Source organism: Streptomyces virginiae (genome assembly GCF_040638905.1).
Taxonomy (GTDB): domain Bacteria; phylum Actinomycetota; class Actinomycetes; order Streptomycetales; family Streptomycetaceae; genus Streptomyces; species Streptomyces virginiae_B.
Genome location: NZ_JBEZYV010000020.1, coordinates 25336 through 83006, shown reverse-complemented (window position 1 = coordinate 83006; position 57671 = coordinate 25336). Strand labels below are relative to the sequence as shown.

The following is a 57671-nucleotide window of genomic DNA, read 5'->3' as shown; positions in this document are numbered from 1 at the left end:
GTCTCCTCCGCCTCCATGGCCGCGGGCACCGTCATGACCAAGCGCTGGGGCCGCCCGGCAGGCGTCGGGCCGCTGGCCATGACCGGCTGGCAGCTCACCGCCGGCGGACTGGTCATCATCCCGGTCGCCGCACTCGTCGAGGGTGCCCCGCCCGCGCTCGACGGCGAGGCCCTCCTCGGGTACGGCTACATGATGCTGATCAACACCGGCATCGCGTACTGGCTCTGGTTCCGCGGGATCGGGCAGCTCAGCGCCACCTCGGTCACCCTGCTCGGACCGCTCTCCCCGCTCACCGCGGCCGTCATCGGCTGGGCGGCCCTCGGCCAGGCGCTCACGCCCGTGCAGCTCGTCGGCATGGCGATCGCCTTCGGGGCCACCGTCGCCGGACAGCTGGCGCTGGCCCGCACCCCGCAACCGTTCAGTTCTTCTGAAGAGAACGATCGGAACATTTCGATGGACCTGACCGATGGGCGGGTGCGACGGTAGGTCCCTCGACACCGGACCGACCCCGAGGGGGAGACACACAGTGGCCGTCACGGACCGCGCCCGCGCCGTTTCGCACGCCGATCCCGGCAGCACCCGCAAGAAGGGGGCCGCCGGGATCGGCGTGCTCCTCGCCCTCCTCGCGACGGTCGTCTGGTCCGGCAGCTTCGTCGCCACCCGGGGCATGGCCGAGACGGTCCCGCCCGTCCAGGCGGTCTTCTGGCGCTGGATCATCGCCCTGCTCGCCGTCGCCCCCTTCGCCGCCCGGCAAGCCTGGCAGCAACGGGCCCTGATCCGGCGCCACCTGGGCTTCATCGCCCTCGCCTCGCTGTTCGGCGTCGCCCTCTACAACACGCTCGTGCACCAGGCCGGCCTGACCACCTCGGCCTCCAACATGGGCATGATCATGGCCGCCTCGCCCGTCATCATGGCGCTCTACGCCCGCCTCGGCGGCGAACGCCTCGGCGCCCGCCGCACCTTCGGCATGCTGCTCGCCGCCTTCGGAGTGCTGCTGCTCGTCGGGGACGGCTCGATCGGCTTCGACTTCGGCACCGGCGACCTGTGGATGTTCGCCGCCGCACTCTCCTTCGCCACGTACAGCGCCCTGCTCAAGCGCAAGCCCGCCGAACTCGGCGGACTGGCCTTCCTGATCACCACCTTCGTGCTCGGCGCGCTGATGCTGGCCCCGGCCTACGCCGTCTCCCTCCACGTCCAAGGCGGCTTCGAGGTGACGGCCGGCACCGTCGGGCCGCTGCTGTACGTCGGGGTGTTCTCCTCGGCCGTCGCCTTCTTCGCCTGGAACAAGGCCGTCTCGACGATCGGCGCGGCCCGCGCGGGAGTCGTCTACTACCTCCAGCCGGTGTGCGTCGCGGGCCTGGGGCTCCTGCTGCTGGGCGAGCCGACCGGACCGGCGCAGCTGCTCTGCATGGCGCTGATCCTCGGCGGGGTCGGGCTGGGCAGTGCCCGCCGGTAGGTTCGGGCCCATGACCGAGTGGGACATCAAGAAGCTGCGGATCCTGCGGACCCTCGCCGAACAGGGGACCGTGACCCGGGCGGCCGAGGCACTGCACATGACGCCCTCGGCCGTCTCGCAGCAGCTGACGAACCTCGCCCGGCAGCTGGGGGTGGTGCTGCTGGAGGCGCAGGGCCGCCGCGTCCGCCTCACCGACGCCGCCCACCTCGTCCTGCGGCACGCGGAGGCGGTCTTCGCACAGCTGGAGCGGGCCGACGCGGAACTGGCGGGATACCTCGCCGGGGACGCGGGGGAGGTACGCGTCGGCGCGTTCTCCACCGCCGTCCCCGCGCTGGTGGTCCCGGCGGTGGCGGAACTGCGCAGGGCCCACCCCGGGGTGGAGGTCCGGGTCCGGGAGACCGAGGCCGCGGAATCGTACGAGCTGCTGTCGGCCGGGGGCGTGGACCTGGCGCTGTCGCTGGCCGCCCACGCGCCGACCGTGCGGGACCGGCGGTTCACGCGCGTCACGCTGATGGAGGACCCGCTGGACGTGGCGCTCCCTCCGGGGCACCCCCTGCGGGACGCGGCGGAACTGAGGCTGGCGGACCTGTCCGGGGACCCGTGGATCTACGGGGGCAGCGGCCCGTGGTCGGAGATCGCCCGGGGCGCGTGCGAGGCGGCGGGCTTCGTCCCCGAACAGGCCCACTCGGCATCGGGCTGGACGGCCATCCTGGCCATGGTCGAGGCGGGCATGGGCGTGGCCCTGGTCCCGCGGATGGTGTCGAGCCGGGCCTCGGGCGTGGCCGTACGGGTGCTCTCGCGGGACCGGCCCACGCGGCACGTGATCGCTGCGGTCCGTCGCGGCGCCGAGTCCGCTCCCGCGGTGGCGCACGTCCTCACCGCCCTGCGGACCGTCGCCGCCAGGCCCTGACGCAGGCTGCGGGACGCCGCTGCGCGGAGCCGGCTCCCCTCCCCGCCCCTTCTCCGTTTCCCGGGCTCTGCCCGGACCCGGTCCTCAAACGCCGGACGGCTGGAAAATCCAGCCCCGCCGGCGTTTGAGGCGCGGGGTCCGGGACGCGAGCCCCGGGAGCTCGGCGGTCCTCAGACCTGAGCGGCAGCGGAAGCGGCGGCGTCGGCCGCCTGCGCCTTCAGCGCGCGCTCCACGCCCGCGCGGGACTCCGACACCAGCCGCCGCAGCGCGGCGTTCGGTTCGGCCGAGGCCAGCCAGGCGTCCGTGGCGTCCAGGGTCTCCCGCGAGACCTGGAGGGCCGGGTACAGGCCCACCGCGATCTGCTGGGCGATCTCGTGGCTGCGCGTCTCCCAGACCTCCTTGACCGCCGCGAAGTACTTCTCGGTGTAGGGGGCCAGCAGCTCGCGCTGGTCGGTCTGGACGAAGCCGCCGATCACCGCCTCCTGCACCGCGTTCGGCAGGTCGCCTGACTCCACCACCGAGGCCCACGCCCCGGCCTTGGCGTCCGCCGTCGGGCGGGCCGCCCGCGCCGTCGCCGCGTGGCGCTCGCCGGCCGCCGTCGCGTCCCGCTCCAGCTCCGCCGCGATGGCCGGCTCGTCGGCGACGCCCGTCGCGGCGAGCCGCTCCAGGAACGCCCACCGCAGCTCGGTGTCGACGGCCAGGCCCTCGATGACGGCCGAGCCGTCCAGCAGCGCCGACAGGTACGCCAGCTGCTCCTCGGTACGGGCGGTCGCCGCGAAGGCCCGCGCCCACGCCAGCTGGTGGTCGCCGGCCGGCTCCGCCGCGCGCAGGTGCTCCAGGGTGGCCGCGGTCCAGGCCGCCAGTCCCTCCTCCCGCCAGGCCGGGTCGGCGTACAGGTCGATGGCCAGCTTCACCTGCCGGTGCAGCGACTGCACGACGCCGATGTCGGACTCCTTGCCGATGCCCGAGAGCACCAGCGAGAGGTAGTCGCGGGTGGCGAGCTCCCCGTCACGGGTCATGTCCCAGGCCGAGGCCCAGCACAGGGCGCGCGGGAGGGACTCCGTGAAGTCGCCGATGTGCGCGGTGACCGCGGCGAGGGACTCCTCGTCGAGGCGGACCTTCGCGTACGACAGGTCGTCGTCGTTCAGCAGGACGACCGCCGGGCGGGCGCGGCCCACGAGCTCCGGCACCGACGTCAGCGCGCCGTCGATGTCGAGCTCGATCCGGTCGGTGCGCACGAGCGCGCCGTCCTGGAGCTCGTACAGGCCCACCGCGATGCGGTGCGGGCGCAGGGTGGACTCGCCCTGGGCCCCGGCGGGCAGCGGCGGCGCCTCCTGGCGAATGCCGAAGGTGGTGATCACACCGTCGGCGTCGGTGGTGATCTCGGGGCGCAGGACGTTGATGCCGGCCGTCTCCAGCCACGCCTTCGACCAGGCGGTCAGGTCGCGGCCGGAGGTCTCCTCCAGGGCGCCCAGCAGGTCCGAAAGGCGCGTGTTGCCGAAGGCGTGTGCCTTGAAGTACGCCTGCACGCCCTTGAAGAAGGCGTCCATGCCGACGTAGGCGACGAGCTGCTTGAGCACCGAGGCGCCCTTGGCGTACGTGATGCCGTCGAAGTTGACCATGACGTCGTCGAGGTCACGGATGTCCGCCATGATCGGGTGCGTGGACGGCAGCTGGTCCTGCCGGTACGCCCAGGTCTTCATGGAGTTGGCGAAGGTGGTCCACGCGTGCGGCCACTTCGAGCCCTCCGCGTACGCCTGGCACGCGATGGACGTGTAGGTGGCGAACGACTCGTTCAGCCACAGGTCGTTCCACCACTCCATGGTGACGAGGTCGCCGAACCACATGTGGGCGAGCTCGTGGAGGATGGTCTCCGCGCGCACCTCGTACGCCGCGTCCGTCACCTTCGAGCGGAAGACGTACTGGTCGCGGATGGTGACCGCGCCCGCGTTCTCCATCGCGCCCGCGTTGAACTCCGGGACGAAGAGCTGGTCGTACTTGGCGAAGGGGTAGTCGTAGGCGAACTTCTCCTGGAACCAGTCGAAGCCCTGCCGGGTCACCTCGAAGATCGCGTCCGCGTCGAGGAACTCGGCGAGCGAGGGCCGGCAGTAGATGCCGAGCGGCACGCTCTGGCCGTCAGGGCCCTCGTAGGAGCTGTGCACCGCGTGGTACGGGCCGACGATGAGCGCCGTGATGTACGAGGAGATGCGCGGGGTCGGCTCGAAGCGCCAGACGTTGTCCTTGACGTCCGCGGCCTCCGGCGTCGGGGAGTTCGAGATGACCGTCCAGCCCTCGGGGGCCGTCACGGTGAACTGGAACGTGGCCTTCAGGTCGGGCTGCTCGAAGCTGGCGAAGACCCGCCGCGCGTCCGGCACCTCGAACTGGGTGTAGAGGTAGGCCTGCTGGTCGACCGGGTCGACGAAGCGGTGGAGTCCCTCACCGGTGTTGGTGTACGCGCAGTCCGCGACGACCCGCAGCTCGTTGGCCCCGGCCACGAGGTGCGTCAGGGCGATCCGCGAGTCGCGGAAGACGGCCGCGACGTCGAGCGACTTGCCGTTGAGGACGACCTCGTGCACCGCGGGGGCGACCAGGTCGATGAAGGTCTCCGCCCCGGCCTCGGCCGACTGGAAGCGCACGGTGGTCGTGGACGGGTAGGTCCCGCCCTCCTGCGCACCGCTGAGATCGAGTTCGATCTCGTACGAGTCGACGGTGAGCAGCTTCGCACGCTGCTGAGCCTCTTCACGGGTGAGATTCGTGCCTGGCACGCGGTCATCTCCTTCGATGGTGACGTTGCCCCGACATCCTTCCATGGGGGGAGGGTCACCGCCTCGGAGTAATCCACGGGCGAACGCGACGTCGCGAACCTGCCGGACAGCGGCCGCCGTCCTCGGCAGGCTGGTGGCCATGACCAGCAGATACCGGGCGAGGCCCATTGAGGAGACGGCGCTCTTGCAGCTCCGCGTACGCGACGACGCGGGACGCGACTGCGTCCCCCGCACCGACACCGAGGGCGGGGCACCGCTGCGGTGCTGCCTACGGGCCAGCGCGGCGGGGGAGCGGATCGCGCTCGTCTCGTACGCGCCGCTGCGCCGCTGGGCGGCGCGGACCGGGGCCGATCCGGGCGCCTACGACGAGCAGGGGCCGGTCTTCATCCACGCGGGCGCCTGCGCGGGGCCGGCCGGGGGCGGCGGGTACCCCTTCGCCCGGGCGGGGGTGCGGCGCACCGCCCGGCGCTACGACTCCCGCGGGCACATCCTCGGGGGGAGGGTCCTGGATCTCGGGGAGGATCCCGACGGGGTGATCGAGCGGGCCCTGGCCGACGCCTTCGCCGAGCCCGAGGTGGCCCTGGTACACGTCCGCGCCGCCGAGTTCGGCTGCTTCCAGTTCGAGGTGCGCCGGCCCTGACGTGCCGGGAGGGCGGACGCCGTCGGCGCCCGCCCTCCCTTCGTGCCGGCGGCGGGGTCAGCCGCGCAGCTCGTCGGCCACGAGCTCGGCGATCTGGACCGCGTTCAGCGCGGCGCCCTTGCGGAGGTTGTCGTTCGACACGAAGAGCGCGAGGCCGTTCTCCACCGTCTCGTCGACGCGGATGCGGCCCACGTACGAGGCGTCCTTGCCGGCGGCCTGGAGGGGGGTCGGGATCTCGGAGAGCTCCACGCCCGCGGCGTCCTTCAGCAGCTCGTAGGCGCGCTCGACGCTGATCGGGCGGTCGAAGCGGGCGTTGATCTGGAGGGAGTGGCCGGAGAAGACCGGCACGCGCACGCAGGTGCCCGACACCTTGAGCTCCGGGAGCTCCAGGATCTTGCGGGACTCGTTGCGGAGCTTCTGCTCCTCGTCGGTTTCGAAGGAGCCGTCGTCGACGATCGAGCCCGCGAGCGGGAGCACGTTGAAGGCGATCGGGCGCTTGTAGACGCCGGGCTCGGGGAAGTCGACGGCCCCGCCGTCGTGGACCAGCCCGGTCGCACCCTCGGAGACGGCCTTGACCTGGCCGTCGAGCTCGGCGACACCGGCCAGGCCCGAGCCGGAGACGGCCTGGTAGGTGGTGGCGATCAGCGCGGACAGGCCGGCCTCGTCGTGCAGCGGGCGCAGCACCGGCATGGCCGCCATGGTGGTGCAGTTCGGGTTCGCGATGATGCCCTTGGGCCGGTTCTTGATCGCGTGCGGGTTGACCTCGGAGACGACGAGGGGGACCTCGGGGTCCTTGCGCCAGGCGGAGGAGTTGTCGATGACGACGGCGCCCTGCGAGGCGACCTTCTCGGCCAGGGCCTTCGAGGTGGCGCCGCCCGCCGAGAAGAGCACGATGTCGATGCCGGAGTAGTCGGCCGTGGAGGCGTCCTCGACGGTGATCTCGCGGCCCTCCCACTCGATCGTCGAGCCGGCGGACCGGGCCGAGGCGAACAGGCGCAGCTCGTCCACCGGGAACTTGCGCTCGGCGAGGATGCTGCGCATGACTGCGCCGACCTGACCGGTGGCTCCGACGATTCCGACCCTCACGTTGACTCCTCTTGATCCATACGTCGCGTGCGCGCGTGAGGCCATCATGCGTTCGACCCCACGAGCCTTGTCCAATCCATTGTCCGAGGACCGGACGGTGTTCTGTATGTGAACACCTGTGACGCATGCGTGGCGGCCTTGTTTCACGGCCCCCGGGCGACCGTTTTGCCTGGTCGGGGCCGATTAAAGCCCGGTCTGTCGCGTCCGCTATCCGGACATGATCGACCGAAGGCCGAAACCCACTCCGAGGGAGCTCAGCCACTGCTCGGCGACGGCCCGAAGAACCTGGAGCCCAAGGCCTTCGGCACCAACCCCGACGTGGTCGCGCAGGCGGTGGGCACGTACGCCGAGTCGCCGCGCACGCTCGGCAGGCCGCAGCCGGCCGGGGGAGAACGGCCCGAGGGGGCGGTGCTCGTCAGAGCGCCGCCCCCTCGGGTTCCGTTGCGGAAGGTGCTGAAGGTGCTAGGGGAGGACCTTCTCGATCTGCACGCTGCCGGTGCCGGCGGCGGTGCCGCGGGCGTTGAGCAGCTCGACCTGGCCGAAGAACTGGCGGCCCTCGGGGGCCGCGCTGGTGACCAGGACGTTCGCCGAGACCTGCGCGGTGGCGCCGGTGGCGAGGTTCACCGCGGCGGCCTCGTCGACCTGGACGGAGCCCAGGGCGGCCGAGAAGAACACGTCGCGGTAGTCGTAGGTGGTGGAACCGGACGGGATCGCGTAGCCGATCACCTTGACGGTGTAGGTGCCCGCGGCCGGGTTGACCAGGCTCACGGCCTCCTCGGAGTCGCCGTCGGCGGCGGAGCCCACCTTGACGCCGTCCTTGTAGACCTCGAGGTCGAGGTCGGCGGCGGTGTCGGACACCTTGCCGATGGCGACGTCGAGGCGCGAGGTGCCCGCGGGCACCGCGATCTCGGTGGTCTGGGTCTCACCGTTGGCGAGGGTCGGCTTGGCGACCTTCGCGGAACCGAGCGGGCCGCCCTTGAGCTTGCCGCCGGTGATGGCCGCGCCGGCGTTCTTGACGCTCCACTGGACCTGGGCCGGGGTGCCCTGCTTCACCTCGGGCAGGACCTTGACCGCTGGGTCGAAGGCCGCGCCGAGCACGGAGACGTCCAGCTTGAACGGGTTGTCCAGGACCGGCGACGTACGACGGGCCTCGACCTCGATCTCCCAGACGCCCGGAGTCGGCTCGGGGTACGAGCGCACGTCGGGGCGACAGGTGTTCGCCGGGTTGTCGTAGTTCGGGTAGCAGTTGGTCGTGGCCGTCGGGTCGACCGGCACGCCGTACGGGTGGATCGCGATGAAGCGCGTCTGGGCGCCCGCCGCGAGACCGCCGAGGGCGACCTCAAGGCTCTTGGCGCCCGGCGGCACGGTCACGAAGTACGACGTGTGCGAGTTGCGCTGCACGGAGGAGGACTGCGACAGGGAGAACGACGGCGCGGCCAGGGGGGCGGAAGCCACGACGGTCGTCAGGATCTGCTTGTCGATGCCCTCGGTGGTCTCGTCGTCCAGCTGCAGGATGCCGCTGTGGACGCCGGCGGTCTTGGCGTTGGCCTCGACCTTGATGGTGACGGGCTTGTTCAGCGGCAGGGTGACGTAGTCGTAGCCGCCGACGACCTTGAAGGTGCCGTCGTTGTTGCGCCAGCTGAGGTCGTGACGGGTGCCGTACTTGACGCCCGTGGTGCGGGTGACGACGACGTTGTAGACCTTCTTCTGGCCGACCTTGAGGCCGCCCTCGCGGTCGTACAGGCCGGTGCCGAAGCCCGGGGTCTTCAGGAACTGGTCGATCGCGGTGTCGACCGGGGCCTTGACGGTGAACTCGTTGGCCTTGGCGTCGCGCTGGATGGACTCCCACGCGCCGCCCACGTCGATCAGACCCGAACCCTGCGCGTGCGCCGGGACGTCGTCGATCTTCTTCGCGGAGCTGGTGAGCGCGACCCGCAGGGAGGCCGGGGTCAGCTTGATGTTCTGCTGCTTCGCGGCCGAGATCAGCAGGGCGCTCGCGCCCGCCGCCTGCGGCGAGGCCATCGAGGTGCCCTGGAGCATGCCGTAACCGGCCGGCAGGGTGTAGCCGGCCTCCTTCACCGGCGCGCCGGGCAGCCAGGTCTGGATGGTGTTGATGGCCGCGCCGGGGGCGCTGATGGTCGGCGTGAAGCCGCCGTCCTCACGCGGACCGCGCGAGGAGAAGGGGAACATGTTGTACTTCGTGCTCACGGCGGAGCCGTAGTTGGCGGCCCACGTCTCCTTGGAGACCGAGGCGCCCACGGAGATGACCTTGTCCGCGAGGGCCGGGTCGCCGATGGTGTTGACACCGGGGCCGGAGTTGCCGGCCGAGATGACCAGCTGGACGCCGTAGGTGTCGACGAGGTTGCGGTAGAGCTCCGCGCGCGCGTTGTTGCCGTCGTTCAGCGCGGGCAGGCCGCCGATGGACATGTTGACGATGTCCACGCCGCGGTTGACGACGAGGTCGATCATGCCCTCGGTCAGCGCGATGTTGGTGCAGCCGCCGGACCAGGAGCAGGCGCGCGAGGAGACGAGCTTCGCGCCGGGCGCCTCGCCGTTCATCTTGCCGCCGAAGAGGCTGTTGGCGGCGGTGATGCCGGCGACGTGCGTGCCGTGCTCGGACTCGATGATGCCGATGTTGACGAAGTCGGCCTTCTTACCGACCCAGTCCCCGCCCAGCGGGTCCATCGGGACGTCCTTGCGGATCTCGATCACGAACGGGATCCGCTCGGCAACCTCGGTCGCCGGGTTGTCCGTGCCGAAGTAGCCGATCTGGTAGCCGTCCTTGTACGGCTTCATCGGCTCGTTGTCCGTGAAGTCGCCGTCCTGGTCGGTGTCGACGCGGACGGTGCCGGCGGCCGCGTCGTAGAGCATGCCGAACCGGTCGGTGGTGTCACCGTCGCGGTTGACGTCGCCCGCCATGTCGCCGGTGGCGGTGATCGACTCGCTGAACCGGCTCCACTGGAAGCTGCCCTCGGGCGCCTTCCAGCTCTGGCCGCCCGCGGTGAAGGTGCCGCCCGCGGAGGTGACCGGGGTGATCTGCGCGCGCCAGGTGCCGTCGTTGTCGGTGATCGGGTCGGTGGCCGTCACCCAGTCGACGATCTTGCGCTCGCCGGTGGTGGTCTTCTGCAGGGCCGGGTGGCCGAGGTCGACACCCGAGTCCATGATGCCGATGGTCACGCCACGGCCGTCGGCCTGCGGGTTGTTCGCGACGAAGTCGACCGCGCCGGTCTCGAAGGACGGGTTGTACGGGTTCTTCGCCGGGGTGTTCCCGTCCGGCGCCGCGTACGTCTCGGCCGCGGTCCGCTGGACCGTGCCGGTCTCCCGGCCGGCGTCGGGACGCGGGTCCGGCAGCTGGATCTCGTGGCGCAGGTCGATGCCGTGCACCGAGGACAGCTTGGCGGCCGCCTTCAGCGCGGCCTCCGCCTGGCCGGTCGGCAGGGTGGCGCGCACGTAACCGAGGTTGTCGTACGTCCGGCCGACCGAGGCGCCCTGGACGGCGTCCAGCTGGTCGGCGACCTGCTTGGTCTGGCCCGGGGCGGTCGCGACCATGACGGTGACGTTCGCGTCACCCTTGGCCTTGGCCTCCTGGAGGAGCTCGACGTCGGCCGAACCGAGCTTCTGGTCGGCCGACTTGACCGCAGGTGAGGTGCCCGGGGTGTCCGCGCCGGTCGCCGCGAACACGGGCGCGGCGCCGGTCGCCGCGAGCGCGGCGACCAGGCCGGCCGCGGCCGCGACGCGCGCGACGCGTCTGGCCCCGGGTATGGAGCTGGGGGATTCGAGGGTCATCAGCATCCCTGGTAAGTGAAAGATACGGTCCGGATTTCGGTGCCGGATGACCGGTCAGCTTTCCTCAAGCGACAGGTCTTTGGGGAGGGATGTCATCGACCGAGACCTACGGTGGCGGAGACTCGCCAGCGCGGAGCATCCGCCAGCGGGGCCGTATCCGGGCACAGTGGTGCGAACCACTAAGGTCGAAGAGTTGATTTATCGACTTAGTGGCCCCAAGCCCGTACGCGGGCCGGGTCGTGCGCCGGTGGGGGTGTGACAGATTTCGAGCGGTCAGCGCTCGCGCGTGCGCGCGTAGTGGCGCGAGGCCTTCGCCCGGTTTCCGCAGGCGGACATCGAGCACCAGCGCCGGGTGCCGTTGCGCGAGGTGTCGTGGAAGTGCAGGACGCAGGTCTCGGAGGCGCACTTGCGGATCCGCTCGGGCGCGGAGCCCAGCAGCTCCAGGTAGTTCCGGGCGGCCGTCCAGGCCGGACCCCAGGTGGGGTCGTCGAACTCGGCGCGCTCTCCCGGCCCTTCGGCGGTCAGGGTGGCGCGGATGCGGCCGTGCTCGAGTACGGCGTCGACCAGCGCGCGGGCACTCTCGTCGGCCGGGTCGGCCACCGCGCGGGCCAGTGCCTCGCGCGCGGTCATCAGATGGACGAGGGTCGAGGCGTCGGCCCGGAAGCGGCCGGCCAGTCCGGCGGACTCCAGCCAGACCGCGAGCCCTTCGACCCGGCTCAGCCCGAAGGCCCCCGCGAAGAGGTCGACGGGTTCCCCCTCCTGCATCCAGCGGGTGTTCAGCAGATCGAGGGCGATCGGCTCCCCGGTCAGGGGCCGTGCGTCCGCCGTCGTCATGGCCGTCTCCTTGCTCGCTAACCCCTCAAGAGTACGTGAACGGTTGACGCCACCCGCACTAACCTCTAAATTAGATTTAGAAGGTTAGAACTCGTGGAACGGCCTCTGGGGAAGGACCCGTCATGACCACCGTCATCAGCAAGCTCCGCACCGGGCACGTCGGCCTGAACGTCACCGATCTTGAGCGCTCGCTCGCCTTCTACCGGGACGCCCTCGACTTCCAGGTGCTCGGCGAGGGCAAGGAGGAGGACCGCCGCTTCGCCTTCCTCGGCCGGGACGGCGAACTCGTCCTCACGCTCTGGCAGCAGGCCGACGGCGCCTACGCGCCGGCCGCGGCCGGACTGCACCACCTGGCGTTCTCGGCCGACGCCGTCGAGGAGGTGCGCGCGTACGAGGAGCGGCTGCGCGGCCTGGGCGTCGCGTTCGCCTACGAGGGCGTCGTCGCGCACGGCGAGGGCGCGGCCTCCGGCGGCATCTTCTTCCACGACCCCGACGGCACCCGCCTGGAGATCTCCGTACCGACCGGCGCCGAGGACGCGCCCGCCCCCACCACGGGGGCGCCGACCTGTGGGTTCTTCTAATGGGCGGCGTCTACCACTGGGGGTCGCTGGCGGTGCAGGAGCGGGTCGGCGTGCGCGGGCCGGCCGAACACGTCGGCCGCTCGATCGGTACGGGCATCCGCGAGGTCGCCGCGGCCTTCCTGGAGCTCCAGCCGCACCTGGTCGTCGGGGCCGCCGACGGCGCCGGCCGGATGTGGGCCTCGCTGCTCACCGGCCCGCCCGGCTTCGTACGGGCCACCGGCCCGCACCGGATCGCAGTCGTGGGAGGGGTGCCGGCCGGGGACCCGCTCGCCGAGGCGCTGGCCGCCGACGGGACCCGGATCGGGACCATCGCGCTCGATCCGCGCACCCGGCGCCGAATGCGGCTGAACGGAACCCTCGCGGCGACGCCGCGGGGCTTCGCCGTCGAGGCCGAGCAGGTCTTCGCCAACTGCCCCAAGTACCTGCAGAAGCGTCAGCCGCTGGAACTGGTCGCGGAGGGGGCCGGCGTGGTGCGCCGCGGAGGCGCGCTGACCCCCGGCCAGGTGCGTGCCGTCCGGCGCGCCGACACCTTCTTCGTCGCCACCACGGCGGAGGCTGACGGGGCCGACGCCAGCCACCGCGGCGGCCTGCCGGGATTCGTGGAGGTGCTCTCCCCGGTCGAGCTGGCCTGGCCGGACTACGCGGGGAACGCGATGTTCCTGACCCTGGGGAACCTGACGGCCGACCCGCGGGCCGGACTGCTCTTCCCGGACTGGGAGAGCGGGGCCGTCCTCCAGCTCAGCGGCCGGGCCCGGACGGAGTTCGCGGCCGACGGAGGCCGCCGCACCCGCTTCCGGGTGGAGTCGGTGGTGGAGGGTGTGCATCCGGGGCGGCTGCTGTGGAGCACCCCGGAGTACTCGCCTCACCTGGGCAGTACCACCAGGTAGGCGGCGGGCTCACGCCCGTCGGCGGCCGTCAGGGCGGTCCGGATGACCGCGGCCTGCTGCTCGGGCCAGTCGCGGAGCTTGCGCGGGGTGATGTGGACGACGGTCACCCCGAGCCGCTCCAGGGTCTCCCGCTTGCGCACGCACTCGGACCACTCCTCGTCCTCCCCCTGGCGCGGGGCCCGGGTGTCGATCTCCACGGCCACGGAGTGCTCGGGCCAGTACGCGTCGACCCCGCCGAGGTGCGGGCCGCCGGGGATCCGCAGGTCCACGTTCCAGACGGGGGCGGGCAGCTCGTAGCCGCGTACGAGGTGGTACAGCCGGTCCTCGGCCCTGGCCCGGCCCTCCGCGAGGAGGGCCTCGACGGCGTCCACCACATGGGGCCGGCTCAGCAGCCGGGCCACCGTCAGCTCCCGCACGATCGCGGCCGGTTCGCAGTGGCCGCTGCGAACGGCCTCGCTGAGCAGCCGGCGGACGGCGCCGGCGTCGGACAGCTGCGCGACGGCGTCGGCGACGGCCCGCGCGACGGGTGCCACGGGCAGACCGGTGACCTCCTGGAACCGGGGCGCGGTGCGCGCGCGCACGATCCGCACGTCGCCGGTGGACCGCAGCCGCCGGGTGCCCGGCACCAGCACGTCGATGTGCGACAGGGCGAGCAGCGGGGGCGCGGAGGCGAAGCGGTACAGGGCCAGCGCCGCCAGCCCGGTGATCATGACCTCGCCCCCGCCGCGCCGTCCCGCGTACAGCAGCGCGGCGTGCAGCCGCTCCTCACTGGTGGGCGGTCCGGAGTGGAGCAGGAACACGCCGGGGAGGATCTGCCGCCAGGGCCGCTCGGCGGCCTCGGATGCGCTCACGCCGTGCTCGCGCAGCTGTGCGAGGGTCAGCACGCGGGGGCGGTTGCCGGTGAGGTGGGCGAGGGGGAGGGGTGCGTTGTGGTTCATGACGCGGTGATTCCCTGAGGCCATGGCCCTGCTAACCCCTGTTACACGCCTGTCGACAAATGCGGACAAGCTGGGGCTAAAGTACGGGCGTTCGACTGCCGATGAGGTGCGCCCGTACGGGGGACCCGGTGCGCGCCGCCGGTACTGGGGCTTCGCCCCAGAGCCCGCGCCTCAAACGCCGGCCAGGCTGGATCTTTCAGCCCGTCCGGCGTTTGAGGACCGGGGGTCCGGGGGCGGAGCCCCGGCGGCGGCGCTTCGGGCTAGTTGCCTGCCGCCGCGTCGCACCGCTGCGCGGCAAGGGCCCTGGCCAGGTCGTCGCGGGACTCCAGCACCAGGCGGCGCAGCGCCGGCGGAGCCGAGGCATGGGCCGCCAGCCAGGCGTCCGTGGCGTCCAGCGTGGCGGCGTCGCCCTGGAGCGAGGGGTAGAGCCCCTTCACGACGTCCATCGCGATCTGGATCGACCGGTCCGACCACACCCGCTCGATCACCTCGAAGTAGCGCCCGGCGTGGGCTGCCAGCAGGCCCCGCTGCGAGGGCTGCTGCATGCCCGCGATCGTCGCCTCCACCAGCGCGTTGGACAGCGCGTCCGACTCGACGACCGCCGCCCACGCCTGGTCCTTCACCGCCTGCGAGGGGCGCGCCGCGAGACAGCGCACCTGGTGCCGCTTGCCCGACGCGGTGTCGTCGCGCGCCAGTTCGGCGGCGAGGACGCCCTCGTCCACCGCCCCGTGCGCGGCCAGCGGCAGCAGGAAGTCCCAGCGCAGCTCCTGGTCCACCTCCAGCCCGTCGATCCGCGCCGACCCCGCCAGCAGCCCCAGCAGCAGCTGGAAGTCGCCCTCCGTCGCCGCGCTCGCCGCGAAGAAGCGCGCCCAGGTCAGCTGGTGCTCCGACCCCGGCTCCGCCACCCGCAGCTCGTGCAGCGCGCCCGCCGCCAGGTCCCGGCCGCTCTGCTCGCGCCGGTCCGGAGCCGCGTAGTGCGTGACCGCCGTCTGCGTCTGCGCGTGCAGCATCTGCAGGACGCCGACGTCCGTCTCCCGGCCCGCGTGCGCCAGTACCAGCGAGACGAAGTCGCGCGCCGGCATCAGGCCGTCCCGCGTCAGGTTCCACAGCGCCGACCAGCTCAGCGCCCGCGCCAGCGGATCCGTCAGGTCACCCAGGTGCGCCCGCAGGGTGGCCAGCGAACCCTCGTCGAAGCGGATCTTGCAGTAGGTGAGGTCCTCGTCGTTGACCAGGATCAGGTCGGGCCGGTCCTGCCCGACCAGCTCCCCGATCACCGACCGGGCGCCGGCGACGTCCGCCTCGGCCCGCGCGTAGCGGACCAGCGCGCCGTCCGGCTCCAGCCGGTACAGGCCGACGCCGGCCCGGTGCGGCCGCAGTTCGTCGCCCTCCTGGACGACCGCGAGCTCGGTGATCCGCCCCGCGGCGTCGTAGGTCACCATCGGGGTCAGCGCGTTCACGCCGGCCGTCTGGAGCCAGGACCGCGACCACTCGGTCATGTCCCGCCCGGACACCTCGCCGAGTACCGACAGCAGGTCGTCCAGGGTGGTGTTCCCGTACGCGTTCGCCTTGAAGTAGCGGCGCGCGCCCTCCAGGAACGCCTCCCGGCCGACGTAGGCGACCAACTGCTTGAGCACCGCCGCGCCCTTGGCGTAGGTGATGCCGTCGAAGTTCAGCTTCGCGTCCTCCAGGTCACGGATGTCGGCCGTGATCGGGTGGGTGGACGGCAGCTGGTCGGCGCGGTAGGCCCACGACTTGCGGCTGTTGGCGAAGGTCACCCACGCCTGGTCGAAGCGGGTGGCCTCGACGAGCCCGAAGGAGCCCATGAAGTCCGCGAAGGACTCCTTCAGCCACAGGTCGTCCCACCACTTCATGGTGACCAGGTCGCCGAACCACATGTGCGCCATCTCGTGCAGGATGACGTTCGCGCGCCGCTCGTACGAGGCCTGCGTGACCTTGCCGCGGAAGATGTACTCCTCCCTGAAGGTCACCATCCCCGGGTTCTCCATGGCGCCCAGGTTGTACTCCGGCACGAAGGCCTGGTCGTACTTCCCGAAGGGGTAGGGGTAGTCGAAGATCTCGTGGAAGAGGTCGAAGCCCTGCTTGGTGACGAGGAAGACGTCGTCCGCGTCGAAGTGCTTGGCCAGCCCCTTGCGGCACATCGCGCCCAGCGGGATGGTCAGGTCCCCGCGCGTGTAGGTGTCCGTCACGTAGTGGTAGGGGCCAGCCACCACGCAGGTGATGTACGTGGAGATCGGCGCGGTCTCGGCGAAGCGGCGGGTCTGCCCCTCGCGGGACTCCTCGGCGCCGTTGCTCCACACCTGCCAGCCCTCGGGCGCGGTCACCTCGAATCGGTAGGGCGCCTTCAGGTCGGGCTGCTCGAAGTTCGCGTACACCCGCCGGGCGTCGGCCGGCTCGTACTGCGTGTAGAGGTAGACCTCGCCGTCCTCCGGGTCGACGAAGCGGTGCAGGCCCTCGCCCGTGCGGCTGTACGCGCAGTTCGCGTCCACCACCAGGACGTTCTCGGAGGCCAGGTCGTCCAGGGCGATCCGGGCCCCGTCGAAGGCGGCGGCCACGTCCAGCGCCCGCCCGTTCAGGGTCACGGAGTTGACCGAAGGGGCGATCAGGTCCGCGAAGGTGGCAGCGCCCGGGACCGCGGCGCGGAAGCGGATCGTCGTCACCGAGCGGAAGGTCCGCGGGCCGTCGGCCGGCTCGGCCTCGTCCACCGCCGACCGAATGTCGAGGACGACCTCGTACGCGTCGACGGACAGCAGCTCGGCCCGCTCGCGGGCCTCCTCGCGGGACAGATTCTCTCCGGGCACCTGCACTCCTTCGTGCGTGATCGCGTTCTTGGGCCGAATCCTCGCACGACGGGAATGCGTGCGACGGCGTCCCGGTTGGCCACGGAGGACATGCGCCGTTGATGCCTTTTTCCGCCTGAGACCGACACCGAGGAGAGACATGACCGAGACCCAGGTGCGCGAGAAGACTCCGGTCGACTTCTGGTTCGACCCGCTCTGCCCTTGGGCCTGGATGACGTCCCGTTGGATGCTGGAGGTCGAGAAGGTCCGCGACGTCGAGGTGCGCTGGCACGTGATGAGCCTCGCCGTCCTCAACGAGAACAAGCTCGACGAGCTGCCCGAGGTCTACCGCGAGCTGCTCGGCCCCAAGGGCTGGGCCCCCGTGCGCGTGGTGACGGCCGCGCAGCAGAAGCACGGCGACGAGGTCACCGGCAAGCTCTACACCGCGCTCGGCACCCGCATCCACAACGAGGACAAGGGCCCGACCCGCGAGGTCATAGCCGAGGCGCTGGCCGAGGTCGGCCTGCCGGCCGAGCTGCTCGCGTACGCCGACTCCGACGAGTACGACGAGGTGCTGCGCGCCTCCCACAACAACGGCATCGACCGGGTCGGCCAGGAGGTCGGCACCCCGGTGATCTCCGTTCCGGGCGCCGACGGCGAGGGCGACGTCGCCTTCTTCGGCCCGGTCGTCACCCCGACCCCGCGCGGCGAGGCCGCGGCACGGCTGTGGGACGGCACCCTGCTCGTCGCCTCCACCCCCGGCTTCTACGAGATCAAGCGGACCCGCACCAAGGGTCCGTCCTTCGAGTAGTCCACAGGCCGCACCGGACACAGAAGACCCCCGTGAGTCACGTCCTCACGGGGGTCTTCTGCTCGACACGCCCGCCGGTGAAGGTTGAGAAGACGATCACGAGGCGGACGGGTTCTATGGGTGCGATCAGCCCTTGGCAGGGATCAGCAGCGGGGTGTTCGCCCTGGCGTCGGCGTAGCGCTTGGACACGTCCTGCCAGTTGACGACGTTCCACATCGCCTCGATGAAGTCCACCTTCTGGTTCTTGTACTGCAGGTAGAAGGCGTGCTCCCAGGCGTCGAAGACCAGGATCGGGGTGCTGGCCACGCCGACGTTGCCCTGGTGGTCGTAGACCTGCTCGACGACCAGACGGCCGCTGACGGGCTCGTACGCGAGCACGCCCCAGCCGGAGCCCTGGGTCGCGGAGGAGGCGAAGGTCAGCTGCTTCTTGAACTTCGCGAAGGAGCCGAAGGACTCGGTGATCGCGTCGGCCAGGTCGCCCAGGCCGTCGGCCGCGGTGGGCTCGCCGCCGCCCTCACCGGTCTTCGGGCTCGCCATGTTGTGCCAGTAGATGCTGTGCAGGATGTGGCCGGAGAGGTGGAACGCGAGGTTCTTCTCGAGGCCGTTGAGCGCGCCCCAGTTCTCCTTGTCGCGCGCCTCCGCCAGCTGCTCCAGCGTGTTGTTGGCGCCCGTGACGTAGGCCGCGTGGTGCTTGTCGTGGTGCAGCTCGATGATCTGCGGGTTGATCACCGGCTCCAGCGCCGCGTAGTCGTACGGAAGCTCAGGAAGCGTGTAGATGGCCATGCGTGTTGTCCGGTCCCCTCGGCGTGCCAATCGCTAATTGCAATTAATGCGCAACTGCACTCTAGCGGCATCTATTCCACCTCGCACGTAAGGGTCACCTCTCTGAAACGCAGGTGGGCCCCGTGCGTTCGCACGGGGCCCACCTGCGGTCCAGGGGCTGTCAGCGGGCGGCGGCGGCCGCCCGCCGCTGCATCACGCAGCCGGTCAGGGCGAGGGCGGCGGTGAGCCCGCCGGTGAAGACCACCTGGAGCCGGGTGTCCTCGCCCAGCGCCATCAGCACCAGGACCGCGGCCACCCCGGCCAGCGCCACCCAGGTCAGGTACGGGAAGCCCCACATCCGCACCACCAGCTTCCCGGGCGCCTCGCGCTCCAGCCGGCGGCGCAGCACGAACTGCGAGACGGCGATGAAGCCCCAGACGATCAGGATGACCCCGCCGACCATGTTCAGCAGCCAGGCGAACAGGGTGTCCGGGTACCAGTAGGAGAGCAGCACGGTGACGAAGCCGAAGGCGGAGGAGGCGAGCACCGCGCGGCGGGGCACCCGGCCGGTGACCTTGCCCAGCGCCTTCGGGCCCTGCCCGCGGGAGACGAGGGAGTAGGCCATGCGCGAGGCGCCGTAGATGTTGGCGTTCATCGCGGACAGCAGGGCGATCAGGATGACCACGTTCATGATTTCGCCGGCCGCCGGGATACCCAGGTGCTCCAGGGTGGCCGCGTACGGACCCTGCTCGCTGACCTTCGGGTCGTTCCACGGCAGCAGGGTGACGATGACCAGCATGGAGCCGACGTAGACGACGGCGATGCGCCACATGGTGGTCCGCACGGCCTTGGCCACGCCCTTGACCGGGTCCTCCGACTCGGCGGCCGCGATGGTGACCGTCTCCAGTCCGCCGTACGCGACGACCGACGCCAGCAGCCCGACCAGCAGGCCGTCGACGCCGTTCGGCAGGAAGCCGCCGTCGTGGAGCAGGTTGGCGGTGCCGGGGGCGCCGGTGCCGGGCAGCAGGCCGAGGACGGCCAGCACGCCCAGTCCGAGGAAGAGGCCGATGGCGCCGATCTTGAGGGTGGAGAACCAGAACTCGAACTCGCCGAAGTTCGAGACCGCGGCCAGGTTGGAGCCGCAGAACAGCGCCATGAAGGCCAGCACCCACATCCAGGACGGGGTGCCCGGGAACCAGCCCGTCATGATGTGCGCCGCGCCGATGGCCTCGATGGCCACGCCCACGCACAGCAGCGTCCAGAACATCCAGCCCGCGGTGAAACCGGCCCACGGGCCGATCGCCCGCTCGGCGTGCACCGAGAAGGAGCCGGAGGCGGGGTTGGCGGCGGACATCTCGCCGAGCATCCGCATCACGAACATCACGAGCAGTCCGGACGCGGCGTAGGCGAGCACGATCGAGGGGCCCGCGGCCGCGATGCCGGCCCCGGAGCCGACGAAGAGTCCGGCGCCGATGACACCGCCGAGGGCGATCATCGAGAGGTGGCGCTGCTTGAGTCCGTTGCCGAGAGGGGAACCGGAGTCGGTCCGCGGCGGCTCGGGAGGTGCGGCGGTGATGCTGTGGGTCATGGGGTGCATGCCTGTCGGTGCGGGGGTGGAGCAGGCCCCAGTGTGCCGAGCGTCCGGTCACCGGACGTTCACAGTCCGGTATTCGGACAGCCGGATGACGGGCCGTGATCACCCCCGTACGCTGCCGACAGGACGCTGGTGACGCCATGACAGGGGGGACAGGTGGACGACCGAAGGGACCACGGCGTAAGGGAATTGGCCGCCACGGGCCGGGGGGTGCTCGTCACCGGGGCCTCCCGGGGGATCGGGCGGGCCATCGCCACCGCCTTCGCCGAGCAGGGGGACCGGGTCGCGGTGCACTGCACGGCCCGGCAGGCGGACGCCGAGCGCACCCTCGCGGACCTGCCGGGCGACGGGCACGTCCTCGTCAGCGGAGACCTCGGCGATCCGGCCCGCGTGGAGGCTCTCGCCGCCGAGACCGAGGAGGCGCTCGGCGGCATCGACGTCCTCGTGAACAACGCCGCCGTGATGCTCGCGCACCCGCTGCCCACCACCTCCTACGCCGACTGGCAGGAGGCCTGGCGGCAGACGGCCGCCGTCAACCTCTTCGCCCCGGCCAACCTCACCCACCGCGTCGCCCGCCGCATGATCGACGGCCGGCGGGAGGGCCGCGTCGTCAACATCGGCTCGCGCGGGGCGTTCCGGGGCGAGCCCGACCACCCCGCCTACGGTGCCACCAAGGCGGCCCTGCACGCGCTCGGCCAGTCCCTCGCCGTCTCCCTGGCCCCGCACGGCATCGCCGTGGCCTCCGTGGCCCCCGGTTTCGTGGCCACGGAACGGGTCGCCGGGCGGCTCGAAGGGGAGGAGGGCGAGCGGATCCGGGCGCAGAGCCCCTTCGGCCGGGTCGGCACGCCGCAGGAGGTCGCCGCCGCCGTGCTGCACCTGGCCTCGCCCGCGGCGCGCTGGAGCTCGGGCACCGTGCTCGACGTCAACGGAGCCTCATACCTGCGCACCTGACGCGCGGAAGGCCACCGCGCCGGGTGCGCGGGGGCCTTCGCGCGGGCCGTGGCCGTGGCCCTGGCCCTGGCCCTGGACCGGCGGGCGGTCAGGACTTCGGGGTCCGCCGCTCGCGCGCGAAGGCGACCACGAGGACCAGCAGGGCCGCGCCAGTCGACCACAGCAGCTGCGGCCGCGCGGAGTCGTCGAACAGCATCAGGACCAGGACCGCCGCCATCCCGGCCAGCGCGGCCCAGGTGGCGTACGGGAACAGCCACATCGGCAGGGTCAGCCGCTCGGGCATGTCCCGCTCGATCCGGCGGCGCAGCTTCAGCTGTGAGACGGCGATCAGCGCCCACACGAACAGCAGGACGGCGCCGACCGCGTTGAGCATGTAGAGGAAGATCGTGTCCGGCCACAGCAGGTTGAGCACCACCGAGACGAAGCCGAAGGCCACCGACGCGAACACCGCCCGGCGCGGCACCCCGCCGCCCGAGACCTTCAGCAGCCCCCTCGGCGCCTCGCCGCGCTCGGCCAGCGAGAACACCATGCGCGAGGACCCGTACAGGTTCGCGTTGAGCGCCGACAGCAGGGCCACGAACACCACGATGTTCATGATCTGGCCGGCCGCCGGGATGCCGATGGAGTCGAGGACGGCGACGTACGGGCTCTGACCCGGCTCCAGCGAGTCCCACGGCAGCAGGGTCACGATGACCACCATCGAGCCGACGTAGAAGAAGAGGATGCGCCACACGGCGCTGCGCACCGCGCGGGACACCGACCGGGCCGGGTCGTCGGACTCGGCGGCCGCGATGGTGACGACCTCCAGGCCGCCGAAGGCGAAGATGACGGCGAGCATGCCGGCGACCACGCCGCCGAGGCCCTCGGGGAAGAAGCCGCCGTGCCCGGTGAGGTTGGCCGTGCCGACCGGATCCGTGTCCGGGAGCACGCCGAAGATCGCGAGGGTGCCGAGGATCAGGAAGAGCACGATCGCGCCGACCTTGAGGGCGGCGAACCAGAACTCGAACTCGCCGAAGTTCTTCACCGCGGCCAGGTTGCTCACGGTGAAGACCACCATGAACAGCAGCACCCAGATCCACTGGTCGACCGCGGGCAGCCAGCCGTTCGCGATCTTCGCGGCGCCGGTGGCCTCCACCGCCAGCACCACGACCAGCAGGAACCAGTACAGCCAGCCCGCCGAGAATCCGGCCCAGCGGCCGAGGGCCCGCTCCGCGTAGACGGAGAAGGAGCCCGAGGCGGGCATCGCGGCCGACATCTCGCCGAGCGCGCGCATCACCAGCATCGCGAGGACGCCGGCGAGGAGGTAGGAGCAGATGATCGCGGGACCGGCGATGCCGATGCCGGCGCCGGAGCCGACGAAGAGGCCGGCGCCGATCACGCCGCCGAGCCCCAGCATGGTCAGGTGGCGCTGCTTGAGGCTGTGGCTGAGGGGTTCCGAGGGCAGGTCGCCCATCGGGGGAGGTGCTTCTGACAGGCGCTCACGCATGAGGAGTGCTCGTACTCTCGTTCGGCCCAGCGGTGGTGGGGACTCCGCCTTGCCTTGGCGGGATCCAACAGTCTTGCTGAGCGGCGGCCGTCCGTGCAAAACGGACGTGTTGTCGGATGTTGCTCGTGACGAGGATCACGTCGAGCGGGTCGAGGGAGTGGGCTTTGTTCGATCCCCACCAACGCAGGGAGCGGGGCTTTGTTCCGGGCGGCGGTGGGGCGGCCCCGGGCCGCGCACTAACGTCGGTGATCGTCCCCACCCACCACCTCGCGGAGCCCCCTCATGAGCACTGCTTCCGTCTCCCTCCGGCCCGGCGCCGTCCTCGCCGACCTGCTGCCCGCGAGCCGCGTGCGCGACATCGCGCTCGTCGTCGGCGGTGCCGCCCTGACCGGGATCGCCGCGCAGATCGCGGTGCCCGTCCCCGGCTCCCCGGTCCCCGTCACGGGCCAGACCTTCGCCGCGCTGCTCGTCGGCACCGCCTTCGGCGCCCGCCGCGGCTTCCTCGCGCTGGCGCTGTACGCCATGGCCGGCATGGCCGGCGTGCCGTGGTTCGCGGGCGGCACCTCCGGCGCCGGCGGCGCCTCCTTCGGGTACGTGCTCGGCATGCTGCTCGCCGCCACCGTCGTCGGCGCCCTCGCGCGGCGCGGCGCCGACCGCTCGGTCCTGCGTACGGCGGGCACGATGGCGCTCGGCTCCGCGGTGATCTACGCCGTGGGCGTGCCGTACCTCATGGCCGCCACCGGGATGTCCCTGGGCGCCGCCGTCGCGGCGGGCCTAACCCCGTTCCTGATCGGCGACGCCCTCAAGGCGGCCCTCGCGATGGGCGCCCTGCCGGCTGCCTGGAAGCTGCTGGGCCGCCGCGGCTGACGCCCGCCCCCGTATCGGCCGGAGCCCGGCCCGCCTGACGAGGCGGGCCGGGCTCCGGCGTACGTACGGGACTTCTCCGGGGCGGTCAGCCCTGGACGGCGGCCCGCTTGCGGCGGAAGTCCAGGACCACACCGACGGCCACGACCGCGCCGGCGACGAGGGTGGACAGGGTGACCACCTCGCGGTTGGCGTCGTCCACGAACATGTAGCCGATCACGAACATGATCAGAGCGGCGGTGGCCCAGGTCAGCCACGGGAAGAGCCACATCTTCACGGTCAGCTTCTCCGGGGCCTCGCGGACCAGGATCCCGCGCATCTTCAGCTGGGTGAAGCAGATCACCAGCCACACGAAGAGCGCGATGGCGCCGGAGGAGTTCAGGAGGAAGTTGAAGACCGTGTCCTTGAACGCGTAGTTGAAGTAGACGGCGACGAAGCCGAAGACCGTGGAGCCCAGGATCGCGGCGACCGGCACACCGTTCTTGTTGACCTTGGCGAACGCCTTGGGGGCGTCGCCGCGCTCACCGAGCGAGAAGGCCATGCGGGAGGCGGTGTAGAGGCCCGAGTTCAGGCAGGACAGCACGGCGGTCAGGACGATGACCTCCATGATCGTGCCGGCGTGCGCGATGCCGATCGAGTCGAGGGCGGCGACGTACGAGCCCTTCTCGGTGATCGACTTGTCGTTCCAGGGGAGCAGCGTCAGCACGATGAAGATCGAGCCGAGGTAGAAGACGCCGATGCGCCAGATGACGGAGTTGGTGGCCTGCGTGACCGCCTTGCGGGGGTTCTCCGACTCGCCGGCGGCGAGGGTGACGATCTCGCTGCCCATGAAGGAGAAGACGACCATCAGCACACCGGTGAGGACGGCGCCGTAGCCGTTGGGGAAGAAGCCGCCGGCGTCGGTCAGGTGGGCGAAGCCCGCACCCGGGTTGTCGGAGCCCGGCAGGACGCCGAAGACGGCCAGCATGCCGATGACCACGAAGGCGCCGATGGCGACGACCTTGATGCCCGCGAACCAGAACTCGAACTCACCGTAGGAGGCGACCGAGCCGAGGTTGGTGGCGGTAAGCACCGCCATCACGATCAGCGCCCAGGCCCACTGCGGAACGGCCGGTATCCAGCTCTCCAGGATGGCGGCACCGGCGGTGGCCTCCACGGCGAGGACGACGACCCAGAAGAACCAGTAGAGCCAGCCGATGGAGAAGCCGGCCCAACGGCCGAGCGCCCGGTCGGCGTAGGCGGAGAACGAGCCCGAGTTCGGGCTGGCGGCAGCCATCTCGCCGAGCATGCGCATCACGAAGACGACCATCGCGCCGACCAGCGCGTAGGAGATCAGGATGGCGGGGCCGGCCTTGGCGATGCCGCCACCGGAGCCGACGAAGAGACCGGCTCCGATGACGCCGCCGATGGCGATCATGGACAGGTGGCGGTTCTTGAGACCGGCCTTCAGACCGTCGGAGGGCAGACCTTCACCGGAGTTGCCGGTGGGGTCGCCTGCCTTCTGAAGGGTCGTCGTGGAACTCATGGACGGATCCTTAGGTTCTCGGGTTGCGAGCCCCGGCATTCAAACCTGAGATGAACGCAGGACGGAAGACCTCAATCCGGATCGTTGCCTTGGGGTGAACGTCCAGGATCGGCGTCCTGCCGTGTCCCATCTGCGTTCTTTGGGTTTACTTGAGCTTTAGAAGTGACTTACGCGACACCCGCTGCGGGTCGTCGGGGCTCCCCGTGCCACACTCGTCACATGCGCGTGTACCTCGGATCCGACCATGCCGGCTTTGAGCTCAAGAACCACCTCGTGGACTGGCTCAAGAACAACGGCCACGAGCCCGTCGACTGTGGCCCCCACATCTACGACGCCGTGGACGACTACCCGCCCTTCTGCCTCCGCGCCGCGGAGCGGACCGCCGCGGACGAGGGCAGCCTCGGCGTCGTGATCGGCGGCTCCGGCAACGGCGAGCAGATCGCCGCGAACAAGGTCAAGGGCGTCCGAGCCATCCTGGCCTGGAGCGTCCAGACCGCCCAGCTCGGCCGTGAGCACAACAACGCCAACGTCATCTCCGTCGGCGGCCGCATGCACACGCAGGACGAGGCCGTCAGCTTCATCGAGGCCTTCCTGGCGACCCCGTACTCCGACGAGGAGCGCCACACCCGCCGCATCGACATGCTCTCCGCCTACGAGCAGACCGGCGAGCTCCCCCCGATCCCTGCCCACCACCCGCAGGGCTGATCCGCTTCCGGCCGTGCCGCTCCCTTGCGGGGGCGGCATGGCCGTTTTCATTCTCCCCAGGAGTTCGCCGTGCCCGAGGGGCATACGATCCACCGCCTCGCCGAGGACCACCTGGAGCGGTTCGCCGGGTGGCCGGTCGCCGTAAGCAGCCCCCAGGGCAGGTTCGCCGAGAGCGCCGCCCTCCTCGACGGGCGCGTCCTCGACGGCGTCGACGCCCACGGCAAGCACCTCTTCCTCGGGTTCGAGGCGAGCGGGTGGATCCACATCCACCTCGGACTCTTCGGCAAGTACGCGGTCGGCCCCGCGCCCGCCCCGCCGGCCACCGACACCGTCCGGCTGCGCCTGGCCAACGACCGGTACTTCTCCGACCTGCGCGGCCCGACCACCTGCGCGTGGATCACCGACGCGGAGAAGGGCGCGATAAGCGCCCGGCTCGGCCCGGACCCGCTGCGCCCGGCCGACGACCCCGACCGGGCGTGGGCCCGTGTCTCCCGCTCCCGCACCACCGTCGCCGCGCTCCTCATGGACCAGAAGGTCGTCGCGGGCGTCGGCAACGTCTACCGCGCCGAGGTCCTCTTCCGGCACGGCATCGACCCGTACCGCCCGGGCAAGGACCTCACCCGCGCCGAGTGGGACGCCGTGTGGGCCGACCTGGCCGCCCTGATGCGCCAAGGCGTACGCAACAACCGCATCGACACCGTCCGCGACGAGCACCTCCCCGAAGCGATGGGCCGGCCGCCACGGGTGGACGACCACGGCGGCGAGGTGTACGTCTACCGGAGGGCGAACATGCCCTGCCACATCTGCGGTGGCGAGATCCGCACCGCCGGTCTCGCCGCCCGAAACCTCTTCTGGTGCCCCACCTGCCAGGCCCGCTAGGGAGTGCTGCGGCCGCGACCCGCCGGCGGCCGACCCCGCCGAACGCCAGTTCCGGATGATCGAACCAGGTATCCCGCTCGTCTTGGCACAAAGGGCGCATATCAAGATCCGTACCACCATTCCCACCCGGCCTTTGCGTCGCACTCGAAGGGTTTTCGGGCGCCGCCGGGCCCCGGGTCCGGGGGTACCCCTGCGCATTGACAGCCAGGATGGATAGGGTCCCGAAGCAATGGCCGGAGCACGCGTGGAGACCCTTCTGGCCCGGATGCGCATGCGGTCGCACCGGGGCCGCACCGCCCTGCGCAAATCCGCCGTCGACTACTTCCGCGGCGACGCCTCCGACTGGCTCGCCTTCATCGGGCTGCTGCTCACCGTCCCCGCCATAGCCTGCGGCACGCTGATGCTGCCGGTCTGGTTCTCGCCGTCCGCGCTCGTCCTGCCGATCGTCGCCGGCGGCCTCCTGCTGCGCCCCGCCAGCCTCCTCGCCCTGTACGCCGCCTCCGCGGCCGCACTGATCGTCGAGGCCCTCGTACTCGGTCCGTACACCCAGGGTCCGGCCCGCGTCACCCCCGGCACCGTGCTGGTCGTCGCGGCCTGCGGGTTCTTCGGACTGGTCATCGCACAGTTCCGCAGCCGCGTCGGCGTGCCCTGGCGGCGCGGCGGCACCATGCTCTTCGACCTGCGCGAACGCATCCGCGTACAGAGCAAACTGCCCGGCCTGCCACGCGGCTGGCACCGCGAGATGGCCCTGCGCCCCGCGGGCGGCCAGTCCTTCTCCGGTGACTTCGTCGTCGCCGCGCGCACCAACGGCGGCCGGACCCTGGAGATCGTCCTGACCGACGTCTCCGGCAAGGGCATGGAAGCGGGCTCCCGGGCCCTGCTGCTGTCCGGCGCCTTCGGCGGACTGCTCGGCGCGCTGCCACCGCACGGCTTCCTGCCCGCCGCCAACGGCTACCTGCTCCGCCAGGACTGGGACGAGGGCTTCGCCACCTCCATCCACCTCGTCCTGGACCTGGAGACCGGCGACTACGAACTCCTCTCGGCCGGCCACCTCCCCGCCCTCCAGCTCTGCGCCGGTACCGGCCGCTGGCAGGAGAAGTCCGGCGAGGGCCCGCTGCTCGGCGTCTACGACGCCGCCGAGTTCACCCCCGCCCGCGGCAGTCTCCGCCGCGGCGACGTCCTGATGCTCTTCACCGACGGCCTCGTCGAGACCGCCGACCGGGAGATCAGCGAAGGCATCGACCGCCTCACCGGCGAAGCCGACCGCTACGTCTCCGCCGGCTGGGACGGCGCGGCCTGGCACCTGATCGAGAAGGTCGCCAAGGACGTCAACGACGACCGCGCCCTCCTCCTCATCCGCCGCTCCCCCTGACGGTGTCCTGCCCCCCCGCGGACGCCACGCTCCATGGCCGCTGTCCCACCCTGATTCGTGGCGTCGCAGCCACGATCAGGACGGCGGCGAGAGGCGTCACACCATGGCACTGTGCTGGGACTGCGGCGACGGCGCGGGCGCGTGGACGCCAACACTCCCGGCGGGGGAGCGGCCCGCCGACGCCCCGACCGCCGCCCTCGAACTCGACACCACCGCCGCCGCCGCGGTGCTCCGCCTGCTCCGAGACGCCGTCGACTCCCTGGGCGCCGCCATCGTCATGGTCACCACGCCCCGGCCGCCGCCCAAGCCGACCAGGTCCTCTTCCTCGCCGAGGGCCGGATCGCGGACCGCTTGCCCCGCAGCCCCGCCACGACCGTGGCCGCCCGCATGACGTCCCTCCCGGCCCGCGGCACCGCCGCCAGCCCGGCCTGACCGGAGAGACACCCATGGGTGTGCCCGGCGGAGCCCCTAGTCGAAGCGGATGTGCCGTACGCCGACCACCGCGCGGCGGATCCGGCCCCGGAGCGGGCCGTCCGTGTCCGGAGCGAGGTCCAGGCCGGCCGAGGCGGCCACTCTGCCCGCCACCTGGGACACGGTCAGCCGGTCGGTGGCCAGGTGCTGCGCGAACTCCGGCGCACGCAGCGCCTCCAGGCACCCGTCGAGGCGGGACACCGCGAAGCTCTCCCGCTTCGGTCCACGCCCCAGCCCCCGCTCGCGCAGCCGCCGCAGTACAGTCGCCCGCTCCGCCAGCAGCGCGAAGTGCCGTACGTCGTGGCCCCGTTCCCGCAGCCGCCCCACGGTCTCCGCGAAATAGGCCGGCTCCGTGACGGTCATCGGCACCAGCAGCACCCCCGGATGCCGCCGGGCCGCGAGGTCCAGTACCTCGAACACGCCCTGGCGCCACGCCGCCAGGTCCTGGAAGTCACCGCGGAGGGCGGGCGGCAGCATCCGGTGCAACCCGAAGCCGACGTGCTCCGGATCGCACACGACGCTTCCCGGCAGCCGGCGGCGCAACTCGTAGGCCGTCTGGGTCTTGCCGCCGCCGAACGGCCCGTTGAGCCAGACGATCACCGGGTGACCGCCGTCCACGGGCCGATCCCGAGTTTCCCCGTGTTCCCGAGGTCGAACGGCCGGGCGAGCCGCAGCCACAGCCGGGGCGCTCCGGGCCGGGGCTCGATCTCCATGACCGCGACCGTCGTGGCCGGCACCGTCGAGTCGGTGACGAGGTTGCGCCACACCACCGACCACGCCGCCGCCTGCCCGGGCGCCAGCGTCACCCGCTGCGGCGCCGCCTCGATGTCCGGCACCCCCGTGGTGATCCCAGCCGTGCCGTGCACCACCGCGACCTCCACCGGATCGTTGCGGCCGTCCCGCAGCGACACCCCCGGGTAGCCCTCCAGTACGTACGCCTGCATACCGCAGTTGACCAGCTGGAAGCCCTCCACCCGCAGACCCATCGCCGCGTCCCCGCCCGTCTCGACCAGCCGTACCCCGCCCTCGGGACACGCCCGGTCCGGCGTCGTCCCGGGCACGGGCGCGCCGCGGTTCGGCGCCGCTCCCGTGCCGGGCGTCGCGTCCGGCTCCGTACCCGGCTGGGCGGAGCGGCCGTGCGGCCCGGAGGTCGGCCCGGGCGCGGCGGGCGGTGCCGGCGGCATACCGCAGCCCGCGGCCCCCGCGAGCATCCCCAAGGCCAGTACGCCCCCGACGACGCCCCGCACCCACTGAGCCCGTCGCACCCACTGAGCCCGCCGCGCCCCGTGCGCCTGCCGCATCCCGTGCGCCCGTTGAACCGGCCGCGCCCCGTGCACCTGCCGCGCCGCCCCGTGCACCTGCCGCACCCCTCGCGCCCGCTGAACCCGCCGCGCCCGCTGCATCCACCGCACCTGCCGTAGCCCCCGCTCCGCGATCATCCGCCGAGCCTACGACGTCCCCTACGGGGCGCGGGCGGGCCACTCGCCCCCGATTGGCTGGCCCGCGCGGGCCCGCGCGGGCCCTACCGTGCCCCCATGGACCGCACGCTCGCCGCCGACCTCGCACGGCTCCCCGACCTGCTCGACGCCACCCGCCGCGCCGCCGCCGAAGCGCTCGCCACCCTCGACGAACGCGCCGTCGTACCGGACAGGCCGAAGCCGACCGACCCCGAACCCCTCCCGGAGCGGGGCCGCGGCGCGGAGGCCGCCCTCGCGGCGTTCCGCGCCCGCTGGGAGCCGCGGCTCTCCGCCTCCGCCGGCCCCCGCTACTTCGGCTTCGTCACCGGCGGCGCCACCCCCGCGGCGCTCGCCGGGGACTGGCTCACCGCCGCCCACGACCAGAACTCCAACTCCTCCATGGACCGCGCCGGCCAGGACCTCGAACGCGAGACCGTGGGCTGGCTGCGCGAGCTGTTCGGCCTCTCCGACGCCCACACCGGCACCTTCGTCAGCGGCGCCACCATGTCCAACACCACCGGCCTCGCCATCGCCCGCGAGTGGCTCGGCGAACGCCTCGGCGTGTCCCCGGCCGACGACGGCGCCGGCGCCCTCGGCCCGGTCCGCGTCCTCTCCGGAGCCCCGCACTCCTCCATCGCCAAGGCCCTCTCCGTCCTCGGCCTCGGCCGCAACTCCCTCGTGCGCGTCCCGACCCTGCCCGGCCGCGAGGCCGTGGACCCCGCCGCCCTGGACCGGGCACTGGCCGACACCCCCGGACCGGCGGTCGTCGTCGCCAACGCGGGCACCGTCAACACCGTCGACTTCGACGACGTCCCCGCCATCGCCGCCCTTCGCGCCCGCCACGACTTCTGGCTGCACACCGACGCCGCCTTCGGCGCCTTCGCCGCGCTCTCCCCGGACCACGCGCACCTCGCCGAAGGGCTCGACGCCTCCGATTCCCTCTGCGTCGACCTCCACAAATGGCTCAACGTCCCCTACGACAGCGCCGTCCAGTTCACCCGCCGACGCGACCTGCAGGCTCGCGTGTTCCAGAACGCCGCCGCCTACCTCGGCCCCCTCGGCGAGCACCCCGACCTCGTCCACCTCACCCCGGAGAACTCCCATCGGCTGCGCGCCCTCGCCGCCTGGTTCACGCTGCGCGCCTACGGCCGCCAGGGCCACCGGGAGATCGTCGAGCGCAACATCACCGGCGCCCGCTCCCTCGGCGCGGCCCTGGCGGAGGACCCCGCCTTCACCCTCCTCGCCCCGGTCCGCCTCAACGTCGTCTGCTTCACCCTCACCGACAACCCCGATCCGGCCCGTCTGACCGCCCTGCGCGAGGCGGTGGCCGCCGAGGTGTTCGTCACCCCCACCGTCCACGAGGGAACCGCCGGACTGCGCGCAGCGTTCTCCAACTGGCGTACGACGCAGGCGGACGTCCAGCGGGCCGCCCGGGCCCTGCGAACGGCAGCGAGGGAGATCGCATGACGAGCAGTCCCCTGACCCTCCTGGAGGTCGAGGCCCTGGCGCGCGATGCGCACGAGGGCCAGACCGACAAGGCCGGGAGGCCGTATGCCGAGCACCTCGCGGCCGTCGCCGAGGGCGTGCGCGTACGCGGCGGAACCCCCGAACAGCAGGCGGCGGCCTGGCTGCACGACGCGATCGAGGACGAGGCGCTCAGCCTCACGTGGCTGGATTCCGCCGCTCTCCCGCAGTCCGTGAAGGACATGGTCCTCGCCGTCACCAAGCGCCCCGGCGAGCCGGTCGAGCAGTACGCGGCCCGCATCCTGGCCACGCCGGGCGCCCTGCTGGTCAAGGAAGCCGACCTCGCGCACAACGCCGACCCCGTACGCCTCTCCGTACTGGACACTCCCACCCGCGACCGGCTGTCCGCGAAGTATGCGTATGTCCGTTCCCTCTTGGGCCTTACGGCCCCCTGAACCCCCTCGCCCGCGACGGTTGGCGAAAACGGAACCATGGCCTTTCGTCACGGGGCGTATGACCGTGGCCCGTTGGTGGGAGGATGGTCCATGTGGGGGCATTCTCGGCCGTGCGCCCCCGGCCGACCAGGGGACGACGACCGAAGGTGTGATCAGTAGTGGCCATTTCGCTGTCAGTGGTGGTTCTGTTGGCGGTCATCCTGGTGGTGCTGATCCGCGGCAACCACATCAAGACGGGCCCCGCCATCGTCGCGGCCCTCTTCGGCTTCTTCCTGGCGTCCAGCTCGATCGCGGACGACGTGAACCGTTTCCTCAACTCCCTTGCGACGATGATCGCGAACATCAAGCTCTGACCGTCCGCCCACCGTCCGCCCACCGTCCGGGCCCGGTTGATGCGGCTGATGGCGCATGTGCCGGCCTGGCGGCACGAGCGGTGACTCCGACGGCCCGAACCGCCCCGCCGACCAGGCGAGGCGCCTGGCTGCCGAGCGGTTCCCCGACGCCCTGAGCGTCGTCCTCGCCGGTTCCGCCGCCTCCGGCCGGGCGGTCCTGATGGAGGACGGCGGCAGTTCCCGCCGGGAGACCCTCCGCTTGAGGGGCGACTGGTCGGCTGTCCGTCCACACCCCGCGCCGGCCTCGACGAGACCTTCGCCGCCGACGCGCCTCCCACCGAGGGCCTGATCCTCCAAGAGGGGGACGGTGCGGGCAGCAGCATCAGACGACGAGCCGAGGACGCGCTCCGCGAGGGCCCCGGCGCATTGCCGCCCACCTCATGGTCGAAAACCGGCCTACGCGCTCACCGACGCGCCGGACGACCTCGCCGACGCCGCGGACGCCGTCGGGCGGCTCGCCCGTGGCCGGAGCCGTCCTCGGCACCGCCGCCGACCTCCTCTTCGACCACCACACCGGGCACGGAGGGGTGGCGGAAAGTGGCTGCCCCGCCGCCTGCTGGTCCAGCACGAGCCCGGACGAACCGTCCTCGTCAACGCCCGCATCGCAGTGCAGGTGGTGCCCGTCCCGTACGCCGGAGCCGGCGAGCTCCGACAACCGTTCCGCGAGGACGCGAAGCCCTTCCGCGTCGGCCTTCACGTGAGCCTCGCCGACGGAGCTCTGCACCTTGATCAGCGGTTCGTTCATGCCGCCACGCCAACCGCCCGCCCGCGCACCCCGGGAACGACCAAGGGCCAGGTGGAGGAGATGTCCTCTGACCTGGCCCTTAAGTACTCAGAGCGGGCGACGGGAATCGAACCCGCGTAGCTAGTTTGGAAGACTAGGGCTCTACCATTGAGCTACGCCCGCATTGCGTGCGCCGCAGGTCCGGGGACCGTGGCACGGACAGCATCCTAGCGGGTCGTTCCGGCCGTGCGCACACCACATTCCGTGTCCGCGCCGCCCTCTGTCCGAAACGGCTCGGGAAACACCGCGCATCAGAGGGTCTCCGGGCATGTACCCTACGTGTCGCACCGACGGGGTGTGGCGCAGCTTGGTAGCGCGTCCGCTTTGGGAGCGGAAGGTCGTCGGTTCGAATCCGGCCACCCCGACCACTGGCGGCCCACCGCAAGATCGCGTTGTGGGCTGATTGCCGCTTGCGGCTACTATGCAAGCTGCGTGCCCGTGTGTCTGATGTACCGGGCCGAAGTCCGCCGGGCCGCTGATTCCAGCGAGACGGCAGATCCCCAAGCAGTCAGCCACAAGGAGACCGAACCGTGAAGAGCGCCGTTGAGACCCTGAACCCGACGCGGGTTCGGCTCACTGTTGAGGTGCCCTTCGAGGAGCTCAAGGACAGCCTCGACGCGGCGTACAAGAAGATCAACCAGCAGGTCACGGTGAAGGGCTTCCGCAAGGGCAAGATCCCGGCCCGCGTCATCGACCAGCGCTTCGGCCGCGGTGCGGTGCTGGAGGAGGCCGTCAACGACGCCCTCCCGAAGTTCTACACCGAGGCCGTCAACGAGGCCGACCTGAACCCGCTGGGCCAGCCCGAGGTCGACATCACCGAGCTGAAGGACGGCGAGCTGCTGGCCTTCACCGCCGAGGTCGACGTGCGCCCCGAGATCGAGATCCCGGACTACTCCGGCATCGAGGTCGAGGTCGACGCCATCGAGGTCTCCGACGAGGACATCGAGAAGTCGGTCGAGCAGCTGCGCAACCGCTTCGCGTCCACCAAGGACGTCGAGCGCGCCGCCGCCGAGGGTGACGTCGTCACCATCGACCTGGAGGCCAAGGTCGACGGCGAGGTGCTGCCCGACGGCGTCGCCTCCGACGTCTCGTACACCATCGGCTCGGGCGAGCTGCTCGAGGGCATCGACGAGGCCGTCACGGGCCTCGAGGCCGGCGGCGAGGCCACCTTCACCTCGCAGCTGAAGGGCGGCTCCGCCGAGGGCAAGGACGCCGAGGTCTCCGTCAAGGTCACCAAGGTCTCCGCCAAGGAGCTCCCGGAGCTGGACGACGAGTTCGCCCAGATGGCCAGCGAGTTCGACACCCTCGAGGACCTCAAGGCGGACAGCCGCAAGCGCCTCGAGAACATGAAGCAGTACGACCAGGCCACGCAGGCCCAGGAGCGTGTCCTGGAGAAGCTGCTGGAGCTCGTCGAGGTGCCGATCCCCGAGAAGCTCCTCGAGGACGAGGTCAACACCCGCAAGCACAACCTGGAGCACCACCAGCTCGGCCAGATGGGCCTGGACCTGGCGAAGTACCTGGAGTTCCAGGGCAAGACGGTCGAGGAGTTCGACGCCGAGACCAAGGAGCAGGCGATCAAGGGCATCAAGACCCAGTTCGTCCTGGACGCCCTGGTCAACAAGGAGAAGCTGGGCGTCAACCAGGAGGAGCTCACCGAGCACCTCATGCGCCGTGCCCAGTCCTCCGGCATGTCCCCCGACCAGTTCGCCCAGGCGGTCGTCGAGGGCGGCCAGGTCCCGATGCTGGTCGGCGAGGTCGCGCGCGGCAAGGCCCTCGCGGTCGTCGTCGAGGCCGCCAAGGTCGTCGACACCAACGGTGAGGTCGTCGACCTCTCCGACGACGAGGACGAGGTCGAGACGGCTGCCGAGGCCGCCGTTGACGGCGACGACGAGGTCAAGGCCGACGAGGCCAAGTAACACCTCGGGCGAGGCCGGGTGACATCCCGGGCCGAGCCCGCCGAGCAGTGCCCCGAAGGGCCCGGACGCAGCCGCGTCCGGGCCCTTCGGCATGGCCGCGGCACGGCCCCCGCACGGCCCCCGGAGCTTGCGCTCCGAGCGAACAGTTCGGGAAGCGGGATGGCGTTGTCCGACCTGCGCGTTAGGGTCCATGAATACGAGGGCACGTGAGTACCCGGGCGCCGGCGGACCCGTCCGCTCCGGCCGGACCGCGCCCCAGAACGAGACGCTGAGACGGCACATGGCCGTCGGAGACGAGCAGGTGGATACGTGACGAATCTGAAGCCTTACGCCGCGGGTGAGCCGTCCATCGGTGGCGGCCTCGGCGACCATGTCTACAACCGGCTGCTCGGCGAGCGAATCATCTTCCTCGGTCAGCAGGTCGACGACGACATCGCGAACAAGATCACCGCGCAGCTCCTGCTCCTGGCCGCCGAGCCGGAGAAGGACATCTACCTCTACATCAACAGCCCCGGTGGCTCGGTGACGGCCGGCATGGCCGTCTACGACACCATGCAGTACATCCCCAACGACGTCGTGACCATCGGCATGGGCATGGCGGCCTCGATGGGGCAGTTCCTCCTCACCGGTGGCGCCAAGGGCAAGCGCTTCGCCCTGCCGAACACCGACATCCTGATGCACCAGGGCTCCGCCGGCATCGGTGGCACCGCGTCGGACATCAAGATCCAGGCCCAGTACCTGCTGCGCACCAAGCAGCGGATGGCCGAGATCACCGCGTTCCACTCGGGCCAGACCGTCGAGGCGATCATCCGCGACGGTGACCGCGACCGCTGGTTCACCTCCGAGGAGGCCAAGGAGTACGGCCTCATCGACGAGATCATCTCGGCCGCGTCCAACGTTCCGGGCGGCGGCGGCACCGGGGCCTGATCCCGGTAACCACCGCCAGTACCCAGCAGTCGACAGCCCGCAGAACGCCACCAGGATGGTGAACACCCAGATGCAGAACAACTTCTCCGCGAGCGGCCTCTACTCCGGCCCGCAGGTGGACAACCGCTACGTCATCCCGCGCTTCGTCGAGCGCACCTCGCAGGGCGTGCGCGAGTACGACCCGTACGCGAAGCTCTTCGAAGAGCGCGTGATCTTCCTCGGCGTTCAGATCGACGACGCCTCGGCCAACGACGTCATGGCGCAGCTGCTGTGCCTGGAGTCGATGGACCCGGACCGCGACATCTCGATCTACATCAACAGCCCCGGCGGCTCGTTCACCGCGCTGACGGCGATCTACGACACGATGCAGTTCGTGAAGCCGGACATCCAGACGGTCTGCATGGGCCAGGCGGCCTCCGCCGCCGCCGTGCTGCTCGCCGCCGGCACCCCCGGCAAGCGCATGGCCCTGCCGAACGCCCGCGTGCTGATCCACCAGCCCTCCGGCGGCACCGGCCGTGAGCAGCTCTCCGACCTGGAGATCGCCGCGAACGAGATCCTGCGCATGCGCGACCAGCTGGAGACCATGCTGGCCAAGCACTCGACGACGCCGATCGAGAAGATCCGCGACGACATCGAGCGCGACAAGATCCTCACGGCCGAGGACGCCCTCGCGTACGGCCTGATCGACCAGATCATCTCCACCCGCAAGAGCAGCAATTTCTGATCCTTGCCGCCAGTTGGCGGGGACACACCACCGGATTCCGGGATGTGAACCACGTCAAGGGGGCCCCGCACGGGGCCCCCGGCAAGGTACCGTCGGATATGAGGCACCAGGAGCGCTGAACCAGGCGTCTCCCAGGCGAAGGGGAAGCACCTCGTGGCACGCATCGGTGACGGCGGCGACCTGCTCAAGTGCTCGTTCTGCGGAAAGAGCCAGAAGCAGGTGAAGAAGCTCATCGCAGGACCCGGTGTGTACATCTGCGACGAGTGCATCGACCTCTGCAACGAGATCATCGAGGAGGAGCTCGCGGAGACCTCCGAGGTCCGGTGGGAGGAACTCCCCAAGCCCCGTGAGATCTACGAGTTCCTGGAGAGCTACGTCGTCGGCCAGGAGCCGGCGAAGAAGGCGCTCTCGGTAGCGGTGTACAACCACTACAAGCGGGTCCAGGCCGGCGAGAACGGCGGCGCGCAGGGCCGCGACGACGCGATCGAGCTCGCGAAGTCCAACATCCTGCTGCTGGGCCCCACGGGCTCCGGCAAGACGCTGCTGGCGCAGACCCTGGCCCGCATGCTGAACGTCCCGTTCGCCATCGCCGACGCGACGGCGCTGACGGAGGCCGGGTACGTCGGCGAGGACGTCGAGAACATCCTGCTGAAGCTGATCCAGGCCGCCGACTACGACGTCAAGAAGGCCGAGACCGGGATCATCTACATCGACGAGATCGACAAGGTCGCCCGCAAGAGCGAGAACCCGTCGATCACGCGCGACGTGAGCGGCGAGGGCGTGCAGCAGGCCCTCCTGAAGATCCTGGAAGGCACGACGGCTTCGGTCCCCCCGCAGGGCGGCCGCAAGCACCCGCACCAGGAGTTCATCCAGATCGACACGACGAACGTGCTCTTCATCGTGGGCGGTGCCTTCGCCGGCCTGGAGAAGATCATCGAGTCGCGCGCGGGCGCCAAGGGCATCGGCTTCGGGGCGACGATCCGCTCGAAGCGCGAGATCGAGGCCAGCGACCAGTTCCAGGAGGTCATGCCGGAGGACCTGGTGAAGTTCGGGATGATCCCCGAGTTCATCGGCCGCCTCCCCGTCCTGACCTCGGTGCACAACCTGGACCGCGAGGCCCTGCTCCAGATCCTGATCGAGCCGCGCAACGCGCTGGTGAAGCAGTACCAGCGCCTGTTCGAGCTCGACGGCGTGGAGCTGGACTTCGAGCGCGAGGCGCTGGAGGCCATCGCGGACCAGGCGATCCTGCGCCAGACGGGCGCGCGCGGCCTGCGCGCCATCATGGAAGAGGTCCTGATGTCGGTGATGTACGAGGTCCCGTCCCGCAAGGACGTGGCCCGCGTGGTCATCACGGCGGACGTCGTCCGCTCCAACGTCAACCCGACGCTGGTCCCCCGCATCGTCCCGAAGGACCAGGGCCCGCACGAGAAGTCGGCCTAGACGCAGAGCAGTCGAGCAGCACGTAGAAGGGGCGTCCCCACCGGGGGCGCCCCTTCTACGCGGTTCGGACGATCCTGATCGATAATCAGACGGATGTTCTATTCGGCTTGGGGTGGTGGCTGCTTTCTTGATCGACTTCGTCTCGACGTCGCTTTCACAGAGGGGTGCGAAGTATGAACATGAAGCGTATGGGCGGAGCGTTGGCGGTGGCGTTCGCTGCTGCCTCGCTGCCGATTCTGGCGGCTTCGCCTGCGGCTGCCGATCAGGGGGACTGCCAGTACTACCTGCACGAAGCTGGCTACAATGTCGGCCCCAAGATCGAGTCCGCCTGTCGTTCCGGCGCCGACCCGTGGAACCCGGCAGGCTGGATCCAGTGCTACTCGGCCCTGGTCAACATCGGCGTGCGGGAGGGGGACGCGTCCGCCGCCTGCTTCAAGGCATAAGGACGAGCTTGTGGCGGCCGACGTGGAGGGAGGTCCCTGGCCACGTCGGCCGTTGCCGCGCTCAGGCCTTGGTTCGGCTGGTGTTGTAGAGCTTCGCGGCGAATTCCGAGGTCTGCTCCATGGTGTAGCCCTTGCCGCCGCCGAGGACTGAGGCCACGTCCGAGGCTGTGACCACCGTCAGGGTGCTGTAATCCCCCCAGATGCAGAGGGGCATGGCAAACTCCTTGATCTGCGGAGCCGTCGTCGAGCTCGACTTCTTCGGAGTGAGCTTCAACTCCTGGCACTTCATCACAGCGCCCTTGAAACCGGCCGGAGTCATGGACTTGGGGCTACCGAGGAGCTCGGCCACGCCTTCCTTGTCGTCCTTGACGGTGCTCTCCTTGGCCTGGGCGAAGTACGCGTCCACAGCCTTCTCAGGGTCGGCGATGTCGCCGTAGACACCGGTGAACTGGAGAGCCTTGATGGACAGCGGGTTACTCGGGTCGCCGGACTTGTACTCCATGCCGACCTGCTGAGGGTTCTTGACCCCCACTGCCTCGGCTTCCTTCTTGTCCTTGTCGGTGAAGGGCTTCTCCTTGTACTTCGGGTCCTTCTTGAAGTCGTCCACCGACTCCGGGGCGACCAGCTTGTAGCCCTTGGTGTCCGCGGAGATGTTGCCGCCCGCGCCGCCGCCCAGGAGGTACCAGCCGCCGCCCGCGATCACCGCGACCGCCACGACCACGCCTATGATCACCCCGGCCTTGGACTTCTTCGGGGGCTGGCCGCCGTACGGGGCCTGCTGGGGGTAGCCGTAGGCCGGGGTCGGCGGCTGCTGGGGGTAGCCCTGCGGCGGGACGCCCGGCTGCTGCGGGTAGCCGTAGCCCGGCTGCGGGGGCGCGGGCTGGCCGTACGGGCCCGGTTGCGCGGGCTGGCCGTACGGTCCGGGCGGCGGAGGCTGTTGTCCGTACGGTCCGGGCTGCTGAGGCTGCTGTCCGTAAGGCCCCGGCTGGTTGTAGCTCATCCCGCGTCCCCCTCTGAGGTTGCTTATACGTTCCTCACATCCTGTCGGAAGCCGAAGCCCGCCAGGGCGCCGGGCCCCTCTCCAACCGGTTTCATGACTGGACTGTTACGGCCCTAAACTGAGCCCCGTGACCGAGAACACGCAAACACCCAGCAGCCCCGACTCCGAACTGCCGACCGCCTACACGCCGGCCGATGTAGAGGGGAAGCTCTACGAGCGCTGGGTAGAGCGTGGGTACTTCACGGCAGATCCCGCGAGTGAGAAGCCCCCATACACCATCGTCATCCCGCCGCCGAACGTCACCGGCTCCCTGCACCTGGGCCACGCCTTCCAGCACACGCTCATGGACGCCCTGACCCGGCGTAAGCGCATGCAGGGCTACGAGTCGCTGTGGCTGCCCGGCATGGACCACGCCGGCATCGCCACCCAGAACAAGGTCGAGCAGCAGCTCGCCGAGGAGGGCAAGTCCCGCCACGACCTGGGCCGCGAGGCGTTCGTCGAGCGCGTCTGGCAGTGGAAGGAAGAGTACGGCGGCAAGATCCTCGGCCAGATGCGCCGCCTCGGCGACGGCGTCGACTGGTCCCGTGAGCGCTTCACAATGGACGAGGGCCTGTCCAAGGCCGTCCAGACCATCTTCAAGAAGCTCTTCGACGACGGCCTCATCTACCGCGCCGAGCGCATCATCAACTGGTGCCCCCGCTGTCTGACGGCCATCTCCGACATCGAGGTGGAGTACCAGGAGGACGCGGGCGAGCTCGTCTCCATCCAGTACGGGGAGGGCGAGGACACCCTCGTCGTCGCCACCACCCGCGCCGAGACGATGCTCGGCGACACGGCCATCGCCGTCCACCCCGACGACGAGCGCTACAAGCACCTGGTCGGCAAGCTCATCAAGCTCCCGCTGACCGACCGCTCGATCCCCGTCGTCGCGGACACCCACGTCGACCCGGAGTTCGGCACGGGCTGCGTCAAGGTGACCCCGGCGCACGACCCGAACGACTTCGCCATCGGGCAGCGCCACAACCTGCCCAACATGACGATCATGGACGAGCACGGTGTCATCACCGTCCACGGCCCCTTCATCGGCCTGGACCGCTACGAGGCCCGTTCCGCGGTCGTCGGCGCGCTGCGCCAGCAGGGCCGGATCGTCGCGGAGAAGCGCCCGTACCTGCACTCCGTCGGGCACTGCTCGCGCTGCAGCACCACCGTCGAGCCGCGCCTGTCCCTCCAGTGGTGGGTCAAGGTCGAGACCCTCGCCAAGGCCGCCGGTGACGCGGTCCGCGACGGCCGCGTCGCGATCCACCCGGTGGAGATGGAGAAGCGCTACTTCGACTGGGTCGACAACCTCAACGACTGGTGCATCTCGCGCCAGCTGTGGTGGGGCCACCGCATCCCCGTCTGGTACGGCCCGGACGGCGAGGTCGTCTGCCTCGGCCCGGACGACGAGGCGCCGACCGGCGAGGGCTGGACGCAGGACACCGACGTCCTCGACACCTGGTTCTCCTCCGGCCTGTGGCCGTTCTCCACGCTCGGCTGGCCGGAGAAGACCCCGGACCTGGCGAAGTTCTACTCCACCGACGTCCTGGTCACCGGCCACGACATCATCTTCTTCTGGGTCGCCCGGATGATGATGTTCGGCCTGTACGCCATGGACGGCGAGGTCCCGTTCAAGACGATCGCGCTCACCGGCCTGGTCCGCGACGAGCGCGGCAAGAAGATGTCGAAGTCCTTCGGCAACGTCGTCGACCCGCTGCACTGGATGGACAAGTACGGCTCCGACGCCGTCCGCTTCACCCTGGCCAAGGGCGCCAACCCCGGCACCGACGTCCCGATCGGCGAGGACTGGGTCCAGGCGTCCAGCAAGTTCGCCAACAAGATCTGGAACGCCACGCGCTTCGCGCTGATGAACGGCGCCACGATCGAGGGCGAGCTGCCGTCGGCCGAGCAGCTGTCGGCCACCGACCGCTGGATCCTCTCCCGCCTGAACAAGACGATCGCGCAGGTCGACGCGTACTACGAGGACTTCCAGTTCTCGAAGCTCAGCGAGGCGCTCTACCACTTCGCGTGGGACGAGGTCTTCGACTGGTACGTCGAGCTGTCGAAGACGACGTTCTTCGCCGGCGGCGAGCAGGCCAAGGTCTCCGCCCGGGTCCTCGGTGAGGTCCTCGACGTCATGCTGCGCCTGCTGCACCCGGTGGTCCCGTTCGTCACCGAGACCCTGTGGACCACCCTCACCGGGCGCGAGTCGCTGGTCATCGCCGACTGGCCGAAGGCTGTGGCGGTTCCTGGGGCTGACACCCCGGGCGGCTTCCGCGACGACGCCGCCGAGGCCGAGATCGGCAGCGTCCAGACGCTGACCAAGGAGGTCCGCCGCTTCCGCAAGGAGCAGGGCCTCGACGACAAGCAGAAGGTCCCGGCCCGCCTGGACCTGACCGGCACCGTGCTGGCCGCCCACGAGGCCGCCATCCGCCAGGTGCTGCGGCTCCAGCCCGAAGGCGACTCCTTCAGCGCCACCGCGACCCTTCCGGTCGCCGGCGCCACGGTCGCGCTGGACCTGTCCGGCACGATCGACGTCGAGGCCGAGCGCAAGCGCCTGACCAAGGACCTCGGCGCGGCCGAGAAGGAGAAGGCGCAGGCCGAGGCGAAGCTGGGGAACGAGGCCTTCCTGGCCAAGGCCCCCGACAACGTCGTGGACAAGATCAAGGGCCGGCTGGCCAAGGCCGAGGCGGACATCGCCCGGATCCAGGCCCAGCTGGAGACGCTGCCCGCCGCGTAGTCCCTCGTACGACGCCGAAGGCCCCCGCACCGGACCGGTGCGGGGGCCTTCGCCGTACGCCGTCTGATGGCGACCTGGCAGGTGGCGCCGCCGATGTCCACAACCATGGAGCCGAGCGGTTCCGCCACGGGCAGTCCGGCCCCGATCGCCGCGGCCATCGGCTCCTCGATCAGGTGAACGGCGGTGGTGGTGCCCGCCTTGACGGCGACCACGGACGGCTCATTGAGGACGATCCCGTGCCCCCGCGCGTGGACGAGGGTGTCGGCTGTCCGCAGGTCGTCCCTATGCCGCGGCCGGAAGCTGTCTTGTTGGTGCTGGCCTGCGGCATTTGTTCCGCTATCTGCTGCTCGCACAGCTTGCATGACGATCAGGTCACTTCCGGCGCCGAAGGTCCCGAAACGGCCGGGCCGGAAGTCCTCCCGGTGGCCGTCCGTAGACTGGCCCTGTGAGTGACCAGCAGCCCGAGAGCCACGACCGCCACGACGACGAAGACCTCGCCGGTGCGTTCGACGAATTCGACCAGATCGTGGCGGAAGAGTCCGACCGCGACCCCGACCTGGCGGTGATCGAGGCCGGCAGCCGTACCCTGCGCGCCCAGGCCGGCCCGCCCCAGGGGGACCCGGTGCCCGCCCGGCCCGTCGACCCGGAGGTCGCCAAGGCGCTGCTGGAGGTGGAGCAGGAGCTTTCCACCCGCTGGGGCGAGACCAAGCTGGAGCCCTCGGTGTCGCGGATCGCGGCGCTGATGGACGTACTGGGCGAGCCGCAGCGCGCGTACCCCTCCATCCACATCACCGGGACCAACGGCAAGACCAGCACGGCCCGCATGATCGAGGCCCTGCTGAACGCCTTCGAGCTGCGCACCGGCCGCTACACGAGCCCGCACGTGCAGTCGATCACCGAGCGGATCAGCCTCGACGGGGCGCCGATCGAGGCCGAGCGGTTCGTGGAGACGTACCACGACGTGAAGCCGTACGTGGAGATGGTCGACGCCGCCGAGGAGTTCCGGCTGTCCTTCTTCGAGGTGCTCACCGGGATGGCCTACGCGGCTTTCGCGGACGCCCCGGTGGACGTGGCCGTGGTCGAGGTCGGCATGGGCGGCAGCTGGGACGCGACCAACGTGATCGACGGCTCCGTCGCCGTGGTCACCCCGATCAGCCTGGACCACACCGACCGGCTCGGCTCCACGCCCGGTGAGATCGCGGTGGAGAAGGGCGGCATCATCAAGCAGGACGCGACCGTCATCCTGGCGCAGCAGCCGGTGGACGCGGCCCAGGTGCTGCTGAAGAAGGCCGTCGAGGTGGACGCGACGGTGGCCCGCGAGGGCATGGAGTTCGGCGTCGTCTCGCGCGAGGTCGCGGTCGGCGGGCAGCAGCTGACGCTGCGCGGTGTGGGCGGCGAGTACGACGGCATCTTCCTGCCGCTGTACGGCGCCCACATGGCGCACAACGCGGCGGTGGCGCTCGCCGCGGTCGAGGCCTTCTTCGGGGTCGGCGGGCAGCACGCCCGGGTGCTGGACGTGGACACGGTACGCAAGGCCTTCGCGTCGGTGACCTCGCCGGGCCGCATGGAGGTCGTGCGGCGCAGCCCGACGGTGATCCTGGACGCGGCCCACAACCCGGCGGGCGCGGCGGTCACCGCGGAGGCGGTGACCGAGGCGTTCGGCTTCAGCCGGCTCATCGGCGTCGTGGCCGCGAGCGAGGACAAGGACGTGCGCGGGGTGCTGGAGGCCTTCGAGCCGATCTTCGCGGAGGTCGTGGTCACGCAGAACTCCAGCCACCGGTCGATGGGCGCGGACGATCTGGCGGCCGTCGCCGTCGAGGTCTTCGGCGTGGACCGGGTGCAGGTGGAGCCGCGGCTGGACGACGCCCTGGAGGCGGCGATCACCCTGGCCGAGGAAGAGGCCGAGTACGGAGGGGCCGGGGTCCTGGTGACCGGTTCCGTGATCACGGTGGGCGAGGCCCGCCTGCTGCTGAAGAGGGGCTGAGGATGCGCACGCTGTGTGCGAGCACGCTGATCGGCGAGTTCTTCGTGATCGGCTTCGCGGGACTGGTCGCCATGAAGGACCCGGACCTGACCCAGGCCACGGTCTGGACGGTGTGCGGGGTCGCGATGCTGCTGTCGGTGCTGCTGTGCGGGATGCTGTCGCGGCCCGGGGCCGTCCAGCTGGGCTGGGCCCTGCAGATCGGGCTCGTCGCGAGCGGTTTCGTCGTCCCGACGATGTTCTTCCTCGGCGCGGTCTTCGCGGGCCTGTGGTGGTGCTCCGTGCACTACGGCCGGAGGATCGACTCGATCAAGGAGCGCTGGGCGGCCGCGCAGGAGGCGCCGGCGGCGCCCGCGGCGTCCGACACTGCCTGACGGAGCTCCGGGCCGCCCGGCCCCGGCCCCCGGGCGGCCGGACCTCCCCGGACGGCCCTGTAGATTCGTCCCACCGCACCCGTATGCCGCAAGGAGCCGCAACATGACCCAGCGCACCCTCGTCCTGCTCAAGCCCGACGCCGTCCGTCGTGGCCTGGTCGGCGAGATCATCGGCCGCATCGAGCGGAAGGCCGGCTGGACCATCCCCGCCCTGGAGCTGCGCACGCTCGACCAGGAGACCCTGGAGGCGCACTACGGCGAGCACAAGGGCAAGCCGTTCTACGAGCCGCTGATGGGCTTCATGTCCAGCGGCCCGGTCGTGGCCCTGGTCGTCGAAGGGGAACGCGTCATCGAGGGCGTCCGCCAGCTGGCCGGACCTACCGACCCGATCGCCGCGGCGCCCGGCTCCATCCGGGGCGACTTCGGCACCGTCACCCGGGAGAACCTGATCCACGCCTCGGACTCCGAGGAATCGGCCGAGCGCGAGCTGAAGCTCTTCTTCCCCGCGCTCTGATCAGTCCTTCCTGACGAGACATCAGCCGAATAGCGCTCATGACCTGGGGCGACCGAAGTAATTTCGGTCGCCCCCAGGTAATTCCGGGCGCGAGCGGGAACGCCTGGGCAGGACACGTCGTCACCACTGAGGGGGCGGGTATCCGTTCCGGCGGGATTGCCGGAGTCCCGTCGCGCGGTGTCCGCACCCCGGCACTACGATGGGGCCTCCACCCACACACCCACCTCGCCGACCTGACAGCAGCCGCTTTCAACTGGAAGGCCAGACGCTCCTCATGGGGAACAAGGGGAACAACATGTCGTTCATCGGCCGTGACATGGCGATCGACCTCGGGACCGCCAACACGCTGGTGTACGTGAGGGGCCGGGGGATCGTCCTGAACGAGCCGTCCGTGGTCGCCATCAACACGAACACCGGCGGCATCCTGGCGGTCGGCTCCGAGGCGAAGAAGATGATCGGGCGCACGCCCGGCAACATCGTCGCCGTGAGGCCCCTCAAGGACGGCGTGATCGCCGACTTCGAGATCACCGAGCGTATGCTCCGGTACTTCATCCTCAAGATCCACAAGCGTCGCTACCTGGCTCGCCCGCGCGTCGTGGTCTGCGTTCCCTCCGGCATCACGGGAGTGGAGCGCCGCGCAGTCATCGAGGCGTCCACGCAGGCCGGCGCCCGCCAGGTGCACATCATCGAAGAGCCCATGGCTGCCGCCATCGGCTCGGGCCTGCCCGTCCACGAGGCCACCGGCAACATGGTCGTGGACATCGGCGGCGGCACCACCGAGGTCGCCGTCATCTCCCTGGGCGGAATCGTCACGGCGCAGTCCATCCGGGTGGCCGGCGACGAGCTCGACAACGCGATCATTCAGCACATCAAGAAGGAGTACTCGCTCCTCCTCGGTGAGCGGACCGCCGAGCAGATCAAGATCACCATCGGCTCGGCGTACGACCTCGACAAGGACGAGCACACCGAGATCCGCGGCCGGGACCTGGTCTCGGGCCTGCCCAAGACGGTCGTCATCTCGGCCGCCGAGGTCCGCAAGGCCATCGAGGAGCCGGTCAACTCCATCGTCGACGCGGTCAAGACGACGCTCGACAAGTGCCCGCCGGAGCTCTCGGGCGACATCATGGACCGCGGCATCGTCCTGACCGGCGGCGGCGCCCTGCTCCGCGGCCTCGACGAGCGGCTGCGCCGTGAGACCGGCATGCCGATCCACATCGCCGAGGACCCCCTCGATTCCGTCGCGCTCGGCTCCGGCAAGTGCGTCGAGGAGTTCGAGGCCCTCCAGCAGGTCCTGGACGCTCAGCCCCGTCGCTGACAACGCCCCTCCCTGCCGGAGGGGGTAAGCGGAGCACAAGGATCCGCCGTACGGGTGCTACCGGGCCCGTGCGGCGGATCGTTGATATACAGGCAAAGAGAATTCCGACGAGGAAGGCACGGCCGCCGCACGTGAGGGACACACGAGAAAGCCGGCTGCTCCTGGTGCTTCTGATCGCCATCGCGTTCGCATTGATCACGGTGGACATCAGGGCAGGCGAGGAGTCACCGGTCGACGGTGCCCGGCAGGCCGCCGCAGCGGTCTTCGGGCCGGTCGAGGAAGGTGTGGCGACCGCGGTCGATCCGGTCGCCAACGCCATAGGGGCCGTACGGGACTCCGGGGAGCGCCACAACCGCATCGCCACGCTGGAGCGCGAGAACGCGGCCCTCAAGGCCAAGCTGGGCAGCGAGGACCAGACCCGCAGCCGCATCCACGAGCTCGACGAGATGCTCAAGCGGGCCGGCGCCGGACAGTACGGCATCAAGGGCGCCGAGGTCATCGCCATAGGAGCGGCCCAGGGCTTCTCCTGGACCGTCACCATCGACGCCGGCAGCAAGGACGGCATCGAGCGCGACATGACCGTCCTCAACGGCGACGGGCTCGTCGGCCGGGTCACCACGGTGGGCCCCGACACCTCCACCGTCGTCCTGGCCAACGACCCCGACTTCACGGTCGGCACGCGCCTGGAGAAGACCGGCGAACTCGGTTTCGCCACCGGCCAGGGAGACCGCGCCCTGTCCGTCCAGATGCTCAACGGCAAGGCCAAGGTCAGCCCCGGCGACCGGCTCGTCACCTTCGGCTCGCGCGGCAACAAGCCCTTCGTGCCCGGCGTTCCGATCGGCGAGGTCGTCAAGGTCGACCCCTCCCGCGGCGACCTGACCCGCACCGTATGGGTGCGTCCGTTCGTCGGCTTCTCGCGCCTCGACATCGTGGGCGTCGTCGTGATGCCGCCGCGCGAGGACCCGCGCGACGCCGTTCTGCCGCCCAAGCCCGAGGCCCCCAAGCCCACCCCGACGGTCACCGTCACGGTCACTCCGTCCGGGTCCGCCAGCCTGGCGGCCCAGCCGGCCGACGACTAGGAGCCGACCCCGTATGCGCTTCAACCGGATCCTGCTCTCGGCCACGCTCGTCGTGGTCGCCCTCGTCATCCAGGTCACCGTCCTGGGCCGGCTCCAACTGCCCGGCGCGGTACCCGACCTGCTCCTCCTCACCGTCGTGTCCCTCGCACTCGTGTACGGGCACGTCAGTGGTGCGCTCATCGGCTTCGGCGCCGGACTCCTCGCCGACCTGGCGCCGCCCGCCGACCACGCGGCCGGGCGGTACGCGCTCGTTCTGTGCGTCATCGGCTACGTCGCCGGCCTGGTCCGCCCCGACGGCGGGCGGTTCCGCTCCGCCTGGGGCCCGATGCTGACCGTCGTCGCCGCCGCGATCGGCTCCACCCTGCTCTACGCGGGCGTGGGCGCCCTGGTCGGCGACACCGCCGCCCGCCACGTCGGCCTGACCGGGCTGGTGTTCACCGCCACCCTCTACGACCTGCTGCTCGCGCCGTTCACCGTGCCGTGGATCATGGCGCTCGCCCGCCGGGCCGAGAACGACCCGATGGCCGTCGAGGCCGGCGGCGGCCCCGCCAACAAGGCCGCCGACGTTTCCGCCGGCTGGCTGGCCGGCGGCACCGGCCTGCGCATCGGCAGCCAGCGCGGCGGCCTGCGCCTGAAGACCGCGCGGGTCCGCGCCAACAAGGCCGTCCGTATAAAGGGCGTCAAGCCGGCCAAGGGTGTGAAGAGCGTCAAGAAGCTGTGAGGGAGGAGCAGACGTGACCAACGTCCCGGAGACCGGCCGCACCTCCCGGGTGCAGATCAGGCTCGTCATCATGCAGGTCCTCGTCTTCTCCATGCTCATCACCCTCGGCGGCCGGCTCTGGTTCCTCCAGATCCGCAACGGCGCGGAGTACTACCACGAGGCCAAGAGCAACCACGTCCAGCGGGTCGTCCAGCCCGCCGTGCGCGGCTCGATCCTCGACGCCCGCGGGGTCCCCCTCGCCGACAACGAGACCCGCCTGGTCGTCTCCGCCAGCCGCACCGCGCTCATGAAGATGAAGGACAAGGGCAAGGGCGTCATGACCCGCCTCGCCGCCGTCCTGGACATGACCCCCAAGGAGGTCATGGACAAGGTCCGGCTCTGCGACTCCCAGACGCCCAAGCCCTGCTGGAACGGTTCCCCCTACCAGCCGATCCCGGTCACCCTCGAAGCCACCACCCAGCAGGCGCTCCAGCTGCGCGAACGCCCGGAGGAGTTCCCCGGCATCACCGCGGAGCCCACCGCCGTCCGCCGCTACCCGGCCCCCGGAGGAGCCCGCACCTCCCAGGTGCTCGGCTACCTCTCGCCCGTCACCGACGACGAGATCCAGAAGGCCAAGGACACCGACTCCCCGCACCTGCGGTCCGACCAGGTCGGCCGCTCCGGCATCGAACGCACCTACGACCGGCAGCTGCGCGGCAAGGCGGAGGTCACCTCGTACGAGGTCGACAACCTCGGCCGGGTCATGGGCCAGACCAAGTCCGACCCCGGAATCGCCGGGTCCACCCTCGTCACCAGCATCGACGCCCGGGTCCAGGCCGTTGCCGAGTACGAGCTCCAGCAGGCGATGAAGGTCGTCCGCAACGAGACCGACAACATCACCGGCCGCAAGTACGAGGCCGACTCGGGCGCCGTCGTCGTCATGGAGGCCAAGACCGGCCGCATCGTTGCGATGGCCTCCCAGCCCGACTACGACCCCAACGCCTGGGTCGGCGGCATCTCCGGCGCGGACTACGCCAAACTCACCAGCAAGGGCTCCAACTACCCGCTGCTCAACCGGGCCATCCAGGGCATGGCCCCCGCCGGCTCCATCTTCAAGGTGGTCTCCGCGAGCGCCGCCGTCCGGGCCGGCTACAAGTTCAACGACAAGTACAACTGCAGCAGCTCCTACAGCCTCGGCGGCCGGAGCTTCGCGAACTTCGAGTCCAAGGGACACGGCCCCATCACCCTCGCCGAGGCCCTCAAGTTCTCCTGCAACACCGTCTTCTACGCCCTCGGGCACAAGGAGTGGCAGCGCGACGGCGGCCTCAGCCCCAAGAAGGACGCCCACGACTGGTTCTACCGGACCGCCCGGGAGTTCGGACTCGGCTCGGAGACCGGGATCGACCTGCCCAACGAGGTCAAGGGCCGCATCCCCGACCGCCGGTGGAAGCAGAGCTTCTGGGCGGCCAACAAGAACTCCTGGTGCAAGCAGGGCAAACGGGGCGGCACCTACGTCGAGCAGATCGCCTATGAGAGCTGCCTCGAAGGCAACCAGCTCAAGGCCTACGACAGCATCAACTTCGCCATCGGCCAGGGCGACGTCCTCGTCACCCCCATCCAGATGGCCACCGCCTACTCGGCCATCAGCAACGGCGGCACCCTGTACAACCCCACCGTCGGCAAGGCCGTGATCAGCCCCGACGGCAAACACGTAGAGATGATCAAGCCCCAGTCCCACGGCAGGCTCCCCATCGACACCCAGACCGTCGCGGACCTGGACAGGGGGCTGCGCATGGTCGTCGAACCCGGCGGCACCGCCGCGTGGCGCTTCGGCGGCTGGCCCCAGGACAAGATCCCGATGCACGCCAAGACCGGTACCGCCCAGGTCTACGGCAAGCAGACCACGTCCTGGCTGGCGACCTACACCAAGGACTTCACGATCGTCATGACGATCTCCCAGGGCGGCACCGGCTCCGGCGCCTCCGGCCCCGCCGTGCGCAACCTCTACAACGCCCTCTACGGTCTGACCATGGACGGGAAGCAGGACCCGAAGAGGGCCCTGCTGCCGGCCCCGGAGACGAAACTGCCCAGGATCAACCCCGACGGCTCCATCGAATCCCCCGAGATCCGGCCGTACGTACCGCCGTCCCCGGAGGGCCTGGAACCGCCGGCACTCGCCGGGCCACCCCCGACACGGCACGACTGAGGACCCCATACCGACATGCCAACCGCCAACAAGTTCTCCGTCTCGCGGTACGCGCCCGAGCGCGGCCCGATGGCCAAACTCACGGCCCGCGACTCCGTGCTGCGCCGGCTCGACTGGCCGATCCTGCTCTCCTCGCTCGCCCTGTCCCTCCTCGGCGCCCTGCTCGTGTGGTCGGCGACCCGCAACAGGACCAGCCTGAACCAGGGCGACCCCTACTACTTCCTCGCCCGGCACGCCCTGAACACCGGCATCGGCCTGGTGCTGATGATCGGCACCGTCTGGCTGGGCCACCGCACCCTGCGCGGAGCCGTGCCGGTCCTCTACGGGCTCTCGCTGGTGCTGATCCTCGCCGTGCTGACCCCCCTCGGCGCCACCATCAACGGCGCCCACGCGTGGATCGTGATCGGCGGCGGATTCTCCCTCCAGCCGTCCGAGTTCGTGAAGATCACGATCATCCTGGTCATGGCGATGCTGCTCGCCACCCGGGTGGACGCGGGCGACCTCGCCCATCCGGACCACCGCACGGTCGTCAAGGCGCTCTGCCTGGCCGCCGCCCCGATGGGCATCGTCATGCTGATGCCCGACCTCGGGTCCGTCATGGTCATGGTCGTCATCGTGCTCGGCGTGCTGCTCGCCTCCGGGGCCTCCAACCGCTGGGTGATCGGCCTCCTCGGCTCCGGCGTGGGCGGGGCCGTCCTGATATGGCAGCTCGGCGTCCTCGACGAGTACCAGATCAACCGCTTCGCTGCCTTCGCCAACCCCGAGCTCGACCCCGCCGGCGTCGGCTACAACACCAACCAGGCGCGCATCGCCATCGGCTCCGGCGGCCTGACCGGCTCAGGGCTCTTCAAGGGCTCGCAGACCACCGGCCAGTTCGTGCCCGAGCAGCAGACGGACTTCGTCTTCACCGTGGCCGGCGAGGAGCTCGGCTTCCTCGGAGCGGGCCTGATCCTGCTGCTGCTCGGCGTCATCCTCTGGCGGGCCTGCGTGATCGCCCGGGAGACCACCGAGCTCTACGGGACGATCGTGTGCGCCGGCATCATCGCCTGGTTCGCCTTCCAGTCCTTCGAGAACATCGGGATGACCCTCGGCATCATGCCGGTGGCCGGGCTGCCCCTGCCGTTCGTGTCCTACGGAGGGTCGTCGATGTTCGCCGTGTGGATAGCGGTCGGACTCCTCCAGTCGATCAAGGTTCAACGGCCATTGTCAGCCTGATGTTCCCTTCATCATGCAGACGTGTTCCGTTCAGGACTAAGTTCGGTACATGGCGGACACAAAGCGCGAGATCGAGCGGAAATTCGAGTTCTCCACGGCCGAAGCTGCCCGGCGCGGGGTGCCGGACCTGACGGGGACGGCCGCCATCGCGGCCGTCACCGACCAGGGCACCGTCGACCTCGACGCCGTCTACTACGACACTCCCGACCGGCGGCTCGCCGCCGACGGTCTCACCCTGCGGCGCAGAACGGGCGGCCAGGACGAGGGCTGGCACCTCAAACTGCCCGTCTCCCCAGGGGTGCGCGACGAGGTCGGGGCCGCGCTCAGCGACACGGTACCCCCGGCCCTCGCCGCCCTCGTCCGCTCCCGCGTCCGCGACGCCGGACTCGGACCACAGGTCCGCCTGGTCTCCTCGCGCCACGTCAGCCACCTCCTCGACGCCGACGGGGCACTCCTCGCGGAACTGAGCACCGACGAGGTCGTGGCCGAGCGCGGCGAAACGACCGCCGGCTGGACCGAGGTCGAGGTGGAACTCGCCGACGGCGTCGACCCCGACCTCCTCGACGCCGTAGAAACAACCTTCCGCAAAGCCGGCCTCCGGGTCTGCGGCGCCCCCTCGAAACTCGCCCGGGCCCTCGCGGAGACCGACGCCGAGCCCCCGGCCCGCCCCTCCGGCGGCGCAGGACCCGAAGGCACCGCCGGCGCGCACGTCGTCGCGTACCTGACCGAGCAGCGCGACACCCTCATCGCCCATGACCCGGCCGTACGACGCAACCTCCCCGACTCCGTCCACCAGATGCGGGTCGCCACCCGCCGACTGCGCAGCACCTTCAAGACCTACCGCAAGGTCCTGGACCGCGAGGTCACCGACCCCATCGGCGAGGAGCTGCGGTGGCTGGCCGCCGAACTCGGCGTCGACCGAGACCAGGAGGTCCTGATGGAGCGGCTCCGGTCCCACCTCGCCGCACTGCCCCCCACCCTCCTCGCCGGCCCGGCCCGCGACCGGCTGCAGACCTGGAACACCAGCCGGCGCTCCGCATCGCGTCGCAGGGCCCTGGCCGCACTCGACAGCGACCGCTACGTCACCCTCCTCGACGCCCTCGACGCCCTGCTGGACGCGCCCCCGCTGCTCGACGGCGCCGCCAAGTCCCCGGGGAAGGTCCTCCCCAAGGCGGTGCTCCGCGACTACGCCCGCCTCGCCACCCGCATCGACGCCGCGCTCGCCCTCGACAAGGGCCGGGAACGGGACCTGGCCCTCCACGAGGCCCGCAAGGCGGCCAAACGCGTCCGGTACGCGGCGGACTCGGCCGTGCCCGAGCTCGGCAAACCGGCGAAACGCCTGGCCAAGGCCGTGAAGAAGGTGCAGAGCCTGCTCGGCGACCACCAGGACAGCGTGGTGGCCCGTGAGGCCCTGCGCGGCCTCGCGGACCAGGCTGCCGACGCGGGGGAGTCCGCCTTCACCTGGGGTGTGCTCTACGGCCGCGAGGAGGCCCTGGCCGAGCGGAGCGAACGGGAGCTTCCCGGCATCTGGGCGAAGGCCTCCGCCCCCGCCCTGCGGACGGCCTTGAAGTGATCACGCGGTGGGGGCGGCTGAGCCATCGGGGTACGCTAGATAGCTGCCCCCTGCCCGCTTCACGAAAGTCGCGTGATGACCGAGTCGGTCTTCCCTCAGCTTGAGGCCCTGCTTCCGCACGTGCAGAAGCCCATCCAGTACGTCGGTGGCGAACTCAACTCCACGGTCAAGCCGTGGGAGAGCTGCGACGTCCGCTGGGCCCTCATGTACCCGGACGCGTACGAAGTCGGGCTGCCCAACCAGGGCGTCATGATCCTGTACGAGGTGCTCAACGAGCGCGAGGGCGTCCTCGCCGAGCGCACCTACAGCGTGTGGCCCGACCTCGAAGAGCTGATGCGCGAGCACAACGTGCCGCAGTTCACCGTGGACAGCCACCGCCCGGTCTCCGCCTTCGACGTGTTCGGCCTGTCCTTCTCCACGGAGCTGGGCTACACCAACATGCTCACGGCGCTGGACCTCGCCGGCATCCCGCTGGAGGCCCGCAACCGCACCGTCGACCACCCGATCGTCCTCGCGGGCGGCCACGCGGCCTTCAACCCGGAGCCGATCGCGGAGTTCATCGACTGCGCGGTCATCGGCGACGGCGAACAGGCCGTCCTCGACATGACCGAGATCATCCGCACGTGGAAGGCCGAGGGCAGGCCCGGCGGCCGCGAAGAGGTCCTGCTGCGCCTCGCCAAGACGGGCAACGTCTACGTGCCGGGCTTCTACGACGTCGAGTACCTGCCGGACGGCCGCATCGGCCGCGTCGTCCCCAACCGCTCCGGCGTGCCGTGGCGCGTGTCCAAGCACACCGTCATGGACCTCGACGAGTGGCCGTACCCCAAGCAGCCCCTGGTCCCGCTCGCCGAGACCGTCCACGAGCGCATGTCCGTGGAGATCTTCCGCGGCTGCACCCGCGGCTGCCGTTTCTGCCAGGCCGGCATGATCACGCGCCCCGTGCGGGAGCGAAGCATCACCGGCATCGGCGAGATGGTGGAGAAGGGTCTCAAGGCGACCGGCTTCGAGGAGGTCGGCCTGCTCTCGCTGTCGTCCGCGGACCACACCGAGATCGCCGACATCGCCAAGGGCCTCGCCGACCGCTACTCGGACGACAAGGTGGGCCTGTCCCTCCCGTCGACCCGCGTGGACGCCTTCAACGTGGACCTGGCCAACGAGCTGACCCGCAACGGCCGCCGCTCCGGCCTGACCTTCGCCCCCGAGGGCGGCTCCGAGCGCATGCGCAAGGTCATCAACAAGATGGTCTCGGAGGAGGACCTGATCCGGACCGTCGCCACCGCCTACGGCAACGGCTGGCGCCAGGTGAAGCTGTACTTCATGTGCGGCCTGCCCACCGAGACCGACGAGGACGTGCTCCAGATCGGCGACATGGCGGTCAACGTCATCGCCAAGGGCCGCGAGGTCTCCGGTCAGAACGACATCCGCTGCACGGTGTCGATCGGCGGGTTCGTGCCCAAGCCGCACACCCCGTTCCAGTGGGCGCCGCAGCTGTCGGCCGAGGAGACGGACGCCCGCCTGGGCAAGCTCCGCGACAAGATCCGCGGCGACAAGAAGTACGGCCGCTCCATCGGCTTCCGCTACCACGACGGCAAGCCGGGCATCGTCGAGGGCCTCCTCTCCCGCGGCGACCGCCGCATCGGCGACGTCATCCGCGCCGTGTACGAGTCGGGCGGCCGCTTCGACGGCTGGCGCGAGCACTTCAGCTACGACCGCTGGATGCAGGCCGCGGAGAAGACGCTGCCCGCCTACGGCGTCGACGTGGCCTGGTACACCACGCGCGAGCGCACCTACGAGGAGGTCCTGCCCTGGGACCACCTGGACTCCGGTCTCGACAAGGACTGGCTCTGGGAGGACTGGCAGGACGCCCTCGACGAGACCGAGGTCGACGACTGCCGCTGGACCCCGTGCTTCGACTGTGGCGTGTGTCCTCAGATGCAGACCGAGATCCAGATCGGCCCGACCGGCAAGAAGCTGCTGCCGCTGTCGGTCGTGAAGTAACCCTTGGGTCACGAGAGGCCCCCGCCCGCAACGGGTGGGGGCCTTCGCCGTGTCCTCCACTGCATGGAAATGGACAAACGGCCTCCCGCCGGCGGCGGTGACGGGTGCCTGGTGGGCGTCATCAGGATTCCCGTGAAGATCGTCGCCGTACTCGTCGTACTGCCCGTACGGGTGGTCTGGGAACTGCTGGTCGCCGCGGGCCGCGCCGCGCACCGGCACGTCCTCGGACCGCTGTACGTCCATGTCCTCCAGCCGCTGCTCCGTGCGCTGGGGTGGCTGCTGACCACCCTGCTCAAGCTGGTATTCGTCTGGCCGTGGGTCGGGCTCTGGCGGTACGTGCTCACCCCGATCGGCCAGGGGCTGGCGTGGCTGGGCCGCGGCGCCTATGACCACCTGCTCGCGCCGGCCGGGCGGATCCTGGGCATGTACGTGCTGCGTCCGCTAGGGGAGGCGCTGGCCTGGATCGGCCGGGGCGGCATGCGCTACCTGCTCGCGCCCCTCGCCAGGGGCGTGACCCGGATCGGCTGGGTCCTCGGCATGGCGCTGTTCGTGTGGCCGTGGGTCGCGCTGTGGCGGTACGTGCTCGCGCCCGTCGGCCGCGGGATCGCCTGGCTGGCCGTGGCGGTCCACCGGTACGTCCTCGCCCCCGTCGGGCACGGGATCGTATGGCTCGTAACCGCCCTGTACCGGTACCTGCTGCGGCCCGTCGGGCTCGGCGTGGCGTGGCTGGCCGCCGCCCTGTACCGGTACGTCCTCACGCCGGTCGGGCGGGTCCTCCTCTGGGCCTGGCACGTGGCCGGGCGGATCACCGCCGCCCTGTGGCGCGGGCTCAAGTGGGTGGGCCGGGTGCTGGTCGGCTGGCCCGCCTCCATGGTCTACCGGCACGTGCTCACCCCCGTCGGACACGCCGTGCGGGAGGTCTGGCGCACCGGCCGCGCAGCCGTCCGCGAGGCACGGGCCACCGTGCGCCGTGCGCTGTTCGGTACTCCTCCCGTGGAACCGGCGAGGTCACGGGCGCGTACTCTGGGTAGTACGACAGCCGCCGACGCGGCACCCGCAGACGAGATCTCCCTGCCCCGACGGCGGGGGTGAGCCGGAGCGGGTCGACAGACCTCAGGGCGAAGCGCGAGCCGCGGAGCCCCGCACAAGGAGAAGAACCACTGGGCAAGCGACAGCCCGAAGGCCCGCCTCCCGCACCGGTGGTGCAGCGCATCCGACTGCGCTACACCAAACGCGGCCGCCTCCGGTTCACCAGCCACCGAGACTTCCAGCGCGCCTTCGAGCGGGCCCTGCGCCGCGCCGAGGTGCCCATGGCGTACTCGGCGGGTTTCACCCCGCACCCGCGCGTCTCGTACGCGAACGCCGCTCCGACCGGGACCGGCAGCGAGGCCGAATACCTGGAGATCGGCCTCGCCGCGCCGCGCGATCCCGAGAAGCTCCGCGAGCTGCTCGACGAGTCGATGCCGGCCGGACTCGACATCATCGACGCCGTCGAGGCCCGTACCTCCGGCCTGGCGGACCGGCTGACCGCCTCCGTGTGGGAGCTGCGCCTGGACGGCGTGGAGCTCGCCGAGGCCCAGCGGGCGGTGGAGGTCTTCCTCGCCGCCGAGAACGTCGAGGTGCAGCGCAAGACCAAGAACGGCGTGCGGACCTTCGACACCCGCGGCGCGGTCGTCAGCCTCGAAGCGCTTCCCGCGCCGGCTGATAGGCCGCTGGACAATGCTTGTGCGATACTGCGGCTGGTTGTTCGGCATCTGACACCTGCCGTGCGACCCGACGACGTCCTGTCCGGTCTCCGAGCTGTGGCCGACCTGGCGCCGCCGGTCCCCTCTGCGGTGACCAGGCTGGCGCAGGGGCTCTTCGACGAGGAGTCCGGCACGGTGACCGACCCGCTCGCGCCCGACCGCGAGGCAGACACGGCCGCCCCACCCACGGTCGCCGTGACCGCCGACGCGAAGGCGCCGGAAGGTCCCGCCGCGTAGGGATCGTCGTCGTCGCGCAGCCCTGGCACTCGGGAGCCACCTGGGTCGGGCCGCGTACAGACCTGAAGACTTCCGCCAGGCCGTACGGACAAACACGTACGGAACCGGCGGCCATGGACTACAGCTCCCGTGTGGCGAACGCGCCCCGGAGGCCGGCTCCGCGTCATCGCGCGGAACCGAGCCGGACCGGAAGTCAGCCGCGGCGCCCGGGAGCGTGACGGGAGAACCGCCCGCAATGCTCAACAACGAAAACGACACCACCACCCCCGCCGGCGCCGACAGCGGCAGCCCCAGCGACAACCTGCCCCCGCGCAGGCGTCGCCGCGCCGCCTCGCGACCGGCCGGTCCGCCCGGCGGCGTCGCAGCCGCCGAGGTGACCCCGGTGGCGGAGCCCGCCCCCGTGGAGGAGGCCGCTCCGGCCGCCGCCCCCGCCCGTGCCCGCCGTCGCGCGACCCGCGCCGTGGCCGCTCCGAAGACGCAGGCCGCCGAGGCCGTCGTCGAGCCCGCCGCCGAAGCCCCGGCCGCCGAGGCCGTTGCCGCTCCGGTCGTCGAGGAGGCCGCGGCCGCTCCGGCTCCGCGTGCTCGTCGTCGTGCGACCCGTGCCGTGGCCGCTCCGGCCGCTGAGGCCGCCGAGGTTCCGGTTGCGGAGGCTCCGGCTGCTGCCGAGGCCGTCGTCGCTCCGGTCGTCGAGGAGGCCGCGGCCGCTCCGGCTCCGCGTGCCCGTCGTCGTGCGACCCGTGCCGTGGCCGCTCCGGCCGCCGAGGCCGCCGAGGTTCCGGTTGCGGAGGCTCCGGCTGCTGCCGAGGCCGTCGTCGCTCCGGTCGTCGAGGAGGCCGCGGCCGCTCCGGCTCCGCG

The 57671-nt window shown here is 70.9% G+C and carries 48 protein-coding genes, 2 tRNA genes and 2 pseudogenes (1 of these 52 running past the window's edge); 36 read left to right on the top strand and 16 right to left on the bottom strand.

Annotated elements, in window-relative coordinates:
- The 3 genes in view from AB0F82_RS24980 to AB0F82_RS24970 are tightly spaced (at most 40 nt apart) and all read left to right on the top strand, a layout consistent with a single transcriptional unit that may run on beyond the window.
- Positions 1-486, top strand: partial view of an EamA family transporter gene (locus AB0F82_RS24980; protein WP_362631391.1) — the 3' portion only. The gene continues 447 nt to the left of window position 1, outside the view; 486 of the gene's 933 nt are visible here — the last part of the coding sequence; its start codon lies beyond the left edge, outside the window; it ends in the stop codon at positions 484-486.
- Between the two features lie 40 nt (positions 487-526).
- On the top strand, positions 527-1456 hold the full coding sequence (locus tag AB0F82_RS24975) for a DMT family transporter (protein WP_436842146.1): 930 nt from the start codon (positions 527-529) through the stop codon (positions 1454-1456).
- A 10-nt stretch (positions 1457-1466) separates the two neighbouring features.
- Complete coding sequence (locus AB0F82_RS24970) at positions 1467-2366, top strand: LysR family transcriptional regulator (RefSeq protein WP_362631389.1); 900 nt, start codon at positions 1467-1469, stop codon at positions 2364-2366.
- A gap of 170 nt (positions 2367-2536) precedes the next feature.
- On the opposite strand, the gene pepN (AB0F82_RS24965) is transcribed toward AB0F82_RS24970, so the two are convergent.
- Positions 2537-5131 carry an aminopeptidase N gene (gene pepN / locus AB0F82_RS24965; protein ID WP_362631387.1) on the bottom strand — a complete coding sequence of 865 codons (2595 nt, stop codon included), beginning with the start codon at positions 5129-5131 and terminating at the stop codon, positions 2537-2539.
- Between the two features lie 139 nt (positions 5132-5270).
- Between pepN (AB0F82_RS24965) and AB0F82_RS24960 the strand changes: the two genes are divergently transcribed.
- Entirely contained in the window at positions 5271-5771 is a 501-nt protein-coding gene (locus tag AB0F82_RS24960; protein WP_362631385.1) for a DUF1203 domain-containing protein, read from the top strand.
- 57 nt (positions 5772-5828) lie between these two features.
- Here AB0F82_RS24960 and AB0F82_RS24955 read toward each other — a convergent pair whose 3' ends face one another.
- The 3 genes from AB0F82_RS24955 to AB0F82_RS24945 all read right to left on the bottom strand — a co-directional run bounded on the left by AB0F82_RS24955 (position 5829) and on the right by AB0F82_RS24945 (position 11477).
- On the bottom strand, positions 5829-6857 hold the full coding sequence (locus AB0F82_RS24955; RefSeq protein ID WP_362631382.1) for an aspartate-semialdehyde dehydrogenase: 1029 nt from the start codon (positions 6855-6857) through the stop codon (positions 5829-5831).
- A 462-nt stretch (positions 6858-7319) separates the two neighbouring features.
- Positions 7320-10643 carry a S8 family serine peptidase gene (locus AB0F82_RS24950; RefSeq protein WP_362631380.1) on the bottom strand — a complete coding sequence of 1108 codons (3324 nt, stop codon included), beginning with the start codon at positions 10641-10643 and terminating at the stop codon, positions 7320-7322.
- A 273-nt stretch (positions 10644-10916) separates the two neighbouring features.
- Positions 10917-11477 carry a CGNR zinc finger domain-containing protein gene (locus AB0F82_RS24945; RefSeq protein ID WP_362631378.1) on the bottom strand — a complete coding sequence of 187 codons (561 nt, stop codon included), beginning with the start codon at positions 11475-11477 and terminating at the stop codon, positions 10917-10919.
- A gap of 122 nt (positions 11478-11599) precedes the next feature.
- Between AB0F82_RS24945 and AB0F82_RS24940 the strand changes: the two genes are divergently transcribed.
- Both AB0F82_RS24940 and AB0F82_RS24935 read left to right on the top strand, forming a co-directional pair.
- Positions 11600-12058 (top strand): VOC family protein, encoded by a 459-nt coding sequence (locus AB0F82_RS24940; RefSeq protein WP_356810064.1) that lies wholly within the window; start codon positions 11600-11602, stop codon positions 12056-12058.
- Positions 12058-12945 (top strand): pyridoxamine 5'-phosphate oxidase family protein, encoded by an 888-nt coding sequence (locus AB0F82_RS24935; RefSeq protein WP_362631375.1) that lies wholly within the window; start codon positions 12058-12060, stop codon positions 12943-12945. The genes AB0F82_RS24940 and AB0F82_RS24935 overlap by 1 nt, the downstream gene beginning before the upstream one ends.
- On the opposite strand, the gene AB0F82_RS24930 is transcribed toward AB0F82_RS24935, so the two are convergent.
- Positions 12921-13883: a hypothetical protein gene (locus AB0F82_RS24930; RefSeq protein WP_362631373.1), complete on the bottom strand. Its 963-nt coding sequence runs from the start codon at positions 13881-13883 to the stop codon at positions 12921-12923. The genes AB0F82_RS24935 and AB0F82_RS24930 overlap by 25 nt on opposite strands.
- Positions 13884-14143: 260 nt before the next feature.
- On the bottom strand, positions 14144-16702 hold the full coding sequence (gene pepN / locus AB0F82_RS24925) for an aminopeptidase N (RefSeq protein ID WP_362631371.1): 2559 nt from the start codon (positions 16700-16702) through the stop codon (positions 14144-14146).
- A 139-nt stretch (positions 16703-16841) separates the two neighbouring features.
- Between pepN (AB0F82_RS24925) and AB0F82_RS24920 the strand changes: the two genes are divergently transcribed.
- Positions 16842-17492 carry a mycothiol-dependent nitroreductase Rv2466c family protein gene (locus tag AB0F82_RS24920; protein WP_356810060.1) on the top strand — a complete coding sequence of 217 codons (651 nt, stop codon included), beginning with the start codon at positions 16842-16844 and terminating at the stop codon, positions 17490-17492.
- A 126-nt stretch (positions 17493-17618) separates the two neighbouring features.
- Here AB0F82_RS24920 and AB0F82_RS24915 read toward each other — a convergent pair whose 3' ends face one another.
- Entirely contained in the window at positions 17619-18275 is a 657-nt protein-coding gene (locus AB0F82_RS24915) for a superoxide dismutase (RefSeq protein WP_356810059.1), read from the bottom strand.
- A gap of 160 nt (positions 18276-18435) precedes the next feature.
- Positions 18436-19842, bottom strand: coding sequence for an amino acid permease (locus AB0F82_RS24910; protein WP_362631368.1), 1407 nt, complete (start codon positions 19840-19842; stop codon positions 18436-18438).
- A gap of 162 nt (positions 19843-20004) precedes the next feature.
- On the opposite strand from AB0F82_RS24910, the gene AB0F82_RS24905 reads away from it, so the two are divergent.
- On the top strand, positions 20005-20799 hold the full coding sequence (locus AB0F82_RS24905; RefSeq protein ID WP_362631366.1) for an SDR family NAD(P)-dependent oxidoreductase: 795 nt from the start codon (positions 20005-20007) through the stop codon (positions 20797-20799).
- An 88-nt stretch (positions 20800-20887) separates the two neighbouring features.
- Here AB0F82_RS24905 and AB0F82_RS24900 read toward each other — a convergent pair whose 3' ends face one another.
- Positions 20888-22285, bottom strand: a complete 1398-nt coding sequence (locus tag AB0F82_RS24900) for an amino acid permease (protein ID WP_390076913.1) — start codon at positions 22283-22285, stop codon at positions 20888-20890.
- Between the two features lie 282 nt (positions 22286-22567).
- Here AB0F82_RS24900 and AB0F82_RS24895 point away from each other — a divergent pair, with 282 nt between their 5' ends.
- Positions 22568-23152 (top strand): biotin transporter BioY, encoded by a 585-nt coding sequence (locus tag AB0F82_RS24895; RefSeq protein ID WP_362631363.1) that lies wholly within the window; start codon positions 22568-22570, stop codon positions 23150-23152.
- Positions 23153-23237: 85 nt separating this feature from the next.
- Here the strand turns inward: AB0F82_RS24895 and AB0F82_RS24890 are convergent, their stop codons facing one another.
- The gene (locus AB0F82_RS24890) at positions 23238-24674 is read right to left on the bottom strand and encodes an amino acid permease (protein WP_362631360.1); all 1437 of its coding nucleotides are present in this window, start codon (positions 24672-24674) and stop codon (positions 23238-23240) included.
- Between the two features lie 219 nt (positions 24675-24893).
- On the opposite strand from AB0F82_RS24890, the gene AB0F82_RS24885 reads away from it, so the two are divergent.
- From AB0F82_RS24885 to AB0F82_RS24870, 4 genes are all read left to right on the top strand, one after another.
- Positions 24894-25379, top strand: coding sequence for a ribose-5-phosphate isomerase (locus AB0F82_RS24885; RefSeq protein ID WP_362631358.1), 486 nt, complete (start codon positions 24894-24896; stop codon positions 25377-25379).
- A 69-nt stretch (positions 25380-25448) separates the two neighbouring features.
- On the top strand, positions 25449-26258 hold the full coding sequence (locus AB0F82_RS24880) for an Fpg/Nei family DNA glycosylase (RefSeq protein ID WP_362631355.1): 810 nt from the start codon (positions 25449-25451) through the stop codon (positions 26256-26258).
- Positions 26259-26487: 229 nt separating this feature from the next.
- Entirely contained in the window at positions 26488-27630 is a 1143-nt protein-coding gene (locus AB0F82_RS24875) for a PP2C family protein-serine/threonine phosphatase (protein ID WP_362631353.1), read from the top strand.
- Between the two features lie 103 nt (positions 27631-27733).
- Positions 27734-28021, top strand: a complete 288-nt coding sequence (locus tag AB0F82_RS24870) for a hypothetical protein (protein WP_436842145.1) — start codon at positions 27734-27736, stop codon at positions 28019-28021.
- Between the two features lie 77 nt (positions 28022-28098).
- Here AB0F82_RS24870 and AB0F82_RS24865 read toward each other — a convergent pair whose 3' ends face one another.
- Both AB0F82_RS24865 and AB0F82_RS24860 read right to left on the bottom strand, forming a co-directional pair.
- Complete coding sequence (locus tag AB0F82_RS24865) at positions 28099-28701, bottom strand: AAA family ATPase (protein ID WP_362631452.1); 603 nt, start codon at positions 28699-28701, stop codon at positions 28099-28101.
- The gene (locus AB0F82_RS24860) at positions 28698-29366 is read right to left on the bottom strand and encodes a DUF4232 domain-containing protein (protein WP_362631351.1); all 669 of its coding nucleotides are present in this window, start codon (positions 29364-29366) and stop codon (positions 28698-28700) included. The genes AB0F82_RS24865 and AB0F82_RS24860 overlap by 4 nt, the downstream gene beginning before the upstream one ends.
- A gap of 270 nt (positions 29367-29636) precedes the next feature.
- Between AB0F82_RS24860 and AB0F82_RS24855 the strand changes: the two genes are divergently transcribed.
- The 3 genes from AB0F82_RS24855 to AB0F82_RS24845 all read left to right on the top strand — a co-directional run bounded on the left by AB0F82_RS24855 (position 29637) and on the right by AB0F82_RS24845 (position 31830).
- On the top strand, positions 29637-31025 hold the full coding sequence (locus tag AB0F82_RS24855) for a pyridoxal phosphate-dependent decarboxylase family protein (RefSeq protein ID WP_362631349.1): 1389 nt from the start codon (positions 29637-29639) through the stop codon (positions 31023-31025).
- A complete protein-coding gene (locus AB0F82_RS24850; protein ID WP_362631347.1) occupies positions 31022-31477 on the top strand; it encodes an HD domain-containing protein in 456 nt (151 codons plus the stop codon). The genes AB0F82_RS24855 and AB0F82_RS24850 overlap by 4 nt, the downstream gene beginning before the upstream one ends.
- Positions 31478-31635: 158 nt before the next feature.
- Entirely contained in the window at positions 31636-31830 is a 195-nt protein-coding gene (locus AB0F82_RS24845) for a membrane protein (RefSeq protein ID WP_030008564.1), read from the top strand.
- Between the two features lie 361 nt (positions 31831-32191).
- Here the strand turns inward: AB0F82_RS24845 and AB0F82_RS24840 are convergent, their stop codons facing one another.
- Entirely contained in the window at positions 32192-32614 is a 423-nt protein-coding gene (locus AB0F82_RS24840; protein WP_362631345.1) for an Imm32 family immunity protein, read from the bottom strand.
- 91 nt (positions 32615-32705) lie between these two features.
- Positions 32706-32776 (bottom strand) — tRNA-Gly (locus AB0F82_RS24835).
- Between the two features lie 168 nt (positions 32777-32944).
- Here AB0F82_RS24835 and AB0F82_RS24830 point away from each other — a divergent pair.
- The 6 genes from AB0F82_RS24830 to AB0F82_RS24805 all read left to right on the top strand — a co-directional run bounded on the left by AB0F82_RS24830 (position 32945) and on the right by AB0F82_RS24805 (position 38103).
- Positions 32945-33021: transfer RNA gene (locus AB0F82_RS24830), tRNA-Pro, on the top strand.
- A gap of 162 nt (positions 33022-33183) precedes the next feature.
- Positions 33184-34569 (top strand): trigger factor, encoded by a 1386-nt coding sequence (gene tig / locus AB0F82_RS24825; RefSeq protein WP_362631343.1) that lies wholly within the window; start codon positions 33184-33186, stop codon positions 34567-34569.
- 309 nt (positions 34570-34878) lie between these two features.
- On the top strand, positions 34879-35496 hold the full coding sequence (locus tag AB0F82_RS24820) for an ATP-dependent Clp protease proteolytic subunit (protein ID WP_030649990.1): 618 nt from the start codon (positions 34879-34881) through the stop codon (positions 35494-35496).
- A 55-nt stretch (positions 35497-35551) separates the two neighbouring features.
- On the top strand, positions 35552-36220 hold the full coding sequence (locus AB0F82_RS24815) for an ATP-dependent Clp protease proteolytic subunit (protein ID WP_356810045.1): 669 nt from the start codon (positions 35552-35554) through the stop codon (positions 36218-36220).
- A 153-nt stretch (positions 36221-36373) separates the two neighbouring features.
- Positions 36374-37660: an ATP-dependent Clp protease ATP-binding subunit ClpX gene (clpX, locus tag AB0F82_RS24810; protein ID WP_030026955.1), complete on the top strand. Its 1287-nt coding sequence runs from the start codon at positions 36374-36376 to the stop codon at positions 37658-37660.
- Positions 37661-37833: 173 nt separating this feature from the next.
- A complete protein-coding gene (locus AB0F82_RS24805; protein ID WP_362631341.1) occupies positions 37834-38103 on the top strand; it encodes a hypothetical protein in 270 nt (89 codons plus the stop codon).
- A gap of 61 nt (positions 38104-38164) precedes the next feature.
- Here AB0F82_RS24805 and AB0F82_RS24800 read toward each other — a convergent pair whose 3' ends face one another.
- Positions 38165-39103: a hypothetical protein gene (locus tag AB0F82_RS24800; RefSeq protein WP_356810041.1), complete on the bottom strand. Its 939-nt coding sequence runs from the start codon at positions 39101-39103 to the stop codon at positions 38165-38167.
- A 127-nt stretch (positions 39104-39230) separates the two neighbouring features.
- On the opposite strand from AB0F82_RS24800, the gene AB0F82_RS24795 reads away from it, so the two are divergent.
- Positions 39231-41879 (top strand): valine--tRNA ligase, encoded by a 2649-nt coding sequence (locus AB0F82_RS24795; RefSeq protein ID WP_362631340.1) that lies wholly within the window; start codon positions 39231-39233, stop codon positions 41877-41879.
- A 65-nt stretch (positions 41880-41944) separates the two neighbouring features.
- Here AB0F82_RS24795 and AB0F82_RS24790 read toward each other — a convergent pair.
- Positions 41945-42154, bottom strand: a pseudogene (locus tag AB0F82_RS24790) (rod shape-determining protein); the annotation flags it as partial.
- Between the two features lie 170 nt (positions 42155-42324).
- Between AB0F82_RS24790 and folC the strand changes: the two are divergent.
- The 13 genes and pseudogenes from folC to AB0F82_RS24725 form a co-directional block, all read left to right on the top strand.
- Positions 42325-43863 carry a bifunctional tetrahydrofolate synthase/dihydrofolate synthase gene (gene folC, locus AB0F82_RS24785; RefSeq protein WP_390076904.1) on the top strand — a complete coding sequence of 513 codons (1539 nt, stop codon included), beginning with the start codon at positions 42325-42327 and terminating at the stop codon, positions 43861-43863.
- Between the two features lie 2 nt (positions 43864-43865).
- Positions 43866-44234 (top strand): DUF4233 domain-containing protein, encoded by a 369-nt coding sequence (locus AB0F82_RS24780; protein WP_356810037.1) that lies wholly within the window; start codon positions 43866-43868, stop codon positions 44232-44234.
- Positions 44235-44337: 103 nt separating this feature from the next.
- On the top strand, positions 44338-44748 hold the full coding sequence (gene ndk / locus AB0F82_RS24775) for a nucleoside-diphosphate kinase (RefSeq protein WP_030027161.1): 411 nt from the start codon (positions 44338-44340) through the stop codon (positions 44746-44748).
- Between the two features lie 295 nt (positions 44749-45043).
- Positions 45044-46063 carry a rod shape-determining protein gene (locus tag AB0F82_RS24770; protein WP_030008578.1) on the top strand — a complete coding sequence of 340 codons (1020 nt, stop codon included), beginning with the start codon at positions 45044-45046 and terminating at the stop codon, positions 46061-46063.
- A 131-nt stretch (positions 46064-46194) separates the two neighbouring features.
- Positions 46195-47142, top strand: coding sequence for a rod shape-determining protein MreC (gene mreC / locus AB0F82_RS24765; RefSeq protein WP_030819225.1), 948 nt, complete (start codon positions 46195-46197; stop codon positions 47140-47142).
- Between the two features lie 13 nt (positions 47143-47155).
- Positions 47156-47863, top strand: a complete 708-nt coding sequence (gene mreD / locus AB0F82_RS24760; protein ID WP_356810033.1) for a rod shape-determining protein MreD — start codon at positions 47156-47158, stop codon at positions 47861-47863.
- A gap of 13 nt (positions 47864-47876) precedes the next feature.
- Positions 47877-50048, top strand: coding sequence for a penicillin-binding protein 2 (gene mrdA / locus AB0F82_RS24755; RefSeq protein ID WP_362631338.1), 2172 nt, complete (start codon positions 47877-47879; stop codon positions 50046-50048).
- Between the two features lie 15 nt (positions 50049-50063).
- Positions 50064-51263, top strand: coding sequence for a rod shape-determining protein RodA (rodA, locus tag AB0F82_RS24750; RefSeq protein WP_362631336.1), 1200 nt, complete (start codon positions 50064-50066; stop codon positions 51261-51263).
- A gap of 49 nt (positions 51264-51312) precedes the next feature.
- The gene (locus tag AB0F82_RS24745; RefSeq protein ID WP_362631334.1) at positions 51313-52836 is read left to right on the top strand and encodes a CYTH and CHAD domain-containing protein; all 1524 of its coding nucleotides are present in this window, start codon (positions 51313-51315) and stop codon (positions 52834-52836) included.
- A gap of 72 nt (positions 52837-52908) precedes the next feature.
- Entirely contained in the window at positions 52909-54834 is a 1926-nt protein-coding gene (locus AB0F82_RS24740) for a TIGR03960 family B12-binding radical SAM protein (protein WP_356810025.1), read from the top strand.
- Positions 54835-54897: 63 nt separating this feature from the next.
- Entirely contained in the window at positions 54898-55926 is a 1029-nt protein-coding gene (locus tag AB0F82_RS24735; RefSeq protein ID WP_362631332.1) for a hypothetical protein, read from the top strand.
- Positions 55927-56036: 110 nt separating this feature from the next.
- Positions 56037-56816: a TIGR03936 family radical SAM-associated protein gene (locus tag AB0F82_RS24730; RefSeq protein ID WP_356810141.1), complete on the top strand. Its 780-nt coding sequence runs from the start codon at positions 56037-56039 to the stop codon at positions 56814-56816.
- A gap of 235 nt (positions 56817-57051) precedes the next feature.
- A pseudogene (locus AB0F82_RS24725) lies at positions 57052-57671 on the top strand (ribonuclease E/G); the annotation flags it as partial.

What these genes read in the sequence shown, in the direction of transcription:
- AB0F82_RS24970 (WP_362631389.1), top strand. Translation starts at nt 1,467, where the DNA reads ATGACCGAGTGGGACATCAAGAAGCTGCGGATCCTGCGGACCCTCGCC.
- AB0F82_RS24960 (WP_362631385.1), top strand. Translation starts at nt 5,271, where the DNA reads ATGACCAGCAGATACCGGGCGAGGCCCATTGAGGAGACGGCGCTCTTG.
- AB0F82_RS24950 (WP_362631380.1), bottom strand. Translation starts at nt 10,643, where the DNA reads ATGACCCTCGAATCCCCCAGCTCCATACCCGGGGCCAGACGCGTCGCG.
- AB0F82_RS24945 (WP_362631378.1), bottom strand. Translation starts at nt 11,477, where the DNA reads ATGACGACGGCGGACGCACGGCCCCTGACCGGGGAGCCGATCGCCCTC.
- AB0F82_RS24940 (WP_356810064.1), top strand. Translation starts at nt 11,600, where the DNA reads ATGACCACCGTCATCAGCAAGCTCCGCACCGGGCACGTCGGCCTGAAC.
- AB0F82_RS24935 (WP_362631375.1), top strand. Translation starts at nt 12,058, where the DNA reads ATGGGCGGCGTCTACCACTGGGGGTCGCTGGCGGTGCAGGAGCGGGTC.
- AB0F82_RS24930 (WP_362631373.1), bottom strand. Translation starts at nt 13,883, where the DNA reads ATGAACCACAACGCACCCCTCCCCCTCGCCCACCTCACCGGCAACCGC.
- AB0F82_RS24920 (WP_356810060.1), top strand. Translation starts at nt 16,842, where the DNA reads ATGACCGAGACCCAGGTGCGCGAGAAGACTCCGGTCGACTTCTGGTTC.
- AB0F82_RS24915 (WP_356810059.1), bottom strand. Translation starts at nt 18,275, where the DNA reads ATGGCCATCTACACGCTTCCTGAGCTTCCGTACGACTACGCGGCGCTG.
- AB0F82_RS24910 (WP_362631368.1), bottom strand. Translation starts at nt 19,842, where the DNA reads ATGACCCACAGCATCACCGCCGCACCTCCCGAGCCGCCGCGGACCGAC.
- AB0F82_RS24900 (WP_390076913.1), bottom strand. Translation starts at nt 22,285, where the DNA reads ATGCGTGAGCGCCTGTCAGAAGCACCTCCCCCGATGGGCGACCTGCCC.
- AB0F82_RS24895 (WP_362631363.1), top strand. Translation starts at nt 22,568, where the DNA reads ATGAGCACTGCTTCCGTCTCCCTCCGGCCCGGCGCCGTCCTCGCCGAC.
- AB0F82_RS24890 (WP_362631360.1), bottom strand. Translation starts at nt 24,674, where the DNA reads ATGAGTTCCACGACGACCCTTCAGAAGGCAGGCGACCCCACCGGCAAC.
- AB0F82_RS24885 (WP_362631358.1), top strand. Translation starts at nt 24,894, where the DNA reads ATGCGCGTGTACCTCGGATCCGACCATGCCGGCTTTGAGCTCAAGAAC.
- AB0F82_RS24875 (WP_362631353.1), top strand. Translation starts at nt 26,488, where the DNA reads ATGGCCGGAGCACGCGTGGAGACCCTTCTGGCCCGGATGCGCATGCGG.
- AB0F82_RS24870 (WP_436842145.1), top strand. Translation starts at nt 27,734, where the DNA reads ATGGCACTGTGCTGGGACTGCGGCGACGGCGCGGGCGCGTGGACGCCA.
- AB0F82_RS24855 (WP_362631349.1), top strand. Translation starts at nt 29,637, where the DNA reads ATGGACCGCACGCTCGCCGCCGACCTCGCACGGCTCCCCGACCTGCTC.
- AB0F82_RS24850 (WP_362631347.1), top strand. Translation starts at nt 31,022, where the DNA reads ATGACGAGCAGTCCCCTGACCCTCCTGGAGGTCGAGGCCCTGGCGCGC.
- AB0F82_RS24840 (WP_362631345.1), bottom strand. Translation starts at nt 32,614, where the DNA reads ATGAACGAACCGCTGATCAAGGTGCAGAGCTCCGTCGGCGAGGCTCAC.
- AB0F82_RS24815 (WP_356810045.1), top strand. Translation starts at nt 35,552, where the DNA reads ATGGTGAACACCCAGATGCAGAACAACTTCTCCGCGAGCGGCCTCTAC.
- AB0F82_RS24805 (WP_362631341.1), top strand. Translation starts at nt 37,834, where the DNA reads ATGAACATGAAGCGTATGGGCGGAGCGTTGGCGGTGGCGTTCGCTGCT.
- AB0F82_RS24800 (WP_356810041.1), bottom strand. Translation starts at nt 39,103, where the DNA reads ATGAGCTACAACCAGCCGGGGCCTTACGGACAGCAGCCTCAGCAGCCC.
- AB0F82_RS24780 (WP_356810037.1), top strand. Translation starts at nt 43,866, where the DNA reads ATGCGCACGCTGTGTGCGAGCACGCTGATCGGCGAGTTCTTCGTGATC.
- ndk (WP_030027161.1), top strand. Translation starts at nt 44,338, where the DNA reads ATGACCCAGCGCACCCTCGTCCTGCTCAAGCCCGACGCCGTCCGTCGT.
- AB0F82_RS24770 (WP_030008578.1), top strand. Translation starts at nt 45,044, where the DNA reads ATGTCGTTCATCGGCCGTGACATGGCGATCGACCTCGGGACCGCCAAC.
- mreD (WP_356810033.1), top strand. Translation starts at nt 47,156, where the DNA reads ATGCGCTTCAACCGGATCCTGCTCTCGGCCACGCTCGTCGTGGTCGCC.
- rodA (WP_362631336.1), top strand. Translation starts at nt 50,064, where the DNA reads ATGCCAACCGCCAACAAGTTCTCCGTCTCGCGGTACGCGCCCGAGCGC.
- AB0F82_RS24745 (WP_362631334.1), top strand. Translation starts at nt 51,313, where the DNA reads ATGGCGGACACAAAGCGCGAGATCGAGCGGAAATTCGAGTTCTCCACG.
- AB0F82_RS24735 (WP_362631332.1), top strand. Translation starts at nt 54,898, where the DNA reads ATGGAAATGGACAAACGGCCTCCCGCCGGCGGCGGTGACGGGTGCCTG.